Source organism: Acinetobacter sp. Ag2, assembly GCF_001005515.1.
Lineage (GTDB): Bacteria > Pseudomonadota > Gammaproteobacteria > Pseudomonadales > Moraxellaceae > Acinetobacter > Acinetobacter bereziniae.
The window spans coordinates 115,344-173,014 of the sequence record NZ_LBNA01000054.1 but is presented as its reverse complement, the minus strand read 5'-3'; the positions used below and the strand labels follow the sequence as shown (position 1 = coordinate 173,014).

General features: G+C 38.5%; 48 protein-coding genes and 8 tRNA genes (2 of these 56 cut by a window edge). 22 read left to right on the top strand and 34 right to left on the bottom strand.

Annotation, left to right across the window (positions count from 1 at the left end; all coding sequences use genetic code 11):
- On the top strand, positions 1-402 hold the 3' portion of the coding sequence (locus AAV97_RS15110; RefSeq protein WP_046760968.1) for a YwqG family protein. It extends 396 nt beyond the left edge of the window; the window shows 402 of its 798 coding nt (coding positions 397-798); its start codon lies beyond the left edge, outside the window; it ends in the stop codon at positions 400-402.
- A 403-nt stretch (positions 403-805) separates the two neighbouring features.
- A complete protein-coding gene (locus tag AAV97_RS15105; RefSeq protein ID WP_004830202.1) occupies positions 806-1,333 on the top strand; it encodes a hypothetical protein in 528 nt (175 codons plus the stop codon).
- 348 nt (positions 1,334-1,681) lie between these two features.
- Here the strand turns inward: AAV97_RS15105 and AAV97_RS15095 are convergent, their stop codons facing one another.
- Together AAV97_RS15095 and lgt are read right to left on the bottom strand one after the other, a co-directional pair.
- On the bottom strand, positions 1,682-2,068 hold the full coding sequence (locus AAV97_RS15095; RefSeq protein ID WP_046760966.1) for a hypothetical protein: 387 nt from the start codon (positions 2,066-2,068) through the stop codon (positions 1,682-1,684).
- An 86-nt stretch (positions 2,069-2,154) separates the two neighbouring features.
- Positions 2,155-2,973, bottom strand: a complete 819-nt coding sequence (lgt, locus tag AAV97_RS15090) for a prolipoprotein diacylglyceryl transferase (protein WP_042087490.1) — start codon at positions 2,971-2,973, stop codon at positions 2,155-2,157.
- A 94-nt stretch (positions 2,974-3,067) separates the two neighbouring features.
- On the opposite strand from lgt, the gene AAV97_RS15085 reads away from it, so the two are divergent.
- Complete coding sequence (locus AAV97_RS15085; RefSeq protein ID WP_046760965.1) at positions 3,068-3,850, top strand: NRDE family protein; 783 nt, start codon at positions 3,068-3,070, stop codon at positions 3,848-3,850.
- A gap of 49 nt (positions 3,851-3,899) precedes the next feature.
- Here the strand turns inward: AAV97_RS15085 and AAV97_RS15080 are convergent, their stop codons facing one another.
- From AAV97_RS15080 to tatA, 4 genes are all read right to left on the bottom strand, one after another.
- Positions 3,900-6,065, bottom strand: a complete 2,166-nt coding sequence (locus AAV97_RS15080) for a PhoX family protein (protein WP_046760964.1) — start codon at positions 6,063-6,065, stop codon at positions 3,900-3,902.
- A 399-nt stretch (positions 6,066-6,464) separates the two neighbouring features.
- Positions 6,465-7,247, bottom strand: a complete 783-nt coding sequence (gene tatC / locus AAV97_RS15075) for a twin-arginine translocase subunit TatC (protein WP_004830193.1) — start codon at positions 7,245-7,247, stop codon at positions 6,465-6,467.
- Positions 7,244-7,711, bottom strand: coding sequence for a Sec-independent protein translocase protein TatB (gene tatB / locus AAV97_RS15070; protein WP_042087483.1), 468 nt, complete (start codon positions 7,709-7,711; stop codon positions 7,244-7,246). The genes tatC and tatB overlap by 4 nt, the downstream gene beginning before the upstream one ends.
- A gap of 17 nt (positions 7,712-7,728) precedes the next feature.
- Positions 7,729-7,953 carry a Sec-independent protein translocase subunit TatA gene (tatA, locus tag AAV97_RS15065; RefSeq protein ID WP_004830191.1) on the bottom strand — a complete coding sequence of 75 codons (225 nt, stop codon included), beginning with the start codon at positions 7,951-7,953 and terminating at the stop codon, positions 7,729-7,731.
- Positions 7,954-8,126: 173 nt separating this feature from the next.
- On the opposite strand from tatA, the gene AAV97_RS15060 reads away from it, so the two are divergent.
- Positions 8,127-9,008, top strand: coding sequence for a permease (locus tag AAV97_RS15060; RefSeq protein WP_046760963.1), 882 nt, complete (start codon positions 8,127-8,129; stop codon positions 9,006-9,008).
- A 115-nt stretch (positions 9,009-9,123) separates the two neighbouring features.
- On the opposite strand, the gene rdgB is transcribed toward AAV97_RS15060, so the two are convergent.
- The 12 genes from rdgB to AAV97_RS15000 form a co-directional block, all read right to left on the bottom strand.
- Entirely contained in the window at positions 9,124-9,747 is a 624-nt protein-coding gene (rdgB, locus tag AAV97_RS15055) for an RdgB/HAM1 family non-canonical purine NTP pyrophosphatase (RefSeq protein WP_009586398.1), read from the bottom strand.
- Positions 9,748-9,848: 101 nt separating this feature from the next.
- Positions 9,849-10,316, bottom strand: coding sequence for a hypothetical protein (locus AAV97_RS15050; RefSeq protein WP_046760962.1), 468 nt, complete (start codon positions 10,314-10,316; stop codon positions 9,849-9,851).
- On the bottom strand, positions 10,313-10,720 hold the full coding sequence (locus AAV97_RS15045) for a DUF4440 domain-containing protein (RefSeq protein WP_046760961.1): 408 nt from the start codon (positions 10,718-10,720) through the stop codon (positions 10,313-10,315). Before AAV97_RS15045 ends, AAV97_RS15050 begins: the two co-directional genes overlap by 4 nt.
- A gap of 91 nt (positions 10,721-10,811) precedes the next feature.
- On the bottom strand, positions 10,812-11,189 hold the full coding sequence (locus AAV97_RS15040; RefSeq protein ID WP_046760960.1) for a DUF4180 domain-containing protein: 378 nt from the start codon (positions 11,187-11,189) through the stop codon (positions 10,812-10,814).
- A gap of 61 nt (positions 11,190-11,250) precedes the next feature.
- Positions 11,251-11,847, bottom strand: coding sequence for a tetratricopeptide repeat protein (locus tag AAV97_RS15035; RefSeq protein WP_004830183.1), 597 nt, complete (start codon positions 11,845-11,847; stop codon positions 11,251-11,253).
- The gene (metW, locus tag AAV97_RS15030; protein WP_004830182.1) at positions 11,844-12,437 is read right to left on the bottom strand and encodes a methionine biosynthesis protein MetW; all 594 of its coding nucleotides are present in this window, start codon (positions 12,435-12,437) and stop codon (positions 11,844-11,846) included. Before metW ends, AAV97_RS15035 begins: the two co-directional genes overlap by 4 nt.
- On the bottom strand, positions 12,437-13,597 hold the full coding sequence (gene metX / locus AAV97_RS15025) for a homoserine O-succinyltransferase MetX (RefSeq protein WP_009586392.1): 1,161 nt from the start codon (positions 13,595-13,597) through the stop codon (positions 12,437-12,439). Before metX ends, metW begins: the two co-directional genes overlap by 1 nt.
- A 410-nt stretch (positions 13,598-14,007) precedes the next feature.
- Positions 14,008-15,705: a 2-isopropylmalate synthase gene (gene leuA, locus AAV97_RS15020; RefSeq protein ID WP_046760959.1), complete on the bottom strand. Its 1,698-nt coding sequence runs from the start codon at positions 15,703-15,705 to the stop codon at positions 14,008-14,010.
- Positions 15,706-15,982: 277 nt separating this feature from the next.
- Positions 15,983-17,083: an alpha-hydroxy acid oxidase gene (locus tag AAV97_RS15015; protein WP_046760958.1), complete on the bottom strand. Its 1,101-nt coding sequence runs from the start codon at positions 17,081-17,083 to the stop codon at positions 15,983-15,985.
- A gap of 62 nt (positions 17,084-17,145) precedes the next feature.
- Positions 17,146-17,829 carry a Fe2+-dependent dioxygenase gene (locus AAV97_RS15010; protein WP_046760957.1) on the bottom strand — a complete coding sequence of 228 codons (684 nt, stop codon included), beginning with the start codon at positions 17,827-17,829 and terminating at the stop codon, positions 17,146-17,148.
- Between the two features lie 71 nt (positions 17,830-17,900).
- Positions 17,901-20,240: a TonB-dependent receptor gene (locus AAV97_RS15005; RefSeq protein WP_171249384.1), complete on the bottom strand. Its 2,340-nt coding sequence runs from the start codon at positions 20,238-20,240 to the stop codon at positions 17,901-17,903.
- A gap of 418 nt (positions 20,241-20,658) precedes the next feature.
- Positions 20,659-22,884: a TonB-dependent receptor gene (locus AAV97_RS15000; protein WP_009586379.1), complete on the bottom strand. Its 2,226-nt coding sequence runs from the start codon at positions 22,882-22,884 to the stop codon at positions 20,659-20,661.
- Positions 22,885-23,314: 430 nt separating this feature from the next.
- Here AAV97_RS15000 and tig point away from each other — a divergent pair, with 430 nt between their 5' ends.
- From tig to AAV97_RS14980, 4 genes are all read left to right on the top strand, one after another.
- Positions 23,315-24,646, top strand: coding sequence for a trigger factor (gene tig, locus AAV97_RS14995; protein WP_004830173.1), 1,332 nt, complete (start codon positions 23,315-23,317; stop codon positions 24,644-24,646).
- A gap of 188 nt (positions 24,647-24,834) precedes the next feature.
- The gene (gene clpP, locus AAV97_RS14990; protein WP_005033741.1) at positions 24,835-25,446 is read left to right on the top strand and encodes an ATP-dependent Clp endopeptidase proteolytic subunit ClpP; all 612 of its coding nucleotides are present in this window, start codon (positions 24,835-24,837) and stop codon (positions 25,444-25,446) included.
- 36 nt (positions 25,447-25,482) lie between these two features.
- Entirely contained in the window at positions 25,483-26,793 is a 1,311-nt protein-coding gene (clpX, locus tag AAV97_RS14985; RefSeq protein ID WP_009586396.1) for an ATP-dependent Clp protease ATP-binding subunit ClpX, read from the top strand.
- 167 nt (positions 26,794-26,960) lie between these two features.
- Complete coding sequence (locus AAV97_RS14980) at positions 26,961-27,710, top strand: DUF2846 domain-containing protein (RefSeq protein WP_046760955.1); 750 nt, start codon at positions 26,961-26,963, stop codon at positions 27,708-27,710.
- 51 nt (positions 27,711-27,761) lie between these two features.
- On the opposite strand, the gene AAV97_RS14975 is transcribed toward AAV97_RS14980, so the two are convergent.
- From AAV97_RS14975 to AAV97_RS14960, 4 genes are all read right to left on the bottom strand, one after another.
- Positions 27,762-28,295 carry a DUF2059 domain-containing protein gene (locus tag AAV97_RS14975; RefSeq protein ID WP_046760954.1) on the bottom strand — a complete coding sequence of 178 codons (534 nt, stop codon included), beginning with the start codon at positions 28,293-28,295 and terminating at the stop codon, positions 27,762-27,764.
- 72 nt (positions 28,296-28,367) lie between these two features.
- The gene (locus AAV97_RS14970) at positions 28,368-28,901 is read right to left on the bottom strand and encodes a DUF2059 domain-containing protein (protein WP_046760953.1); all 534 of its coding nucleotides are present in this window, start codon (positions 28,899-28,901) and stop codon (positions 28,368-28,370) included.
- A 10-nt stretch (positions 28,902-28,911) separates the two neighbouring features.
- Positions 28,912-29,460: a hypothetical protein gene (locus AAV97_RS14965; protein ID WP_042087461.1), complete on the bottom strand. Its 549-nt coding sequence runs from the start codon at positions 29,458-29,460 to the stop codon at positions 28,912-28,914.
- An 82-nt stretch (positions 29,461-29,542) separates the two neighbouring features.
- Complete coding sequence (locus tag AAV97_RS14960; protein WP_005033728.1) at positions 29,543-31,066, bottom strand: fumarate hydratase; 1,524 nt, start codon at positions 31,064-31,066, stop codon at positions 29,543-29,545.
- 169 nt (positions 31,067-31,235) lie between these two features.
- On the opposite strand from AAV97_RS14960, the gene AAV97_RS14955 reads away from it, so the two are divergent.
- Both AAV97_RS14955 and AAV97_RS14950 read left to right on the top strand, forming a co-directional pair.
- A complete protein-coding gene (locus AAV97_RS14955) occupies positions 31,236-31,862 on the top strand; it encodes a class I SAM-dependent methyltransferase (protein ID WP_046760952.1) in 627 nt (208 codons plus the stop codon).
- A gap of 286 nt (positions 31,863-32,148) precedes the next feature.
- Complete coding sequence (locus tag AAV97_RS14950) at positions 32,149-34,362, top strand: TonB-dependent receptor (protein ID WP_046760951.1); 2,214 nt, start codon at positions 32,149-32,151, stop codon at positions 34,360-34,362.
- A 138-nt stretch (positions 34,363-34,500) separates the two neighbouring features.
- On the opposite strand, the gene pta is transcribed toward AAV97_RS14950, so the two are convergent.
- The 3 genes from pta to AAV97_RS14935 form a co-directional block, all read right to left on the bottom strand.
- On the bottom strand, positions 34,501-36,642 hold the full coding sequence (gene pta, locus AAV97_RS14945; protein ID WP_046760950.1) for a phosphate acetyltransferase: 2,142 nt from the start codon (positions 36,640-36,642) through the stop codon (positions 34,501-34,503).
- 274 nt (positions 36,643-36,916) lie between these two features.
- Positions 36,917-38,134: an acetate/propionate family kinase gene (locus AAV97_RS14940; protein WP_046760949.1), complete on the bottom strand. Its 1,218-nt coding sequence runs from the start codon at positions 38,132-38,134 to the stop codon at positions 36,917-36,919.
- A gap of 695 nt (positions 38,135-38,829) precedes the next feature.
- Entirely contained in the window at positions 38,830-40,095 is a 1,266-nt protein-coding gene (locus AAV97_RS14935; RefSeq protein WP_005033719.1) for a glutamate-5-semialdehyde dehydrogenase, read from the bottom strand.
- A gap of 304 nt (positions 40,096-40,399) precedes the next feature.
- On the opposite strand from AAV97_RS14935, the gene AAV97_RS14930 reads away from it, so the two are divergent.
- Positions 40,400-41,743 (top strand): alpha/beta fold hydrolase, encoded by a 1,344-nt coding sequence (locus tag AAV97_RS14930; RefSeq protein WP_004830150.1) that lies wholly within the window; start codon positions 40,400-40,402, stop codon positions 41,741-41,743.
- 59 nt (positions 41,744-41,802) lie between these two features.
- Here the strand turns inward: AAV97_RS14930 and AAV97_RS14925 are convergent, their stop codons facing one another.
- Positions 41,803-42,645: a class I SAM-dependent methyltransferase gene (locus AAV97_RS14925; protein WP_046760948.1), complete on the bottom strand. Its 843-nt coding sequence runs from the start codon at positions 42,643-42,645 to the stop codon at positions 41,803-41,805.
- A 256-nt stretch (positions 42,646-42,901) separates the two neighbouring features.
- The gene (nagZ, locus tag AAV97_RS14920) at positions 42,902-43,921 is read right to left on the bottom strand and encodes a beta-N-acetylhexosaminidase (RefSeq protein WP_046760947.1); all 1,020 of its coding nucleotides are present in this window, start codon (positions 43,919-43,921) and stop codon (positions 42,902-42,904) included.
- A gap of 196 nt (positions 43,922-44,117) precedes the next feature.
- Between nagZ and AAV97_RS14915 the strand changes: the two genes are divergently transcribed.
- Positions 44,118-46,301, top strand: coding sequence for a carboxy terminal-processing peptidase (locus tag AAV97_RS14915; RefSeq protein WP_004830147.1), 2,184 nt, complete (start codon positions 44,118-44,120; stop codon positions 46,299-46,301).
- Between the two features lie 1,177 nt (positions 46,302-47,478).
- Here the strand turns inward: AAV97_RS14915 and dapE are convergent.
- The 3 genes from dapE to AAV97_RS14895 form a co-directional block, all read right to left on the bottom strand.
- Positions 47,479-48,612, bottom strand: a complete 1,134-nt coding sequence (gene dapE, locus AAV97_RS14905; protein WP_004830145.1) for a succinyl-diaminopimelate desuccinylase — start codon at positions 48,610-48,612, stop codon at positions 47,479-47,481.
- 161 nt (positions 48,613-48,773) lie between these two features.
- On the bottom strand, positions 48,774-48,914 hold the full coding sequence (locus tag AAV97_RS14900; protein WP_004830144.1) for an entericidin A/B family lipoprotein: 141 nt from the start codon (positions 48,912-48,914) through the stop codon (positions 48,774-48,776).
- A gap of 115 nt (positions 48,915-49,029) precedes the next feature.
- Positions 49,030-49,875, bottom strand: a complete 846-nt coding sequence (locus AAV97_RS14895; RefSeq protein ID WP_046760945.1) for a DUF1853 family protein — start codon at positions 49,873-49,875, stop codon at positions 49,030-49,032.
- A gap of 214 nt (positions 49,876-50,089) precedes the next feature.
- Between AAV97_RS14895 and AAV97_RS14890 the strand changes: the two genes are divergently transcribed.
- The 10 genes from AAV97_RS14890 to AAV97_RS14845 all read left to right on the top strand — a co-directional run bounded on the left by AAV97_RS14890 (position 50,090) and on the right by AAV97_RS14845 (position 52,305).
- On the top strand, positions 50,090-50,482 hold the full coding sequence (locus tag AAV97_RS14890; protein ID WP_004830140.1) for a YbaN family protein: 393 nt from the start codon (positions 50,090-50,092) through the stop codon (positions 50,480-50,482).
- Positions 50,483-50,766: 284 nt separating this feature from the next.
- Positions 50,767-50,842: transfer RNA gene (locus tag AAV97_RS14885), tRNA-Val, on the top strand.
- 21 nt (positions 50,843-50,863) lie between these two features.
- A tRNA-Asp gene (locus tag AAV97_RS14880) sits at positions 50,864-50,940 on the top strand.
- A 42-nt stretch (positions 50,941-50,982) separates the two neighbouring features.
- Positions 50,983-51,059, top strand: a tRNA-Asp gene (locus AAV97_RS14875).
- Positions 51,060-51,134: 75 nt separating this feature from the next.
- Positions 51,135-51,210: transfer RNA gene (locus AAV97_RS14870), tRNA-Val, on the top strand.
- A gap of 21 nt (positions 51,211-51,231) precedes the next feature.
- Positions 51,232-51,308 (top strand) — tRNA-Asp (locus AAV97_RS14865).
- Positions 51,309-51,423: 115 nt separating this feature from the next.
- Positions 51,424-51,499, top strand: a tRNA-Val gene (locus AAV97_RS14860).
- 8 nt (positions 51,500-51,507) lie between these two features.
- Positions 51,508-51,584 (top strand) — tRNA-Asp (locus tag AAV97_RS14855).
- 100 nt (positions 51,585-51,684) lie between these two features.
- A tRNA-Val gene (locus tag AAV97_RS14850) sits at positions 51,685-51,760 on the top strand.
- A gap of 77 nt (positions 51,761-51,837) precedes the next feature.
- On the top strand, positions 51,838-52,305 hold the full coding sequence (locus AAV97_RS14845; RefSeq protein WP_009585222.1) for a DUF2750 domain-containing protein: 468 nt from the start codon (positions 51,838-51,840) through the stop codon (positions 52,303-52,305).
- A gap of 29 nt (positions 52,306-52,334) precedes the next feature.
- On the opposite strand, the gene AAV97_RS14840 is transcribed toward AAV97_RS14845, so the two are convergent.
- From AAV97_RS14840 to yccS, 4 genes are all read right to left on the bottom strand, one after another.
- Positions 52,335-53,120, bottom strand: coding sequence for a YdcF family protein (locus AAV97_RS14840; RefSeq protein WP_005033709.1), 786 nt, complete (start codon positions 53,118-53,120; stop codon positions 52,335-52,337).
- A 133-nt stretch (positions 53,121-53,253) separates the two neighbouring features.
- On the bottom strand, positions 53,254-55,896 hold the full coding sequence (locus tag AAV97_RS14835) for a PepSY domain-containing protein (RefSeq protein WP_042086358.1): 2,643 nt from the start codon (positions 55,894-55,896) through the stop codon (positions 53,254-53,256).
- A gap of 166 nt (positions 55,897-56,062) precedes the next feature.
- Positions 56,063-56,623, bottom strand: a complete 561-nt coding sequence (locus AAV97_RS14830; protein WP_004830134.1) for a YcxB family protein — start codon at positions 56,621-56,623, stop codon at positions 56,063-56,065.
- 99 nt (positions 56,624-56,722) lie between these two features.
- Positions 56,723-57,671 carry the end of a YccS family putative transporter gene (gene yccS, locus AAV97_RS14825; RefSeq protein WP_080633136.1) on the bottom strand. The gene runs 1,226 nt beyond the window's last position, so 949 of the gene's 2,175 nt are visible here — the last part of the coding sequence; its start codon lies beyond the right edge, outside the window; its stop codon occupies positions 56,723-56,725.

Below are 57,671 nucleotides of genomic sequence, written 5' to 3'. Positions count from 1 at the left end.
AGTTTTGATGGAGATGATATTTATAGCCCGATTGCAGGTCAAGCCGCGATTCAGTTTGAGAAATCTGAAAGTTATATCGATATGAATAACTTTGATTTTGCTGAAAAAGTGACAGACCCTTATGACCGAGATGATGAGGAGGAGTTCTGTGATGAATATACCGAAGTTATTTCAGCGAGTGGGCATCGTTTAGGTGGATACCCATTTTTTACTCAAACTGATCCACGTGAATACAATGAGTCGATTCAAGACTATGTGCTATTACTGCAAATTGATACAGATGATGCAGGTGAAGTAGATATCATGTGGGGTGATTCTGGAGTAGGCAATTTCTTTATCCACCCTGATGATCTTGCCAAAAGAGATTTTTCTAAAGTTGTTTACAATTGGGATTGTTATTAAGTATTTTTTGGTGAGCGACCAAGCTGATGTCCTTTGCATCAGCTTTGAGATAAATAGCGATATTAATGATTTAGTTTTAGCGCCAATAAAAAACAAAAAATGTGACCAAATTGACAGTTTAATATGTTGATTAGATTAAGAAAAAGTTTTACCGCTACAGCTAATAAAATTATTTATGCTTATTTTTTAACCAAACAAACCCTGTCTGTTTTTAAGGTAATCTCAAAAGTTTCAGTAAGTTGAAAGCAGACAAATGAGATTTATTAACACTTACATATTTTTTTACATGTTTTAAGTCTACATTTTAAGATTTGCTGATTAGTATTCATGGCTTGTGAAAAGTTGTTATTGGTTTAAACAAGGTGGTTTGAATCAATTCAAAAGGGCAGTTTGAGGACAGTACATGATTTACGACCACAATGTTAATATGAATGAATACGTGAATCCCACGGTTCATATTCAGATTCGATCGGAAAATCAAAATAATAATTTTCGACCAGAAGAATACCTAAAAAGCAAAGCCTTTGAAAATTTTAAAAATCAAACTGAAGCGTTCAAGAAAGAAAGTTTAATCGATATTGGTAAATTCACCGAAAAACTCGTTAGCATGTCACGAAGCACTACAGCACATCGTTGTGCAAGATATGTGCGGATTGCATTAGAGTCAGCAGGTGCCCGTTTTTCTGATCATCCTGTAGCAGCATCAGATTGGGGTTCAACTCTGACAGAAATTGGTTATAAACAAATCCGCCCAGATTTTGATAATCCGCAAGAAGGTGATATTTATATCATCAACAGTACAAGCCGTCATCGCTATGGGCATATCGCCGGCTTTACAGGTACACAATGGGTTTCTGATTTCAGACAACGTAGTTATGATGTTTATAAAGATCCCAATGTGACATATGAATATTATCGTCTTGAAGCTTAGTTGATTCGCCCACTTTTCTCAAAATACCCAATGCAGTAAAACCCACCGCTTGAATTGATATCCATAATTTATGCGATGGTGGCAATAAAAACAAAATCAGCAACAAAGCGAAAATTGGGAAAATAGAAAAAAGAATTTTAAATCCCTGAGCATATGGATGTGTTGTGGAAAGTTTTAAGTGCAATTGGAACAAAATATGAATCAATACGCCCAATAATAAGCACACGACTGTGAAAATAGGGCTTAACTTTTCAATTGAAGCGCAATAATAAATGAGTGCACAGGTCAAAACTGAGCTGATTAATTTAATTTCACGTGTGCAACGTGAGGAATACCAAAAATCTAACATTATTTTGATACTTGCTGTGGAGTGTTTTTATTGAGTAATGACAACGGGGAAAAAATACATACTGCCAAAACCATAAAGCCGATGCCTTGTGCGCCCGGAATTAAAATTTCACCCTGATTCATATTTTTGAAAATCAAGACCAAGAGCAAAGCTAAGGGAATCCATGTCAATAAACGATAGAATAGTCCAGTTGGATTTTTCGCAGCAAAATGAATTTTACAGTAACGACAGATCAAAAAAATAAGTCCTGTGCCTGCAAAAAGCAAAATATTATCGATAGTTAAAGGTTGATACCAATATAATCCAATACTGAGTATTGCGGATAAGATGAAGAAAATTAATTTCTTGGTGATTGAGACTTTAGGATCAAACCAAAATTCAAGCATAGTAATTTCATTAAAATTGGACCTTTCTAATTTAGCATAAAAAAGGTGAAGCATCGCTTCACCTTTTAAAACTTAAACATAAATGCTTAAGTGTTTTTTTGTGGACCCCAATCAAAGATTTTCTTTTGGTACGCATACCAAATCAGCCATAACCCCGCAAGGATCATTGGAAATGAAAGGATTTGACCTTTGGTCATCCAACCAAACAAGATATAGCCCTGATCTGCATCTGGTTCGCGGAAAAATTCCATAAAGAAACGCGCACAACCATAACCCATTAAGAAGATTGCAGAAACTGCATAACGTGGACGAGGTTTGGCACTGTAGAACCAAAGAATAAGGAACAGCAATAAACCTTCACATAATGCTTGATAAATTTGTGAAGGATGGCGAACTAAATGTAATGGGTCAGTTGGAAAAATCATCCCTAAGGCAAAGTTAGGATCAGAGACTTGACGTCCATACAATTCACCACCAATAAAATTACCAATACGACCAAACATTAAGCCTGTTGGTACACAAGGTGCAATAAAATCAAGTGTTTCAAACCAAGTCTTTTTATACTTATGACACCATAACAGCATGGCAATCATTACCCCAAGGAATCCACCATGGAAACTCATACCGCCTGTCCAAACTTTAAAAAGCCAGATTGGGTCTGCTAAGAATTTATCAAACTCATAGAATAAGACATAGCCAATACGACCACCCAAGACGACACCAAGTGCACCATAGAATACTAGATCGGAAACCATTTCGGCATTCCAGTGATCGCGTTGTTTGGCACGGTAGTTGGCAAGTCCCCAGGCACATAAAAATGCCAAAAGGTACATGAGTCCATACCAATGAACTTTGACTGGACCCAGTGATATTGCAACCGGGTCAATATTCGGGTAGGTGAGCATTCCTAATCCTTGATTTTCTATTTTGCACAGATTTTAGCTGAAAGATATTAAAAATGTTGTACATTCAATGTGTAAACTTCATGGAATGTGCTTTATGTGTATTGTGGCGTTGGCTTGGCAGGTTTTAGATGACTTACCTGTATGTTTGATCTCCAATCGCGATGAATTCTATCATCGTCCGAGTACTCAATTACAACAGTGGTCAGAACACGGAATAATTGCAGGACAAGATTTACAGTCGGGTGGAACATGGATGGGCGTTACTCCACAGGGGCGATGGGCGATTGTGACCAATTATCGCGATGGAGCAGATAAACAGACTTATCCCACCACGCGCGGAGATTTGGTTCAAAATTTTTTAAAATCTGAGCAAACACCTATCCGTTTTGCCCAAGCACTTGAACAACGGCAGCGAGACTATGCGGGTTTTAATCTATTTGTAGGTGATCAACATCAAGCTGTGTATATGAGTAATCGTGGTGAAGCCCCACAAGTTTTATCGCAAGGCGTATTTGTGGTTTCCAATGGATTGATGTCTGATGATTGGGAGAAAACCAAGCATTTGCGTAAACGATTTACCCAAGAATTTTTACCTATGCTACAAGTCACTTCTATTCTTGAATCAGATTTACAGCATGCAGTTTGGGATATTTTGGAGGATGAGCGCAAAGTTATTCCAGATTTACTTCCAAATACAGGGATCAATGCAGAGATGGAAGCATTATTGTCTTCAACATTTATACAAAGTCCAGTCTATGGCACACGTTGTTCAAATTTTTTAAGAATTGGTCTCTCAGCGCTGGACTGGATTGAAAAAACGCAACAAGGTGAGCATTTGGGGGAACTGGTCGAAATTAAGTGTAATATTGAAAGATAAAAAGCCATGCAAAACTAAAGCTGCATGGCTTTAAAAGCATAATACTTATTTAACCTGCAATCACACCACCATCTTTGCGTGTGATCACGACGGTTGCTGAACGTGGACGAGCAACTTTATTATTCGCATCCTTTTGTGATGCAGGCCAGTGACTTGAAGGTTTATCAAAGCTTGGTGAGTCTTCACCAGGATGTTGAACATTGATGAAAATCGCTTTGTAGTCCGGTGTCATGGTCACACCCGTAATTTCACATTGTTTCGGACCTGTAAGGAAACGACGCAGATTCTCATCGGTCACTTGCTTGCCAACAATGGTTTCTTGTCCCGCTGAGGTAATAGCTTTTGCACCATCACCGACTTTACCTGGCAATGCGGCAAGCATCATACAGTTGGTTGTATCTGTATAGGCACCATCATCGGTTTGAATCCAAAGAACACCACGAGGGTCAAACCACATGCCATCTGGTGAAGACAAATCATTATTATCATTCAACGCAGAAAGGTTAATGTTGCTCGCCATTTTTGCTTCAGCGCCAAATAGATAAATATCCCAAGTGAAGCTTTCTGCTGTGGTTTTATTATCTTTCTCATGGAAGCGGATAATATGACCATTGACGTTGCCTTTACCGCCTTCAGGATCACTATAGTTTCTCGGGTTGGCGGCATCTAAAGCATGTGTTGTACCACGATTTGAGTTGTTCGTAAGCGTGACATAGACCTCACCATTTTCAGGATTTACTGCAACCCATTCTGGACGATCCATTTTAGTCGCTTTGACGGCATCACCAGCAAGTCGTGCAAATGTTGTGACATCCGCTTGAGATTTAAATGGATACACCGTATTGGTATCATTTAAACCATTTTTTCCATATGCCAACTCAATCCATTTGCCCGTACCATCATTGTTGAACTGCGCTACATAAAGTTTGCCACTGTTCATATACTTATCACCAGCGCGATAACCGCCATTGACATCTTTGGCATCCCATTTGGCATCCGATACGAATTTATAAATGTATTCGCCACGTGAATCATCACCCATATAGAAAGTCAAATTTTCGCCTTCGATTAAACGACTGGCACGACAATCCTCATGCGCAAAACGACCTAATGATGTCCGTTTTACTGGGTTTGAACGACTATCAAATGGGTCAATTTCTACGATCCAACCAAAAGTATTGGCACTGTTACGATAATCTTTGTCAGCAGTCTCTGCGGTAATAGACGAATTCCAACGATCATATAAATCTTGACTTTCGATTGCACCAATTGCTGTTTCCCAGCCATAACGAGAACTTGCACCATCTTTTAAGCCATAGCGATTGAGTGCAATGATTTCTGAAGCAGTCCGCTTTGTATCATCCCCTTTGTTGCGTACAAAATAACCAATGAAGTTTTCTTCTGTGGTGAGGTAGGTTCCCCATGGTGTATAACCATTACCACAGTTGTTATGCGTACCACGTGTTTGCTTTGCCGACGGTGAATATTTGGTTTTAATTAAATCTGAACCTGCAACAATGCCCGCAAAATCCATCACTGTAGATGCGGTAATACGGCGATTAAATGGTGAACTTTTAACAATATCCACTTTTTGAGAACTTGCATCTTTTTTTAATTCGATAATGGATACGCCGTGTGCGTTCATTTCACGAATAACTTCATCTTCTGGACGACGACCATTGACTCTTGTTGCACCTTTAGGATGTAAAAAAGTTTGGTTGATGTATTCATGGTTCATTACCAGTAAACCACTATTTGATGCTTTTGCATCATATTTAGCTGTATTGGAATTTAAACCAAAATAGCTCATCCCATCATGACAATCCCCTGATCGTGCAGTGAAACTTACACCTGAAGGAACGTTGTTGTCATCCCATTCAGCAAGGTTTTGTGTCAGTGGATCTCCGAGTGCATAAAGCACTGTAGCTTCGTAGCCTGCTGGAACAGTAACGATATCATTCAGATTTTTTGCAACAGGTGTAAAGCTGAGTTTTTCTGGTTTTTTTACCGAACTATCTGTATTTGAAGGGTTGTTATCGTCATCATTACAACCTGTCAAGCTAGATGCTAAAGCTAATGCTGCTGCACCACTGGCTGTTTTGGTAATTAAACTACGACGAGAAATCCGTTGTTCTAAAATGTCACGGAAATGAATGTTATTCGAAGTATTGTTATCTAACTCTTGATCTTCATGATATGGCGTGAGGTCTGTCATAAGATTCCCTATGGCTTTAACTTTAGATGAAATGTGATTTTGATTCAGCTTAAAAACATAGCGAACTAATATGTAAACTCTCTTACTTTTATATTTAATATTGGTTAAATTTAATATTAATTTAAGAAGGTAATAGGAATGTCACAAAGAGATAAATGTTGAGTAATTTGTTGTTAATTTATACATCAAATTTATGATCTATATTTAATAGTGAGAATTTATTCGGTGTAAAATATTAATATTCACTAAGTTTTAATCAAATTATTTTAAATATGAGTAATAAAAATTAGGTGATTTATCTTTTAATTGTTGAGGGGGAGATGGTCAGAGAAATTTTGAGAATAAAAAAATGGCTTTTAAAAGCCATTTGAGTGTTGAATATTTTCTTATTTTTATGATTTAGACATCTGCAGTTTTGCGCTTTTCGATCATTTTACCGAGTAACAAGCCGAGTTCAAATAACATCCACATTGGAATGGCTAACATAATCATTGATATTGCGTCTGGTGGAGTAATAAACATCGAGACAAAGAAGCAGCCGACCACAATAAAACGACGTTTTTCAGCCAATGTCTTCGTGGTTACGAAGCCAATAAGAATCAAAACTAAAGTAATAATTGGAATTTCAAAGGTTAGACCAAAGACCAAGAACAGCTTTAAGCAGAAACTTAGATAGCTATTAATATCCGTCATCGGTGCAACTGTTTCAGGAGAGACGCTGATGAAAAAGTGTAAAATTGAGGGTAAAGCAACGAAATAAGCAAATGCGATACCCGAATAAAACAGAATAATGCTGCCAAATAAGAGTGGAAATGCTAGATTCTTTTCTTTTTCGTACAGTGCTGGTTTAATAAATGCCCAAAGTTGATAAATAATAAAGGGCATAGCGAGCATCAGTGCAATAAAAAAATTCAACTTAAATGGTGCCATAAATGTTGCAGTGACATCCGTTGCAATCATGGTTGATGTTGCAGGCAATTGCTTTCTTAATGGTTCTGATAGAGCAATATAAGTTTTATTGGCAAAAGGCAATAAACAAAAAAAGATCAGAATCAATGCACCCACAATTTTAAATAGATGCTTACGCAACACCATGAGATGTTGTGTAATCGGCATTGCATCTAAAGGGGGACGTTCTGTCGATGCGCTGTCTTGTACCTGAGGCGCGAGTGAATCCGTCATACGGCTACCTTAAGTTGTGGTGTTGTGACCATCTCGATGGGAACAATTTGTGGAGCTGGCATCATGCAACTTTGCTGATTTAATCCATGATTTAACATATAAATAGAAGGAACCTGAGTATCTAGTTTATAGTAATGGTATGTTGCTAAAAGATTTTTTTGACCTAGCTGTTCAGCATGGGTTTCTTGTTCTATCGCAATTTTTTGTTGTTGTAGCTCTTGCATCTGAGCTTGCATTTTTTGTTCAAGTTCTTGAATCTTCTGCATCTCTTGCTGCATTTGCTCTCTAAACTCAGAAAGACGTAACTCACGATCGATATCATTTTGGACACTTGTGATCGCCCGTTTAAATTTACTGTACCATTTGGCAGCAAAACGAGCAGCTTCAGGAAGCTTATCGGGTCCCAATACCAAAAGCGCAATGATCCCGAAAACTAACAGTTCTGAAAATCCAACATCTAACATGATCTACGCCTCACCGATTAGTGTTTTACAGTAGAGTTCACATCAGTATTGGTCGTTTGATGCTCTAATGTACGAGTTTCAGTGATTGAAGCTTGGGTCGCTTCTTCATCTTTGATTGATTTCTTAAAATCTTTTACTGCACCGCCAACGTCTTTACCTAAATTTTTCAGTTTCGATGTACCAAATAGTAAAATCACCACGATTGCAAAAATAAGTACATGCCAAATCGATAATCCAGCCATAGTTTTAACTCCTATTTTATTTAGAGCTATAACAACAGTTATCCGTGACAGAAAAGTGACATTAATATTTCAATTTAAAGACAGAAAATATTTTTGAAATATTTTGCGATGTTAAACACTATCGATTTTGGAAAGTGCTAGTATGATCATGATTTGAGAATAAGGGGTATATTGTGGCTTTGTTATTTCCAGTTCTGTCATTTATTTGTGGGTTAATACTGGCGAATAGCAAATTTTCAATGAATTTAAAGACGATGATGTCTTTATTGCTGGCACGTGTCTTTATCCCGATTGTCATCATCTACAATATGGTTTTTTATAAATCGGGCAGTATTGCTTTAATTCTATTTGCCTTTTTCTCGTGCTTTATCCTTTTCTTTGTTTACTTAAAACGCTCGAAAGATCGTTTGGCATCGCTATGTTTTAGTTATACCAATATGGCATGGTTAGGCTTTCCAATCGCTTTAGCAATTTTTGGTGCTGAGCATAGTATGGCCATGATTCCGCTTTATATCGGTGTTTCGATTTTTGGCAACTCATGGGCTGTGACCTCTGTAAGCTCAGCGTCTCAATCTAAAGTATTACTGTTTAAAAAAGTGCTTCAATCACCGCCCGTGATTGCTTTAATCATTGCAGGACTTTTACGTTGTTTTGAGGTACAACACTTTCAAACCCAGCAATGGGTAGATTGGATATATAACGCCTCTAAGTGGAGTATGAGCTTTACCGGGATGTGTGTATTGGGGATGTGGTTAAGAAAAACCAAAGTGCATGTGGACGACTTATTGATCAGTGCTCGACTGGCAATACTGAAACTGTTTTGTGGGATGATCTTATGTAGCTTGGCGTATTTCTTTTTACCAGTTCCACAAATTCATGACTATATCGGTGTGATGTTCTTACTATTTTGTTTACCTCCAGCTGCCAATATTGTGGCTTTAGAAACGCACTATCAAGGAACGGGTATTTCAGCAAAGTATATTGCTTCAGGAACAATAGTCAGTTGTGTGATATGTGTCTTATATGGTGTGTTGATTCATTTTTTATCGTTCTAATTCTTTATTTTTGTTAATTTGGAAGGCTTTGAAAAGCCTCATGATTTCTTTGTGCGCCTATAAATTTTATTCCTCCCTCATTTTAAAGTAGGGGAGGAATTTTCAAAGGTAATTTTTATTTCAAACTGGCTTTAAATAATTGCATCGCTTGACCACGATGACTTATTTTATTTTTGTCTTGTTTGCTCATTTCTGCACTAGAAATCCCCAGCTCTGGTAACCAGAACAGTGGATCATAACCAAAACCATTTTCACCACGGGCTTGTTCTAGCACCTCACCTTGCCAGATACCTTGGAAAATCTGTGGTAAAGGATCATCCGCATGCTCAACTAATGCTAATACACAGACAAACATGGCTTCGATCACTTGATTCTCTTTTCGCAACGGTTTGAGGTTTTCGAGTAGTTTTGCATTATTTGCTGCATCATCGCCGTGTTCACCTGCATAACGTGCTGAGTAAATTCCTGGCGCACCACCTAATACAGGAACACAAATCCCAGAATCATCTGCAATTGCAGGTTTGCCTGAAATACGGCTGGCATGACGTGCTTTGATAATTGCATTTTCAATAAAGCTTAAGCCATCTTCAATCGCATCTTCGATATTCAACTGACCTTGAGGAATCACGTCAACAGGTAAAGCCAATTCAGCAAACAGTTTTTCAAACTCAGCAATTTTGCCTTTATTATTACTGGCAAGTACCAGAGTTCCTTGGGATAACCAATCTTTAGATGACATGATCCAAACTCAGAAAGTTAAAATGATGCTATTTTAACTGAATCAGTGAATTAAAATGTGGCTAAATTTGATGATTAGCGCTGTTTTGCGCGAGGAGGGATTTAATAGTCTAGCGCTTGCTTAAGCTCAACGATGTCATCATTACGCATCAGCCCTGAGCTTAGATTGAGTTTTTGGATACTTTGGTCTTTCATGATCAAGCGTAAATAATAATGACGATCCAAGAATGTTTTTTTGAGTTCTATTTGAGCAATATCACGCAACAAAACTTCTTTCTTAATGACACTTCTGCCTTTGAATTCGATGGTTCGGATTTTATCCTGAGTCAAAACCAGAATAGGGGATTGATTTTTAAATAGTAAAACTGCTTTTCGACTCAAGAAATATGAAAAACTTGCCAATAATGCAATGACAAAAATTAAATAAAGACTTTTAACACCATTCTTAAATTCAAACAGTTCAATAATGAGAAGTAGGGTAGCGTACCAAAATGGGCAGGCAAAAATACCAGTAAAAATTGCCAGTGGAAGCATTTGACGATGTGAAGCATAATATTTTTTCTTATTCATATTTTTCCATGTATAGAAGAATCTGACTCAGCGGACAAATGCAAAAGCGTACCTTGATGAAAAATCATTTGCCATACTTGCTGATCATTCATTACCCAGATCGAAGCACGTAAAGCTGAATTGTATTTTACTTGAGTATTGGTATCGACTTGATAGCTGAGGTAAGTCAACAAAGCACTATGAGCAGAGAGTTGCTGTAGTTCGAAGTCTTGTGCATGAATCATATCTGTGTCCAGATCATTTAAAAGTGCTTCAAGCATTTGGCTTTTTTTTATGATCCGACCTGATTTAGTGATTTCTTTGAAATCGGGGTGCAAGCGCTGATCCAATATTTTATGGTTCCGTCGCTCAGAATGATGTAATTGGCATTCAAATTGGATTAATTGAGCGAGCGTTTCTTGCATTATGTTGAACTCCTATTGAAATATTTAAAAGTCTGATAATCAGTGCTGATTGAAATGAGCCTTGTTATGCACGAAGTGTTAGCCACTTAAACTAGTTTTTTAATTCTTGTTTGAGTTTATGTTCCAATTCAGCATAGTTTTCTATAAACCAGCATGCCTTTCCATGATTTGATTCATAAACAAAATCTGTGAGTACCTTAATGTTATGGGTATATTTTTCAATATTTCCTACAAAGGCTAAACGGATTTTATAATTGACAAATTTTTGGATGAATTCGCCTGCAATTCTATTTTTCAATTGAAAAAAGCACTTTTCTATAGATGTTACAGGCAATGCAATCAGCGCTATATTTTCAGCAAATGCCAAACTCAACAGGTCATTGATATTATGCAATGAATACGTTGTAGCCTCATTTTGAGGAATAATTAAAATTCGTGTGTTATGAAAATGTTGAACCATATGTGTCATTTGTATCTACTCGTTGTTGCATAAAAAAAGCACCCGAAGGTGCTTTAAAATATTTTCAAGCTTATTGAGCTTGAATCCATTGATCTGCACGTTGTGTTGCAGTACGAATTTGATCTTGAGTCAAGTTTGCAGCCAAAGCCGTTTTTTTACTTTGAGACATATTGATCACTTTATTGTCTAACATGCCATCGCGTGTAGAAAGTTCATACCATTGGTACGCACCCATATAGTTTTTCTTTTGTTCTTCCATGACTGCAAGGTTAAAGCTCGCACGGTTGTCACCGTGGCTTGCTGCCTTTTCAAAGTATTGGCGTGCAGATGTTTCATTTTTAGCAACACCTAAACCGTCAGCATACATACGACCTACATTTAACTGAGCTGCAGAAATACCTTGGTCAGCTGCCGCTTTAAACCATGTAAATGCTTGTTTAAGATCTTTAGATACACCACCAGTACCGGCTTGGAAATGTGTTGCTAAATAAAATTGTGCTGCTGGTTGTCCAGCTTTCGCTGCTTTTTGTAAATCTGAAACATTCATATGTGCATACTGAGCTGCCATCGCTGAAACAGATTGTTGTTGCTGCGGTACATAGTCCGCATGGGCTTGAATACTGAGCAGCCCAAAAAATAATGTACTGCCTAATAATAATTTCTTCATAGAGCGCTCACTCGATAAATAGCGACTTCGCCGAACAAATTTGGGACAGCTTTACTTAAAAAGCTCCCTTGTTGGTTCCCATTTACAGCGAGTCGATCAATAATTTGAATCTGATTTTCAGCACATAAGGCTTCAAAATCGCGAAAAGTGCATAAGTGGATATTAGGTGTATTGTACCACATATACGGTAAGGCATCAGAAACAGGCATCTTTCCTTTCAGCGCAAGGAATGAACGTGTCTTCCAATACGCAAAATTAGGAAACGTAATAATTGCTTGTTTCCCCACACGCACCATATCGCGCAGAAGCACATCAGGTGCATCTACAGCTTGCAAAGCTTGTGCCATTACGACGTAGTCAAAAGACTGGTCAGCAAAGCGTCCCAAACCGAGGTTTAAGTCTTGTTGTATAATATTTAACCCTTTGCTGACCGCAATTGCAATCTTTTCTTGATCAATTTCTAATCCATAAGCATGAATTTGCTGTTTTTTGCTCATTTGTGACAATAATTCACCATCGCCACAACCTAAATCGAGCACACTTGCACCAGGATTGATCCATTTTTCAGCCAATTGTTGGTCAATACGCATTACAAAGCCTCCTTAGGTGTTGAATTGAGGTGTTCAGTACCACCTAAAAATGCACGTAAGGATTTGACGTACAATGGAATTGGGAACAGAAAAGAATCATGCCCCTGTTCAGCATCAATATCTAAGTAGCTCACTGGTTTTTGATTGGTAATCAAGGCATTGACGATTTCTTGAGAGCGTTCTGGGCTAAAACGCCAATCCGTGGTAAATGACACCACTAAAAAGCGACATTTGGTATTGGACAAAGCTTTGGTTAAAGATTGTTGGTACTCACGTGAAGGATCAAAATAATCCAAGGCTTTGGTCATGATCAAATAAGTATTGGCATCAAAGTTACGACTGAATTGTTCACCTTGATAACGTAAATAGCTTTCGACTTGGAACTCTACATCAAAACCATACATAAATTTGCCAGATTTTAAATCACGACCAAATTTCTGTTTCATGGCTTCTTCTGAAAGATAGGTAATGTGTCCAACCATACGCGCCAAAATTAAGCCACGCTTTGGATAACTATCTAACTCCAGATAACGACCATTGTGAAAATCAGGATCAGACAAAATGGACTGACGAGCAACTTCGTTAAATGCAATATTTTGTGCTGAAAGTTTAGGTGCACTGGCAATAATGACGCATTTCTGTAAACGGTCAGGATAATCAACAGACCATTGTAAAGCTTGCATGCCACCCAATGAGCCACCAATAATTGAATACCAAACTTGGATTCCTAAACGATCAGAGAGAAGTGCTTGAGTTTTTACCCAGTCACGCACAGTCACTAAAGGAAAGTCAGGACCATATGGGCGATTTTCATTTTCAGGGTTAGGCGATGTCGGTCCTGTTGAACCACTACAACCACCAATATTATTTAAGGCGACCACAAAGAATTTTGAGGTATCAATGGCTTTTCCAGGTCCAATACATGCATCCCACCAGCCAGCTTTTTTATCATCGTCATGATGGTAACCCGCAGCATGATGATGTCCTGAAAGTGCATGACAAATGAGAATGGCATTTGATTTGTCAGCATTCAACTCACCATACGTTTCCACCATGATTTCATAGCGTGGCAACACTCGACCACATTCAAGTTCTAACGGTTCTTCGAATTCAAACTTTTGTGGAGTCACAAGCCCCACTGAATCAGCTGGAAAAGACACTGGAAATATTCACCTTAAAATTTTAGGTAGCAGAATAAATTGATGTTACTCACAACGACATCATCATTATTGCGAATAAACGAATGATACGAAAGTCATTTTTCAACTGCACATGACTTTAGTCTAGGTTTAACCACTAGGTTTTAATGCCTTAAATGATGATCATTCAGCCAATACTTTAATTTTGCTCAAATTTTATTGCACAATTAATGACAATATCAAAAAACATATTTTGTGAATAGTTGCTGATCGATATTGAGTTGATCCAAATCGCATTTAGATGAAATGAATGGTCAAAGCACTTTTAACTTATCCCTGCGTCATGATGTGTAATATCAATCAATATCAATAGATAAAAGAAAGGATACCACTCAGGGGTATCCTTTCTAAAGTCATTTAATTGATATAGCTTATACAGCAGCTGCGATCACTTGATCTGTGCTGAGTACCCCTTGATCAATTAAACGATTGGTCGCTGCAATTATTGCCTCAATAGATGAAGTCACAATGTTGTCATGTACACCAGCACCAAATGCTGACTTACCTGTGCCTTGAACTTGAAGTTCAATTAATGCCAAGGCTTTGGCATGTGCACCAGAGCTGATACTACGTTCTTCATAGTTCAAAACATCAATTGGTAATTGAAGTGCATTTAAAATCGCTGAAATTGGACCATTGCCTTCACCACGTAAACGCTGACTTTCTCCATTCACGACTACCTCAAGCTCAATGACCTGATTGCCATTTTCGTCTGAAAGTCTGTAGTTTTTCGCTGAATAATGAGCATCTTTTGCAGAAACATAAGTGTCTTTAAACAAAGTCCATATTTGCTGCGCTGAAACTTCGACACCTTCTTCATCGGCAACTTGCTGAACAATTTGCGAGAATTCAATTTGCAAGCGACGTGGTAATACAACGTTGTAGTTTGATTCTAATAAGTATGCAATACCGCCTTTACCCGACTGTGAGTTGACTCGGATAACCGCATCATAATCACGACCTAAGTCTTTAGGGTCGATCGGTAAATAAGGCATATCCCAAATTTCTTCGTCTTTTTGGAACTCAAAGCCTTTTTTAATTGCATCTTGGTGTGAGCCAGAGAATGCAGTAAAGACTAAATCGCCTGCATATGGGTGTCGTGGATGGACTGGTAAACCTGTACATTCTTCAATAGTGGCGATAATTTCATTAATATTAGAAAAATCTAATTCGCAAGCAACGCCTTGGGTATACATATTCAAGGCAATTGCAGCAACGTCAACATTACCTGTACGTTCGCCGTTTCCAAATACACAACCTTCGACCCGATCAGCACCTGCCATGATCGCCAATTCAGACGCAGCAATACCACATCCACGGTCATTGTGGCAGTGTACAGAAATGATCACTCCATCACGACGGGCTAAATTACGATGCATCCATTCAATTTGATCTGCGTAGACATGAGGACCAGATACTTCCACAGTCGCAGGCAAGTTTAAAATAACTTTATTGTTCGGAGCTGCTTCCCAAATTTCGGTTACGGCATCACAGACATCTTTTGCGACTTCTAATTCAGTCGCAGTAAAGCATTCTGGGCTGTATTGAAAAATGAATTCGGTTTCAGGCTGTTTTGCAGCATATTCTTTAACTTTGGTTGCAGCATTGATTGCCAATTGTTTGGCACCATTCACATCGACATTCAACACTTTCTTACGGAAGGTTGGCGAGTTTGAGTTATAGATGTGAACAATAGCACGTTTAGCCCCTTGCAATGATTCAAAGGTACGTGCAATCAAGTGATCACGAGCTTGTACTAAAACTTCGATATAGACGTCATCTGGAATATGACCTTCCTCAATCAATTTGCGTGTGAAATCAAAATCAATCTGAGATGCTGAAGGAAAACCAATTTCAATATGTTTAAAGCCAATTTTGACCAACATTTGGAACATTTTGAATTTCTGTTCAATGTTCATCGGTTCAAAAATTGCTTGGTTACCATCACGGAGGTCGGTACTCATCCAAATAGGCGCTTTATTGATTTCGTTGTTTGGCCACTGACGGTCAGGCAAGTCTACACGCTGGTACATGCGACGGTATTTTTTACTTGGATCAGCCAACATCATGAGGGAACTCCTTGTGTAGTTGTCGTTGCTCGCTTCTTGGGTAAAGGCAACTTACTACCGATATAGATTGTGTCTATCTGTTCAATTTACAAGTATTTTTATGGTGAAAATAATGTAAATTTCAAAAAATTATACGTGGATATCACGATATAAATTTAAACACTGAATACTTGCAAATGGTTTAACTTGAGATTAATTCTAAAACAGTTGTCTTGGAAATAATTTCCTTAATTTGCATAAAAAATATCAGTTGAGAGAAAAATTTCCTTTGAATGGCTTAATCTTGAAAAATATATTCTTGATTGATTTCATTTATGCGAGCTGTTCCCATTAATGCCATGGTAATTTCAAATTCTTCCTTTAAAATTTTAAGCACATGTGCAACCCCTAAAGCACCTGCAACAGACAATCCATAGATTGCAGGTCGTCCGATCAGCACCGCATTTGCACCTAAAGCCAACGCTTTAAAAACATCGGTACCACGACGAATACCCCCATCCAAAAGTAGGGGGAAGTCATTCGGTACGACCTTACGAATTTGTTCCAGTGCTTTGAGTGGTGAAATGGCACTATTGAGTACACGTCCACCATGATTGGAGACGATCAGTCCTTGTACACCACTTACGACAGCTTTTTGTGCATCAAGCGGATGTAGAACCCCTTTTAAAATCACAGGTAAAGAAGTTTGAGCAATCATAAATTCAATATCTGCCCATGTCGGTGCAATTTGCATTAAGCCCTGAAAAACTGGATGTTGATCTGCTGAGATTTCTGGCAGAGGAATATGTGTAGGTGTGTGTGGGTGTTGCATTCCTTCGGGCAATTGAAAATTCACACGACGTTCACGATCACGAATACCTGTATGTGGTGAGTCCACGGTGATCACAATCGCTTTAAAGTTTTGTTGTTCTGCTAAACGCACCAAAGCCAACGATTTTTCACGATCACCTTGCCAATACAGTTGAAACCATTTAAATGGATTTTCTTTCTTGATCAAGCGCATATCGGTGTTGGTAAATGTGCTGAGTAGCATATTACTTCCGAGAACCTCAGCAGCTAGGGCTGTTGCTGCCTCACCGTCTGGATGAAACAATTGCTGATGTCCGATGGGTGCAAGAAAGATTGGATGAGGGAATACTTCGCCTAAAATTTCACATTGCGTTGAACCTTGGGTGAGGTCATTCAGTAATCTGGGGATGAGTTGAATTTTTTTAAATTGTTCTAAGTTGTCTCTGACACTTTGTTCATCCATCGCCCCACCTTGAAGGTAGTGCCAAGTATTTTCAGCTAAATGCTGTTCAGCCTGCTTTTCATAATCAGCAATAGTCTGTAAATGGGGGGGAATTTGTGTGAGAGGGGGGAGGATGTTTTTAATCATTTATTGACTGTCCAAATTTATGCAAAACATTTTCATCACAATAATGACTTGTTGGCTAAAACTTATAAATCACTCCATTCACGTAATAAATTGTGATAAATCCCAGTTAAACTAATTACTTGCTCATGTGTAGCAGAAAGTTTTATGGTTAATTTCTGAATATTCTGATCAAGATCGAACAAAATTCGCCGTTGAGCATCTGAGGAAACAAAGCTTTGTGCCCAAAAGAAAGAAGCAATACGAGCACCCTTAGTGACAGGGTTGACGCGATGTAAACTCGTGGCAGGGTAGACAATTGCATCGCCTGCAGGAAGTTTTACCTCTTGTGTTCCAAAAGTATCCTCGATTATCAGTTCTCCACCTTCATATTCATCAAGATTTGTCAGAAAAACAGTACATGAAATATCTGTTCTTAAGTATTGATTAAGTTGAGGGTGTCGACGGATAGCATTGTCAACATGCATGCCAAAGTTGCCACCATGTTGGTAACAATTAAATAGTGGTGGTAAAAATGTTTTTGGAAGAGCAGCACTAAAAAAAAGTGGATTTGAATTAGCAGCATGTTGAATGATTTGACCTAACTCTAAGGCTTCTTGGGAATCTTGTGAAAGTTGTAAATTATTTTTTAAATGTGCGGATTGATAACCTGTGGTTACTTTACCATCTATCCACTCAGCTTGAGAAAGTGTTTGGCGACAATGATTCAGCTCATCCATATTCAGTAAATTTGGAATGTGTAAAATCATGATTTTCTTCCCCAAAAAGAAACAGCGCCTGATCAATCAGACGCTGAATTTTAACATAGTTTGTCTACATCTTAGAATTTATAGTTAATGTTAAATACACCTTTACGACCTTCACCTGGCATCGCCCAACCATTGTTACGAATATGGGTATAGTACTTTTCATCACTTAAGTTTTGTCCCAATAATTGGAAACTTAAATCTTTGTTGTAGCTATATGTCACAGAGGCATTGTGAATCAAATAATCATCAGATTTGATCTGTTGTACAAGATTATTTGTCGCTGAACGTGTGCTTAAATACATTTCACCTTGATAGGTTAAACCGTATCCAGCTTGCCATTGATCATTAAGTTGATAAGTGGTCCATAAGCTACCTGAAACTTTCGGAACATTGACTAACTTATCGCCTTTTTGAAAATCAATATTGGGTGAACCATTGACTTTGGTTTGATCATATTTACCCTCCATATAGGCTGCACTTGCTGTGATGTTCCATTTAGGTGTTATTTCACCGGCTAAACCAAACTCAACACCCTGCACATAGTTTTTACCATCTAATTTTGCATCAGGCTGTCCCGGTATATCATTGGTTACACGGACTTTATCCTGTTCATTGCGGAATACTGCGGCAGAAATTAAGAAGTTAGGATTTGCTTGCCACTTCGCACCAACTTCATAGGCAACAGCATTTTCAGGATCAGTACTACAAGAGTTTGCTGTGATTGCATTATTGGTAATGGTTTGAGAACATCCACCACTTGCAGTGTTTTGTACAGGCTTTTGAGCATTGGCATAAGACAAATACAGACTGGTTGCAGGCGTTGGCTTAAACGTTAAGCCAGCATTATAGGAAATTAAATTATCAGACTGTTTGTAGTTTTGACCACGAGTTACGGCTGCTGTAGTTGTAGAAACAGTGTCTGAACGATATTGACCGTCAGTATAGTCATTACGTACACCAAGGTTGAGTAACCATTGTTCACCGAACTTTAAAGTGTCAAATACATACGCGGAATAAACATTTAAATAGCCTTCAGCTACACCTGTTTTACGGAAGTTTGTTGGACCATGCCAAAAGTTATCTGGATTATATACATTCATGTAAAGCGGCGTTGTAATGGAACTACCAGCAGATGAACCATTTGAATTATATAAATACCCAGCTGTTGTAATTGAATAGTCTTCACGACTAAAACCTACACCAGCGACAACAGCATGATCAATGATTCCTGTTTTAAATTGCATATTGATATTGGTGTCATTGGCAAATTGTTTATTGTGGGTATCTCGATAATAGCCACGGGGACCAGAAATATAATAAGAACCATTTGGTACTGTAATGGTCGTTGAACCAGAAGTCACACTACAATTCTTATAACCTGTTTGATTTGTATTTGTAATCGCTGTTGGTGATGTACCATCTGCTAAGCAGAAGGTACCCTGTGGTGCAGATACAGTCGCTTTTTGTTCAATATCACTATAACGGGTGATTGAGTTGAGTTTTGCGTTAGGGCTGATTTCGCTTTCTACTTTGAATGTGACAACTTGATTTTCAATATCTTGTTGATCTAGATTGCGATAACCATAGCTGTTTTTATCTGAAATCCCTTTGACCGGTTTGCCATTATAGTAAGGCACACCGTATTGTGGATCATTTTCATCTTTTTGATAAAGGTAAGATAATGTTGCTTTGGTCGTATCACTTATGCCAAATGTAACCGAAGGGGCAATTCCCCAGCGCTTCATTTCTTCATCACGACCAGCATAAGTGTTTTGATGCCCCATAACGTTTAGGCGGAATGCTAAATCTTCATCTACAACTTTATTAAAATCACCAGTAAAGCGTTTATAATTGTCTGAACCGAATCCCAATGTGATTTCATTGCTATCACGGTTTTTAGGCGTTTTTGAAACTAAATTGACACCACCACTAATTTGACCTACGCCGTTTTCAACAGAGTTTGCGCCTTTGATGACTTCAACAGCTTCATAGTTGAATAAATCTGAACGGTTGGTTAAGGCTGCGTCTCGTAAACCATCAACCGTGGTGTTGTAGGTTGCGTCGTATCCGCGCAGATTGATTTTATCTCCATAACCACCACCACCTTCACCCGCACCGAAACTTATACCTGGGGTCGTTGCTAATGCCTGCTGCAATGAAAGTAAACCTTGATCTTTAAGTGCTTTTTCAGTGATCACTTGTACTGTCTTAGCTGTATCTAAAACCGTTTCTGTCCGTTTGGTCGAGGAAGTTTTAGGTGCTAAATAGGATGCATTTTGTTCTGCACGTGCCTGAATTGTTGGAAGTTGGGTAGGAGTTTCCTCAGCAGCAGCAAACGCTAAATTGGGTAAAGCAATTGCCAATGCAACTGTTTTCACTTTTTTGTTTTTTACAGAATACTTTCGAGCCATTTTTGCATCCATCGCAGATCATATTGAACTTATCCACTACTGCGCAAAGACTTTTATGTCGCAATAATGGAGAAATTGTTAAGGTGTGTAATCAATATTGCGAATTCTAATGATAATTATTTTCATTAACAATGTGTGTAAATAATTATTCATACGGAAAAACTGTTTAATTCATTCAATATAATTAAAGAAAGCTATAGAAGATATGATTGATTGAATTTGATCATATTGCTGAAATATAGTGTATTTTTAATGATTGGTAAAAAATAACTATTGGAAATTATAGGATAATTTTTTAGTAAGAATTAATAACAGTGAGGTTTATCTTTAATTGAAGGAATAACAAGCTAAATTATACGAAAAAAATGGCCCCCTATGAAAAGGAGCCATTTCAATTTAATTTTTAAAGTATTAACTATTAATATTTAAAGTTGATCGACAATACTGCATTACGACCTTCAGCCTCTGTTGCATAGTGTGATGCATAGGCTTTGGTGAAATAACGTTTATCTGAAAGGTTGTTTAGATTTAATTGTAGATCAACATTTTTGTTAACGTTATAACGTGCCATTGCATCGTAGCGAACATAGCCTGGAACAAATTTAGTATTGGCAGCATCGCCGTAAACTTTATCCATCGCTAAAGCACCTGCACCAACAGTTAACTGTGGAAGCACTTGGTATGTTGTCCAAAGTGTTGCGCTGTTTTTAGGTACATTTGGTAGTTGTTTGCCTTTGGCTGGGTTAGGGAAGGTACAAACACCTGCACGAGTACACGATGGTCCTGGGTTTGTCATTTCGCTGTCTAGATAAGAATATCCCGCAGTAATATCCCATTTGTCCGTGATTTTACCTGTTGCAGTAAGCTCAATACCATCAACTTTACTTTCACCACCATTGGTATAGGTGCCAGCATCTAATTGAATACGGGTATTTTGTTTTTCAGTACGGAATACTGCTGCAGTCAAGTTTAAGCGTTCATCGAGGAAATCCCATTTTGTACCAAGCTCATATGTACGCGCTTCTTCTGGTTTTAAATCCATGTAAGCTTGACCGATTGCTTCTGAACCATCACCACCATCAACCCCCACTGGGTTAGCTGATGTTGCATAGCTTGCATAAATTGAACCATTTTTCATAGGTTTATATGTCAAACCAGCTTGGTAAGTAAAAAAGTCTTTATTATTTTCTAGTTTAGCGCCTGTTGCATTCGTCACTTGTTCAGTGTCAAATTTGTCCCAACGAACACCTAGGTCAAGTAGCCATTGTGGATTAAATTCAATATTGTCAAGTAAATAAACTGATGTAACTTTAGTTGTAGTGGTAGTGGTATTACGATTAGCAACTGCTGAACCTAACCATTCTTCTTTCGAATTAGGATTTGTTAAAGAGGTACACCATGCATCATTGATTTTACAATCGCTGTTGAAACCACCAGTTGTAGTACCTGTATAACCTGGATAAGTGGTTGTATAGCTACCTTTGTCTGATTTTTGATCACTATATTCTGCACCAACATTAAACTTATGTTTAATTGCACCAGTATTAAATTTACCAGTCAATGCAAGTTGATCTGTGAAAATATCCGTATCAGTAATACGTGAGTTGATACGACGCCAGACTTTGTCATTTAATACATTACCTTTTGAATCATCGGGTTGAGTCCAAAGATAATCATTGGTTGATTTGTTATATACGGCAGTATTGGTAATTGTTAAGTTATCGTTTAAATCATGTTCTAATTTAATGGTACCAATTTGGTTTTCTTGTTTTTGGAAATCGCGATCTAACAAACCATAATAAATGCCTTGCTTAACATCGACAGGCTTGCCAACAGTCGCTTTCTTAGAAGCATCATAATTATACGGCACACCTGAATCAGGCGTATCATCAGATTTTAAATAATAATAACTTAACGTTGCACGAGTCGCAGTATCTAAACCGAAAGTAATACTAGGCGCGATCCCTGCACGTTTGTATTCTGCGCCATTATCTTGCCCAGCTTTTTCGTTGTGATGTCCCATTACCGCAACACGTGCAGCAATACCATTACCAAAATCTTTATTTCCATCTAGGGTAATACGTTGATAATTGTCTGTACCACCAGCGACAGAACCTTCTAGAAAGTCACCTTTTTTAGCAACTTTAGAAATCATATTGACACTACCGCCGACTGAGCCAGCACCACCCAATGATGATGCAGAACCTTTGATTACTTCAACTTGCTCTACAGCAAACATTTCACGGTTTTGTGAGGTGGAATTACGAACCCCATCTACATACATTGAACTTTCAGAGTTATATCCACGGATAAATGGACGATCACCATTTGGATTACCGCCTTCACCAGCACCAAGAGTAATCCCAGGAACTGTGCGAAGCGCATCGGCAAGTGTTGTGACTTGCGTATCTTCAATAAGTTTTTTTGAAATAACTGATACCGACTTAGGTGTATCAAGAAGTGGGGCAACAAATTTTGTATTAGCCGACTGATCTACTTTTAAACTTTGTTCTGCAGTCGCTTGTGCTTTAATTGTTGGTAGTTTTGCGATTTCGTCCTGAGCGATAGCTGACGTTGCAATAACTGAAAGTGATGAAGCGATTGCTGTGCTAACAATCTTTTTGCGTGATTTGATAAATGACATACTTTAACTCACAAAGAGTAGTGTAAATTTGTATGCGAATAATAATAATTCTTATTTTTTTATGCATTAGTTTGTGATTGTATTTGCCGATTGAATTAGAGAAACTTGAAGTAAAAATAAATAAATTTAGCTGTTATTTTTGAGTTAATGGATTGAAAAAAATAATTTTTTTATACTCGCTAAATATTTCGAAATGTAAAAAAAGTGAAGCGTGTGTAAATAAAATTTTAGATTTAGGTAAATTCATCAAAATGTATTTAATCCTGAGAAATGAATTGATTTAATTTTTTGTTTAAAAAGTGAGCGTAAAAGACTAAAACAATCATTGAAATAAAATGATTTACACAGGTGTTTTGTATATATTCAAATGTTGTCATATAATGTGGCACTTTTTGAAAAACTGTAATTATTAAATTCTATCGAGGAAGCCATGCAAGTAACTTCTGAAGCGGTTTCGGGCGTTGCCCGTCGTTTAAATGTATCTGTACCGACGAGCCGTATTAACGAGCAGTTTGAAGCTCGCTTGAAACGCACTGCTAAAACTGTGAAGATTAACGGCTTCCGTCAAGGTAAAGTGCCTGTAAATGTTGTACGTCGTGAATATGGCGCGGGTATTTATCAAGAAGTTGTCAACGATATTATTCGTGACACCGTATTTGAAGCAATTCAACAAGAAAAAATCAATGCTGTTGGTATGCCAAACATCGACAAAGTTGAAAACAAAGATGATGCTTTAGTTTATCAAGCAACTGTTGAGGTTTATCCTGAAGTTGAAGTTAAATTTGATGGTCTAGAAGTATCTCGTAAATCGTCTGAAGTTACAGACAAAGATGTTGACGTAATGCTTGAAAACCTTCAAAAGCAACGTGCTGAGTGGACTGAAACTAAAGGCATGGCGAAGAAAGACATGCAAGTGACTTTCGACTTTGAAGGTACTGTAGACGGTGAAAAGTTTGAAGGCGGTGCTGCTGAAGACTTTAAACTTGTTTTAGGTTCTGGTCGTATGATCCCTGGCTTCGAAGACGGTATCGTTGGTATGAAGAAAGGCGAAGAGAAAGTAATTGATGTTACTTTCCCAGAAGATTATCAAGCTGAAAACTTGGCTGGTAAAGCTGCGCAATTCAAAATCACAGTTAAACTTGTTGAAAAGCAAAAACTTCCTGAAATTGATGCTGAATTCCTTAAAATCTTTGGTTTAACTGAAGAAGAAGGCGTTGAAAAATTAAAAGCTGACGTTCGCAAGAACATGGAACGTGAAGTGAAAAATGGTTTGCGTAACCAAGTGAAAGGTGCAACTTTTGATGCACTTGTTGCTGCAAACGAAGTTGAAGTTCCTGAGTCTATGTTGGCTCAAGAAATTGACCGTCAACGTCAACAAATGATTCAACAATTTACTCAACAGTTTGGTGCTCAAGGTGCAAAAGCATTTGACAGCAGTATGCTTCCAGATGAGTTGTTCAAAGAGCAAGCTGAGAAATCAGTGAAGCTTGGCGTACTTGTGAGTAAAGTATTGGCTGATGCTAAACTTGAAGTAGATCAAGCACGTGTTGATGCTTATATCGAAGATATGGCTTCTTCTTATGAAGATCCAGCTGAAGTGATTGAATATTTCAAAACTGACAAGCAACAACGTGCTCAAATTGAAGGCGTTGTGTTAGAAGATCAAGTGGTTGACCACATCTTGGCTAGCGCTAAAGTGACAGATGAAGCTGTAAGCTATCAAGATTTGTTAAAAGAGCAACAAGCACGCCAACAAGGCTAAGTTGTTTGATGTTGAAAAAGGCGCTTTGGCGCCTTTTTTATGAGTTTAAACATTGGCTTAGTTAATCTGTTCACAATACTTATGCAAAAAATATCGGATATTTAGTTGGGAATATTTTGCATTTTCAGCAATTATCCCTCATATTGTGAACATGAGTGACGTAACAAAAATTCAGGAATAAATAACGTATGTATGTTCCATCAATTGAAAGCGCTTTAGTGCCAGTAGTCGTAGAACAATCTTCACGTGGTGAGCGTTCTTTCGATATTTTTTCGCGTCTTTTACGTGAACGTGTGATTTTTTTAACGGGTGAAGTTGAAGACAACATGGCAAATCTTATTGTTGCACAAATGTTGTTTTTAGAAGCTGAAAACCCAGATAAAGATATCCATTTATATATCAATTCACCAGGCGGTTCTGTCACTGCAGGTATGGCAATTTACGATACCATGCAATTTATTAAACCTGATGTGGTGACATATTGTATGGGGCAGGCTGCATCAATGGGTGCGTTCTTATTGAATGCAGGTGCGCAGGGTAAACGTTATTGCTTGGAAAATGCTCGTGTGATGATTCACCAACCACTAGGTGGTTTCCGTGGTCAGGCATCGGATATTGAAATCCACGCACGTGAGATTCTATTTATCAAAGAACGTTTAAACCGTTTAATGGCTGAACATAGTGGTCAGGATTACGAAACTGTTGCCAAAGATACAGATCGGGATAATTTCATGACCGCGCAGCAAGCAAAAGAATATGGTTTAGTGGATCAGGTATTAAGTAAACGACCTCAAAACTAAGCATTTATAGATATGATTTAAGAATTTGGAGTGAAAATGTCCGATCTTCCTCAAGGACAAAAGCATTGTTCATTTTGCGGTAAAACGCAGTCTGAAGTCGGTAAGCTGATTGCAGGCGAGGACGCATATATTTGTAATGAATGTGTGGATGTGTGTCTAGACTTAGTGCAAACGAGTCAGCAAGTGGAAACTGGCGATTGGGCATCACGCCCATTGCCTAAGCCTCATGAAATTCGTGCGGCATTGGATCAATATGTGATTGGTCAAGATACTGCGAAGAAAACGCTTTCAGTGGCTGTATATAACCATTACAAACGTTTGAAAGTTTCTCAAACTGGACATAAACCTAAAGATGCAGTTGAAATTGCAAAAAGTAATATTTTGCTGATCGGACCAACAGGTTCAGGTAAAACCTTGCTTGCGCAAACTTTAGCTCGTTTACTTGATGTACCTTTTGCAATGGCGGACGCGACAACATTGACTGAAGCTGGTTATGTTGGTGAAGATGTTGAAAACATTATTCAAAAGCTGTTGCAAAAAGCAGATTACGATGTAGAGAAGGCACAAAAGGGTATTATCTACATTGACGAAATTGACAAGATTACCCGTAAATCTGAAAACCCATCAATTACGCGTGATGTCTCTGGTGAAGGTGTACAACAAGCATTGTTAAAAATGATTGAGGGTACAGTTGCATCCATTCCGCCTCAAGGTGGACGTAAACATCCACAGCAAGAGTTTATTCAAGTTGATACTGCAAATATCTTGTTCATTTGTGGTGGTGCATTCTCTGGTCTTGAAAAAGTGGTACAACAACGTCAAGAGAAAGGTGGAATTGGCTTTACTGCGGATGTGAAGAATAAGGATGACACTAAAAAAGTTTCTGAATTATTCCGTCAAGTTGAAGCAGCTGACTTAGTGAAATTTGGTTTAATTCCAGAGTTTATTGGTCGTTTACCTGTGATCGCAACTTTAGAAGAGCTTGATGAAGAAGCATTAATGCAGATTCTGACTGAGCCTAAAAATGCTTTAACACGCCAATATCAATATTTATTTGAAATGGAAAATGTTGATCTTCTCTTTGAAGACTCGGCATTACGTGCGATTGCGAAAAAGGCTTTAGAGCGTAATACAGGTGCGCGTGGTTTGCGTTCTATTTTGGAAAACGTTCTACTTGAGACGATGTATGATTTACCAAGTCGCTCTGATATTGGTACAGTCATTATCAATGAAGCAGTGATCAATGATAAAGCTGTGCCTGAGTTCAAACCTGAACGGCAACCTAAGCAAGAAAGCAATGAGGTTGAAAAAGTAGATCTAAAGGTTTTAGACAGTAAATCGGCTTAAATGTTAGATTTTACTCAATATTACTTTTGCATCTTATCTGAAACGTGTAAGTAGCTTGACTATTTACACGTTTTTTTATTTTTAAATTGTCATTGTAATGTTAAGCTCACTGTGCAGAATATTGTTTCTTAAGAATGAAAATAAAAAATACGCGGTGAGGGAAAATCATGCGTTACATCGGTCTCGTTGTTTTGATGAGTTGTGGATTAGCAGCTTGTCAGAGTCATCAATCTGTAGAACAGCAATCAACCAAAGTTGTTTCGACTTTAGATCCTATTGATTTTAAAAAAGAACAATCATTGGTTCATGAAAAGCTTGATCAATATAAAGTGAAATCTTTTTCTGTAGGTTCTTGGGTCAATCAAAAACCCGGTCAATACTTTCATTTGGTGAAGCCACAGAATCCTCAAGCTGCTGTGATTTATTTTTATCGTCCAGATAGTCGCTGGAACAGACAAGAAATCATTCCCACCAATTTCTTTTTAAATGGTAAGCGGATTCCGAGTTTAATCAGCAATCACTACTATTGGATTGAACTTGCTGAAGGTGATTATAAATTAAGTCTAAGTCGCCCTTTAACAGTTTTTCATTTTCAAAAGCCTAAAGTTGCCTATTTCTCAGTAGAGGCGGGTGGGCAATATTTTGTCAAATATGAGGAAGAAAAATTCCGTGGTGGACCAAACGGTGAGGCAGGGCTATTACGTGTTGGACCATTGATGCAAATGCCAACCCGACAGGGCTTAAAAGAAATTGCCATGACGCAACTTAAAACACCTGGGTTGAACTTTGTGGCAGAGGTGACGGCGGATGGGCGTGTGATTAAACCGCAAGAGAAAATTAAAGGTGCCCCATATAAGGTGAGTGATGATGTGCACTTGGGGCAACGCTTTAAGCTTTGGAATCCAACGACTTGGTAAGCTTTTAAGTATTCAGATTAAAAAAGAGAGCGAAGCTCTCTTTTTTAATGTTTAAGGGGTATTCGTTGCTTTTTTTAATTCAGCAAGTTTCTTATTTATCTCTTTAAAATCTTGTTCGGTATTTTGAAGGATATTGCTAAGTTGAGTATTCATCATCTTCATCGTTTCTTGAGCAATTTGTGGAGACTTTTTAAGTATAGATTGCCCCACAGCACTCGAATAAAAGTCGATTTGTGCTTGTACTTCTTCCGCATTGAAAACGTCTTTATAAATTTTGAGATAAAGTGGTTTAATTTGTTCCCAAGACACTGTTTTCTGACTTTGAGCATACATTTTATCTGCCAATTCATTGGCAACAATTTGTTCTTGTGGACTTAATTGTTCCTTGTTTACGGACATTTTAATGATTTGATAAGCCTGCTGATCTAATTGAGGACGGATCTGTTGCATCGTTTCTTGTAAAAGTTGATCAATGTTCATCACTTTTAACAATTGTTGTACTTGTTGATCAGATGCTTGTGCTGCAAAAGCAAAATTGGCAGTTAGACATGAGCCAAGCAGCACTAAATGTTGTAATAATTTCATAATATACCTATAGGATCACGTTGTTATTTATACGACAAAGGTGTTACCCACATTCGAAAACAATATAAAGCTTTATTGGGTTTGCAGTATAGGTTTTAAAATGGCTTCCATTTTATCTTTAATCACTTTTTGATTTTCTGCTTTAAGCATTTGCTTCTGTGAGAATTTAGTGGTTTCTTGCATGACTTCAGTCATCAATAGATTCATTTTCTGATTGATCGATTGCCCTAAAGGTGTGCTGAGGAACGCAATATTGGCTTGGATTTCTTCTTCAGTAAAGGTTTTTTTAAAAAGTGATTTGAATAGAGCAAGATATTCAGGATCTGTAATCATTTTTTGTTGAACATCGGTATAGAGAGCACTAATTTGCAGTGCCGCATTTTGTTGATCAATGTTGAGTGTCTGAGCGCCAGTCACTTGCCGAACAAGATCTTCAGCTTGCTCATCAAAATAGGGCTGCATATCTCGAGTACTTTGTTTGAATATCTCGGTGATATTGGAAAGTTGCATTAATTTGTCTACGCTTTTATCTGTTGCTGGAGATGCAAAGCTTGACACTGTCATACAGCATAAACTTAAAGTTAAAGCGAACTGTTTAATTTTCATGAGTTTTCCTTTATTTATTATCCTCTAACCGATGTAGTTGTTGAATAATTTCTCCAATTTTATTGCGATATTGCTGAATAAATTGAGGATCATTAATTGCTTTATGAATCGCAGCATTGCTTTCTATGAATATTTTCGTGTCAACATTTGCAAGTTTTGTGTACAGTGCTTGGCTTGGCGTTGTGTCATGCTGATAAAGTGCTTCAATTTCTTGAGGGCTTAACGATTCTAAAATAATTTGCTTGGTTTGACTGATAAATTGTGGATCTCGAAGAATATCTTTCGTCATTGATTGATAAACCGCGACAATTTCTGGGATGATTTGTTTTTCGTTATCCGTGAGTTGTATCGTACTTATCCCATTTTTAATTAAATTTTCTGCTTGATTTTGATAAATACGCTTTGCGTCTTCATTCGCTTGAAGACGCCATATTTGATTGCCAATGATACCCTGTGTGAGTCGATCAAGGGATTCACTTTCTGTATTTGAGGCAAAGCTTTGTATAGAGATCGAGAATAACAATAATACAGAAAAAATAATATATTTTATAAAGTTCATGACCTGACTCAAAATAAAAAGCACCCTAATCATAGAGTGCTTTTCAAGTGATGCTCAAGCTTAATTTCAGCTTTTATGCAGATTAATTTGCAGCATCAACAACTGGAATTTTGCCAATTTTTGCTTGCCAAATTTTTGGTGCAGTTGCATGAACAGAAGTACCATTTACATCAACAGCGACGGATACAGGCATATCTTGTACTTTGAATTTGTAAATTGCTTCCATACCTAGGTCAGCAAATGCGACAACTTCAGCTTCACGAATGGCTTTAGATACTAAATAAGCAGCACCACCAACAGCCATTAAATAAGTTGCTTTATTGTCTTTGATCGCTTCAACAGCAGCAGGACCACGATCCGCTTTACCGATCATACCGAACAAGCCAGTTGCTTCAAGGACTTGACGTGTAAACTTATCCATACGTGTTGCTGTTGTTGGACCTGCAGGACCTACAACTTCATCACCTACAGGATCTACAGGTCCTACGTAGTAAATGAATTTACCTTTTAGATCTACAGGTAACTGTTCGCCTTTATTGAGCATATCCACCATACGTTTATGCGCAGCATCACGACCTGTATAGATGGTACCATTTAATAATAATGTATCGCCCGGTTGCCACGAGTTCATTTCTTCTTGTGTGATATTGTCTAAATCAACACGTTTAGATGTTGAAGTATCCCAAGTCACTTCTGGATAATCTGAAAGTAAAGGTGCTTGAATATGTGCAATACCCGAACCGTCTAATTGGAAATGAGCATGACGAGTTGCAGCGCAGTTTGGAATCATACCGACTGGCTTACCAGCAGCATGACAAGGATAGTCTTTAATCTTAATATCAAGAACAGTCGTCAAACCACCAAGACCTTGAGCACCAATACCTAAAGCATTCACTTTTTCAAAGATTTCAATACGAAGTTCTTCGATCTGGTTCTGTGGACCGCGGCGAAGTAATTCGTCCATATTGATTTCTTCCATGAGTGATTCTTTTGCAAGCATCATGGCTTTTTCAGCAGTACCACCAATACCGATACCGAGCATACCAGGAGGGCACCAACCTGCACCCATCGTTGGTACAGTTTTAAGCACCCAGTCTACGATCGAGTCAGAAGGATTTAACATTGCCAGTTTAGATTTATTCTCTGAACCACCACCTTTCGCTGCGACAGTAATATCGACTTTATTGCCTGGAACGAGTTTGTAGTGAATTACAGCAGGTGTATTGTCTTTGGTATTTTTGCGACCAAAAGCTGGATCTGCTAAAACTGAAGCACGAAGTACGTTGGTGTTTTCTAAATAACCTTGGCGTACACCTTCATTGATCGCATCATCTAAGCTCATGGTTAAATCAAATTTAACATCTAAGCCCACGTCAACAAATACGTTAACAATACCAGTATCTTGACAGATTGGACGATGACCTTCTGCACACATACGTGAGTTAATTAAGATTTGTGCAATTGCATCCTTTGCAGCTTGGTTCTCTTCACGATCATAAGCACGGCTCATCGCTTGGATAAAGTCTTGTGGATGATAGTACGAAATAAACTGAAGCGCGTCCTTGACCGATGTGATCAAGTCATCTTGTTTGATAATAGTTGTCATATCAAAAATCTCTTGAGCGGGCTGTTAGCTAGCGGGCTGAATTATACGTGATATTGCTTGTTTTGTGGTGGCTTTGATGGATTTTTAGGCTAAAGTTTTATTATTTTATTTGGGCTAAAAACTTTATACTGATGATAGAATAAAAGCTTGCAATGGGCACAGAAGCGTTATGGGAAAGCATACTCATCTTGCAGATAATATTATTGAAATTTATAACAATAAAGCCTATGCATGGACTGCATTAAGAGGGTCTTGTTTATATGAGAAAGTATGGTTAGATCGGTTTTTAAAATTACTCCCACAACACTCAAATATACTGGACTTAGGTTGCGGTTCAGGACAACCCATAGCGGCTTATTTGATTGAGCAAAGCCATAATGTGACGGGTGTAGACAGTTCAGAAGAAATGCTGGATATGGCGCGAGAGAATTTTCCTGAAGATTTGTTTCCAAACTGTACTTGGATTCAAGCAGATATGCGCACAGTTGAACTGATTGAAAAGTTTCAGGGGATTTTAGCTTGGGATAGTTTTTTCCATTTATCACCTGAGTGGCAAAGGGCAATGTTTCAACGATTTGATCGTTTTGCGACACAGGGGACGGTTTTAATGTTTACCAGTGGACCTGTATTTGGAGAGCAAATTGGAGATCTGTTTGGAGAACCTCTATATCATGCCAGTTTATCGCCAGAAGAATATATCCAATTATTCCATAACTACGGCTTTAAAGTAATTAATAAGGTCCTAGAAGACCCTAATTGTACGGGACATACAGTTTGGTTGGTGCAAAGGAAATAATTGGTGTTCATTTAATCAATTAAATAAAATAGTTAAATAATTATAAATGTGATAAATATCACATTTATAGTGTAAAAATATTTTAATTATTTTTTTGAATTTTATAGATATTTTTTATAATTATTTAGTTCGAGCTTAAGATTGTTATTAGTTTATTTCAAGAAAAATATGTTCAAATAAAGAGGAAATGGTCATTTATGTGCAGAGATTGATATATTTATGTAAAAAATTATGAAGAATTGTATTATAATGATAATTATTATCATTACGATTTTTTGGGGATGCAATGCGTTTTGTCAAAAAAAGCTTAACACTCATGATGCTATCAACGGGATGCCTGTTTGTTTCCACTCAGGCATTTTCTGATTCTGATACAGTTAAACAAGAACAAAAAACCAATACAGCAACACTTCCCACCATTGTGATTGAAGCAATGGCAGATGGTGACCCCATTAAAACCTATGTGGACTATAAACAGGCCAGTGTGACGCGAAATGGTTTGGATAAGAAAGATATTCCTCAAACTGTAGATACGATTGATGTGTCTAAATATAAGTTGTATGGCGCAAATGATTTAAGCGTGATGTTACAGGGAACTCCTGGTGTTTCGACCAGTTATGACACGAGAAATGATGGAATCACTATTCGTGGATTCAATGCCGATGAGAATGATATCTATCGTGATGGGATTCGTGAAAGCGGACAATACCGACGCAGTACCGCCAATGTTGAACGTATTGAAATACTCAAAGGACCAGCTTCTGTGCTCTATGGACGAAGTTCAGGCGGTGGCGTGATTAATATGGTGACCAAAGTTGCCAATTTTGACTCAAAAAGTTCAATTGGTGCTTATGTTGGGTCTTATGATAACGTTGGTGGAGTCATTGATTTCAATAAGGTACTTAATGACAACTGGGCTGTGCGTTTAGTCGGTGAAAAGTCAGATACCAATAGCTTCCGCTCGGGAATAGGTTTTAATCAGGAAATGTTATCTCCAAGTTTGACCTATCGTAGTGATGACGAAAAATTACTTTGGACGACTGAATATACTTATGACAGTTTAAACAGAACGCCTGATCGTGGTCCAGTCTATAATGAGTTGCCATCAGGGGTTTCAATTAAAACGGGCTTTGCAGGTACAAATGATAATATTGTTGATGAAACCAAGTCATTTAGAACTGATCTGAAATATGAATTTGCACCAAATTGGAAATTTCATTGGGCATTGAGTCATCGTGAATCTTTTCAAGATTTTGATAACTTCTTTAGCGGTACATGGTGTTCAGCAGCAGGGTTACAAAATGATGGAAAAAAATGCGACTGGCAAGGAAAAATCCGTCAAAACTATGCTTGGCAGCAAACCACCAATAAAACATTGATGAATACCTTTGACATTACAGGTCAATTCAAAACAGGTTTTTTAGATCATAAAATTATGTTTGGTAGTGATTGGTCAAATGAAAAACGAGAACCAATTTTAGGGAATTATTCAAGTGGTAGCAGTGCTGGACTCTATTATCGTTATGTCAATCCATTTGATACGTCTGATAGTTATTTATCTGATGGTTGGTCTAAGCTCAATGGTTCTCGTCCAGCAGAAACCTCTCACAGTAAAACTGATGCAAGCTCTTTAAGCTTCTTCTTACAAGACCTAATTTCATTTAATGAAAAATATAAAATGATGTTAGGTGTTCGTTACGATAGTTATGATTTTGCGACCAATGATGTTCGTAATCAGCGTAAACGTTCATATCGGGATGATAGTTTAAGCCCAAATATTGGTTTTGTTTGGCAACCAGTTGAGAGTCAAAGTTTTTATACCTCTTATAGTAAAAGTTTCTCTCCTTATGGTGGTCGAGGATTGTTATTGGTGAGTACAACGGTAAGTCCAAGTACATACGATGCTGAACCGCAATATAATGAGCAATATGAGATTGGGGTAAAAAGTGATTGGTTGGATGGTCGTTTAAATACCCAGCTTTCTGTATTCGATATTACTAAAAATAACATACGTTACCAGCCTGACTCTGTGAACAGACCAAATGATTGGGAAGTAGGGCAGAAGCAACAATCGCAAGGTGTAGAGTTTAGTTTTATTGGTCAAGTCTTGGATAATCTTTATGTACGAGGCGGCTATGGTTATACCGATGCTAAATGGAAAAGTGATAGTCGTACTGGTGTAAAAGATGAAGATATTTTAAAAGGTAAAAAGCTCAAAAAAATTTCTGAAAATACGGGCAACCTATTTGTACGTTATTTACCAACAGAGAAATGGTATGGTGAAGTGGGTGCGACTTATGTAGGCTCTTATTATACTACTGATAAAAATTTAATAAAAATGCCAGACTGGACTCGTGTCGATGCAGCAGTAGGTTATAAAGATGATAAATGGGGTGCAACATTTGCTGTGAATAATCTCACTGATAAAGAATATTGGCGTTCAGATTCTATGCCAGGGACACCAAGAAACTATCTGTTCCGTGTGAATTATTATTTCTAAGTCCTGTGAAATAACTTGCTATGTGCCTTATATTGATTTGAATTATGGTATTGGGCACAGAGCTGGGTGAGTTATAGAAACAACAAAATAAAAACCCACGCAAATAATTTGAGTGGGTTTTTTATCTGTATAAAAAGCTTATTGCATTGCTTGTTGTTCTGATTGAATCGCCGTCAATGCTATGGTAAATACAATATCATCAACCAATGCACCACGGGACAAGTCATTCACAGGTTTGTTCAAACCTTGCAACATAGGACCAACACTCACCACATTGGCTGAGCGCTGAACTGCTTTATAGGTGGTATTTCCTGTATTGAGATCAGGGAAAATAAAGACATTGGCACGACCTGCAACCTGAGAGTCTGGTGCTTTAGAACGCCCCACACTTTCCACAGACGCAGCATCATATTGTAATGGTCCATCAATCAACAAATCTGGGCGACGTTGTTTGGCAATTTCGGTTGCTTTAGCCACTTTCTCCACTTCTGCACCAGCGCCTGAAGTCCCAGTCGAATAGGAAATCATCGCAATACGTGGGTCAATACCAAAAGCTTTTGCTGAATCTGCTGACTGAATCGCAATCTCTGCCAGTTGTTCAGCATCTGGATCTGGATTAATCGCACAATCTCCGTACACATACACTTCATCAGGCAAGAGCATAAAGAAGATTGAGGATACTAAAGAGTATTCAGGGGCTGTTTTAATCAGTTGGAAAGCGGGGCGAACAGTATTGGCTGTAGTATGTACTGCACCTGATACCAAGCCATCCACTTGATCTAATGCCAACATCATCGTCCCTAACACTACAGTGTCTTGAAGTTGTTCACGTGCCTGCAATTCATTGAGTTTACCTTTACGCAGTTCAACCATTTGCGCGACATAGTTTTCACGAATAAGGTCAGGGTCAATAATTTCTAAATCAGCGGGTAATTCGATGTTGCGGGCTTTGGCCACATCAAAAACAGCTTCAGGTTTTGCTAACAATACACATTGTGCAATTCCACGAGATTGGCAAATGGCTGCTGCCTGAATGGTACGTGGTTCATCACCCTCTGGAAGTACAATACGTTTTTTTGCTGCAATTGATTTTTGCACCAATTCATGACGGAATGCAGAAGGAGAGAGGCGAGGTTTATAATCACCATTGAGGATTTGAAGTAACCAGTCTTGATCGATATGACTAGAAACGAAACGAGTAACTTGATCTGCTCGCTCTGTATCATCTACAGGAATTTCATTCCCTAGATTTGCCAATTGTTGCGCAGTTTCAAAGGTACTGAGTGGTGTGTGTAAAATCGGTAAGCCATTTTTAATTGCAGATTGGCAGAACTCTAAAACCAATGGATTAGGTTCATGATGTTCAGTAAGAACTAAACCTGCAAGTGGAATACCATTGCTGGTGGCTAAGCTACTTGCCAACAGGACATCAATACGATCAGATGCACTGATAATTAATTCACCAGCAACAAACTTTTGTAATTCATGCTCAATGTTTGAAGCAATCAAACTGCTGTGCAAAACACGGCGTGTGCTGGCTTTACCTTGATTAATCCATGTTGCCTGAATCTGTTTTGCGAGATCAGAGATGCGGGGTACACTCAAGGTATCACTGAAAGGCACCAATCCAATGATTGGAAAAGCTGCTGAGCCAATGTGAGCATGTGTTTTTTGAATTTCAGTTTTGAATTTTTCGGTATCAGAGATTAAACGTAGACTTGGGTCAATGGTCACTGGAATTTGAGCAGATTCCTCTGGTAAGCCACGTGTACGCATAAACAATACACCTGCATTACGCGTAGATGAAGCACCTCCAAAGTTACGTAATTGTGCTTCGACTTTTTCTGCAGTGTATTCAGGTCGATTGATGTCGGCATTGCTGACAAAGATAACTTTTGCATCTAGTGCTTGTGCCAAAGAAGCATTCAGATCACTGGCAAAAGCATCACGCGCTGTCGGGACTAAACCTTCGACAATAATAATGTCATGTGATTTAGCCACTTGACGTTGTAAACTCACTGCTTCTTCTAAAAGCTCATCAGTTTCGCCATCATTTAACTGTTGAGTAATTTTTGCATAAGTAATCGGTTCAACAGTGTCTAATTTTGAAATATGGCGATACAGAGCTGTTGTGCGATCTGGTTCTGCTTGTAATTCTTGTGAAAATGGCTTGACGAAGCCTGCTTTAACACCTTGGCATTCCAAAGCATAAACTAAGCCTAGGCATGCAGAAGTTAATCCGACACCTTCCCCAGTTGGAACCAACAGAATTGTTTTCATAGACTATTCTTTAATAAATTAAAAGATTGAAATTTGTATATACAGAGAAGATCACAAAGCAGAATACACTATTTGACGCAAAATCTTTATTCATCGATACATTTGAGTCAAATACTTAGAGTTTCTGTAATTAGCGACATGATTGTATGCCTTTTATTCAAAGATTACAGGAACTCTGAAATGTATAATTTTTTACTTTGTTGTAGATCATGCTTTTAAGAATTTCATGATCTTACAACGGATCATCTTGGCACAGATTATTGTTAACGACAGTTTAAGCTGTCGTAACATCTGATTCAGGCTTTTTTGCAGCCTGTTGTACCTCATGCTCAACCACATGTACCGTTTCTTTGGCAATACGACCTTCTTCATCCGTAGGAACAACCCAAATTTGCGGACCTGTTCCTGCATCGATACGACCTTCAGTACCACGTTTTAGACCATCATTTTGTTCTTTGCTTAAGTTAAAACCGAAGTGTGGTAGGTATGACACGGTTTTTTCACGAATATATGCTGAATTCTCGCCAATACCACCTGTGAAGAATAAACCATCGATACGCGGTAAGCCACAACTTAATGCCGCGAGTGATTTTGCTAAACGATAACAGAATACTTCTATGGCTAAAGTGGCATCTTCGTTGCCTTGTTCCGAAGCTTCAATCAAAGTACGCATATCGTTAGAAAGATCAGATAAGCCGAGCAAACCTGATTGGCTATTCAGCATTTTATCAATTTTATAAATATCCCAGCCTAGATTAGACGCGAGGAAGCTATGAATACTTGGATCTACATCACCACTACGTGTCCCCATCACCACACCTTCAAGTGGCGTAAGTCCCATTGAAGTATCTACACTTTGACCATTCCAAATTGCGCATGTCGAGCTACCATTACCCAAATGTGCAGTTAACCAACCACCATGTTTATAGCTACCAGCAAGTTCAGAACCACGTTCAGAAACATAGGCATGGCTAGTACCGTGAAAACCATAACGACGAACATTGTGTTGGGTATAAAGAAATTTTGGCAATGCATAACGATAAGCATGTGCAGGCATGGTTTGATGGAATGCAGTATCAAATACAGCCACCTGCGGTAGTTCTGGGAATAGACGCATTGTGGCATCAATACCGACTAGGTGAGCAGGGTTATGTAGTGGAGCTAAAGGTGTTGCTTCACGAATTTTTTCTACAATTTCAGGTGTAAGCAATTCTGCTTTGGTCAATGTACCACCGTGAACAACACGATGACCAATTGCCTTCGGTTGATATTGTGATAAACGACTCAAGATGGTTTCAAGAGCTTTTTCATGGTCTGCATGTGGAATGGAGAGTTCAAGTGGCTGATTGCCCGCAGTGATCCCTTTAATACGTGCATCAGCAGAGCCAAGGTTTTCTGCTAAACCAAAGATCCGATCTTCACGACGTTCAGAAACAAGCGCATATTTGATTGATGAAGATCCGCAGTTAATTACTAATACTGATGTAGACACGTTTTAATACCCGAAATTGTAATTTGAAAAAGTCATCCTGATTGATCTGATTACGCTTTATTTATAGGGCCAATTAGATCAGTAGTGATGTTGTACCATGTGTAGTTTTTTTGTCCTAGATAGACTTTAGGTGATTAGACTTTCGGACTATCGACCTGATATTGATTAATATTTAATATTTATCAGTTGATTATTAAAAACTATCATTCATCTTTATTTTAATCTATCTGCATTGTGCAGTTTCTTGTAAACAAACTTATATCCTTGTCTAGCAATTAATCTGTCTGAGCATAAAGCGGATCTGTGGGTTTTGTCATTATTATTGATGGTAGGCTTTCTTGCGAAACAAAGCTTAGGGATGTTTTTTTAAAGATTCAGCTTGATCATTTATAAAACGTTTATCGAACTCAGATTAAACAGGTTTGTGATGACGATACCTCACGATAGCAAGACCATCTATGATTCAATGAGCAAAATAAACGAATCACCTAAAGCTTATAAAAATTGGTATATAAAGATATAAGTTTTACTGGGGAATAAATGATTGAAATCATATCACTTGTACGAATAATCAGACGGTTTGGCTATAGAGATGTTACTGCACAAGAAGTTGTCCCTAATCTTTAGACAAAACTTGTAAAAAAACTCAGCGCTGTAGGACACAACGCTGAGTGTTTAAAGTTTCAAAAATTCGATTAATGACGAATTTGACCGTCACCCAATACAATCCATTTTTGTGAAGTTAAGCCTTCGAGTCCAACTGGACCGCGAGCATGGATTTTATCGGTTGAAATACCGATTTCAGCGCCTAAACCATATTCAAAACCATCTGCAAAACGCGTAGAAGCATTGACCATCACTGAACTAGAGTCTACTCGTGTTAAGAATTGGCGTGCCAAACTGAAGTTTTCAGTGATGATCGCATCGGTATGATGCGAACCATATTTATTGATATGTTGAATGGCTTCTTCAATCCCTGTCACAATTTTTACTGCCAAAATTGGACCAAGATATTCTTCATACCAATCTTCTTCACTTGCCGGTTTTACGATATTGCCTAAGATCTTTTGAACTTTGATACAACCACGTAATTCAACCTGTTTTTCCGCATAGAGCTCGGCAATACGAGGTAAAAATTCTTCCGCGATGTTTTCATCGACCAATAAAGTTTCCATGGCATTGCATACACCATAACGATGTGTTTTCGCATTTAATGCGATTGGCAGTGCTTTGTGAAGGTCTGCCTGAGCTTCAACAAACACGTGACAATTACCATCCAAGTGTTTAATCACAGGGATTGTTGCTTCATTGCTAATACGTTCAATCAGACCTTTCCCACCACGTGGTACGATGACATCGACATATTCAGACATCGTGATCAACTGACCAACTGCTGCACGATCAGATGTATTGATGACCTGTACACACGTTTCAGGTAATCCTGCTGCTTTTAAGCCGTGTTGAATGGCTTGAGCAATTGCCTGATTTGAATTCAGTGCTTCAGAACCGCCGCGTAGAATGATGGCATTGCCTGATTTAAGTGCTAATGACGCTGCTTCAAGGGTTACATTTGGACGTGATTCATAGATCATACCAACGACACCTAAAGGCACGCGCATTTTACCGATTTGAATTCCTGTTGGACGAAAAGCCAAATCAGTAATTTCACCAATTGGATCTACAAGACCTATTACATCTTTTAAGCCTTGTAACATGCCTTTGAAGCGTGTGGGGTTAAGTTCTAAACGATCAAGTAAAGCGCTATCTAAATTGTTGTCACGACCTTTGGTCATGTCAATTTGGTTAGCAGCTAAGATTTGCGGTTCACTATTTTCCAAAGCAGTATAAATAGCAGATAAGGCATTATTTTTTACAAGTGTAGTCGCACCTGCCAAAGCACCAGCGGCTTGACGGGCTTGAATTCCTACAGTTTGCATATACTGTTCAATTGAATCTTGCATAGCAGTTTATTTGATCGTTTAAAAATTTCCCTTTGATAGTAGCAGTCTAAGCAAAGGCAAGGAAGTATTTCATTGAAATAAACTTATTTACCCCGCGCATAGCCACTAAATATCTTGCAATGTTTTTGCCATTTAAACTGGACAGACGGTCAATTTAGCGATTGCGTATAAATCACACATCTGTAAGAATGAAACAATAAGGACATTGATGTGATACAGAACATATACGTATCACAAATTTGAAAGAATAATGCGGGTCGAAATCTTGCATATTAAAAGAATAAAGCAAGGATGGAGGAAGGATATGAATTCCATTATCCAAATGGACACAGAATCACACCAATCTTTATCAAGCTTTGGTTTTTTCGACATATACCATAAAAATAGTTTCAAACAGGAACCCAGGACAACTTGGATCGATGGTTGGAAAGTTGAGTATATGGCGATTGCTGATGCACGAACTATTCACAATACCCCGATTGTGATTGTAGGAGGGGCATTTCAAAATTTTAACTCCTATAAATATTGTGTTGAGCAATTCTTTGAAAGTGGTCCAGTCATTCTCATTGATCTACCCTCTATGGGCGCGAATCAGCAAATTACCAATATCGATTCTGGTCTATCTGCGGGTACTTTGGAACTGCCTGATCTTTCACGTATGTTGGGTCAGTGGCTAGATATCGTGAATATCCAAAAAGTTGCTGTTGTTGGTATTTCCCTAGGATCGGTGATCGCTTCCTTTTTTGTTGACCAACGTCCAGAACTTGTTGAAAAGATGATCTTAATGGGCGTCATGCAGGAAACTCGTAAGAGTTGGCGCATGTTATTGGAAGAGTCTTTAATGTTGATGAAAGAGCAACGGATGGATGAATTTGGTCAAGCCGTTATTCTTTATTTGGTCAATCATGCCAAACTCGATAAAACTCGAATGTCGCCTACCGCGAAAAGATTGTTCTTTAAGCAAATGGCTGAGTTTTCAAATACAGAACAAGAACGTTATGAAATCAACTGCAATCGTTTATTACGTTTGAGCCACGTTCCTGTTCCACGTGTAAATACACTGGTGGCATGCGGTCAGTATGACAGTTTTACACTGCCCCATGAAAATGCTCATTTTGCTTTGCAATGCCCAGATATGCAATTTGCCATGATTGCCAATGCGGATCATGTGCCACAATTACAACGCCGTAAAGAAACCATGAATTTATTTACGACCTATTTGCAAGGGAAATCTATTCAGGGATTGGATGGAATTATCAATTTAACACGCGAGCAAATGCACAATATTGAACGTCGTGGTGAGGCTCGGATTCATGTGCTTGATCCACAACGTCAATTAACGCATCGTCATTCTAATAAAGTGATTCCCGTTCACATTGTTGATTTAAATTATTTTGGACTTTTAATGGATCTTGATCATCTGCCTGATTTGAGTTTTGTGAATGAACATACTCGAGATTTGGCATTGAATCTGAGTGATGATGAGGGCGAATTTGCAATTGAGTGTCTAATTTTTGAAACTTGTGAAGATGGTGTTCGTGCACTATTTAAACATGGTAGTTTTGAAAATGCAGATCGTTTGTTACGCTTTATCACTCGCCAAACTCAAGCCCAAACCTATAGGGTTGAAGATACCGCTTTAGCTTAATGAGGCAATAAAAAACCAGTTGAATGTGAACTGGTTTTTTTTATTTTATTTCACACTTTTTATAATTGTGCATCAATCACCCACACTAAGTCGCCATGATGTTCTTCAGGATTTTGTTGATGATCTGGATTGAAATAAAGGCGAGGTTGAATCACTTCAACCTTTTTAAAACCTGCTTCAGAGATAAAATGTCTGACTTGTTCTGGAGAGATAAAATGAAAAGTAAAGGCACTTCTAGACATCAATTTCAGTAGTTTGCTGCTGTTCCAGATAACGGCAGCCAATTTGTTTTTGACAGGTTCAGGATATAGGTCGGTGAGATAGTGTAAAGCTTTAAAGCCTTGCCCATAATTTGCTATGGATTGGATCAATTGTTTTAAAAGGTCTTTGTTAAAGTAATTGATTAAACCTTCACTGATCACAACGAGGGGTTTCTGAGGATCAAAAACTTTGAAAGCATTTTGAAAGTCCTGGGTAAATAAGTCGACTGATAAAACCGCTGGGCTGGCGGGATCTATCTGTTTTAATGCTGCTTGTTTGGTTGTTGCCATCTCTGGCAAATCTAATTCACGATAATCGATTTGAGCGTATTGTTGTCTAAACCACCATCCACGTGGAGATAATCCAGCAGCAATTTCAAGTACTTGTAAATCAGGGAATTGTTCAATCAATTGATGTAAACGATTATCCAAGATGGTGTGACGTTGTTTTAACGTGGTGCGCATACTGCCACCAACAAATTTTTCGCCCCAACTTTCGATGGGATGTGCAATCATAGCCAGTCTTTTGCCTTTCGCTGTTGCAAGCAAAGGATGGGAAATCCCCATTTGATACCAAATATAGCCTGTATAATGTGCGGTAAATGAAATATGACGATGTTTAGAAAGTTGTTGGTCTGACATAGTTTTCCTTAACTGTTATTTTTTTAATTGGGACATTAAATATGGCAACACAAATTATAAATTCAACGGTTGCCTGATGCGTTCTTCCTGATTTCCATATAGGACTTTACAGTGCCTTTTAAGCCACGCTGAAAAATGAAAAATATTTGCACACTATTCATCGTGTTATCTTAGCGAGCATAACGCAAGACTAATAAACTTAAAATGCCCTCCCTACAATCTGCTATGCGTTGTGGGAGGAACTTTATCTATCTTTTTAAAGAGAATTTCTAAATTCTTCAATGACTTTTTTGACAGTTTTCCATTCATCACCTAAATCAAATGATTCACCGATGATGATATTGGGAATTTTGCCGCGCATACGTGCTAAACGTGTTTGGTTTGGTAATGGTAAGTTCTCAATACCTGCCAAAGCAATACATGCGGATTCACGATTATTACAAACGAGTCCCATATCACAGCCCGCTTCGAGTGCTGCACGAATACGAGCATCTGCGCCTCCAGCAACACAAGCAGCCTGCATACTTAAGTCATCTGAAAAGAGAACACCATCAAATTTTAAAGTTTGACGTAATACTTTTTGAATCCAATAAGCGGAAAATCCAGCAGGGTTTGGGTCAACTTTTTCATAAATCACATGAGCAGGCATGAGGGCATCCAATTGCCCCTGAAGTTGGATGAAACTCTGCATGTCATTGTCATAAATGTCTTGGTAATCTCGTTGATCAATTGCCGCAGCCACATGTGAATCTGCTTTGACCGAACCATGCCCAGGAAAGTGTTTACCCGTGGTTGCCATACCAGCACGTTGCATCCCTTTCATAAAAGCACTTGCCAATGGAACAATGTCTTGCACATTTTTAGCAAAAGCACGATCACCAATTACATCACTGATGTCATTGATATCCAAGACAGGAGCGAAACTAAAGTCAATCCCAACAGCAAGCACTTCAATTGCCATCAACCAGCCACATTGCTCAGCCAATGCTATGGCTTTTTCAGGTTGGCTTAAGTAAAGTTGACCAAAATGCCCCATGGCTGGAAGCAAAGTAAAACCATTTTTTAAGCGTTGTACACGACCACCTTCTTGATCAACTGCAATTAAAATGTCTGGGCGAATTTTACGCATATGGTCAGTGAGGGCACGGACTTGAGCAGGAGATTTTATATTCCTTGAAAATAAAATCATGCCACCGACTTGCGGAGCGCGTAATAGTTCAATATCTTCTTGAGTAAGTTCTGTGCCTGCAATATCAAGCATCAATGCGCCGATCATAGGAATCCACGGTTGTATTTATATAAACTTGGAAACAATACCCGATTTCTGCAATGATTTGCTACATTTACTCAGTACAGATTATGCTAAAACTACACAACACACACAGATAAAATCGTTTAAGATGCTGAAACTGTTGAGTTCAGATTGAAAAACGATAGAGAAATTGGAAAACCCAAGGAAATATTAAGAATTTATGAAAATTCAAACTCTCGCTTGCGCTATAGCACTTGCAACAGGTGGTTTGTTCTTCACACATACCATCAATCAAGCAATGGCGGAAACCAATGCTACAAACGTTGCTCAATCGCTTCATCCTTCACAAGAACAAGCACTTGTGACTCGTCAATTGGCAACATTAATTGATCGTCAGCATTATTTAAACATGCGTTTAGATGCCAATACATCCAATCGTATTTTAGATATGTATATTGATAGTCTTGATCCTGAACATACGTTATTTTTAGCTTCAGAAATTGAACAATATAAAAAGCAATATGGCGCAACGTTAGGTGCAAAACTAAAAGCGGGCGATTTGTCTGGACCTTTTGCCATTCATGCACATTATCGTGCACGTTTAAAAGAGTTTTATGAATTTGAATTGGCTGAACTGAAAAAAACACAAAACTTAAATCAGCCGAATGAATTTATCGATACAGACCGTGAAAAAGCTGCATTTTTTGGTAGTAAAGCTGAATTACAGAATTATTGGCGCAAAATGCTTGTTTCGCAGTTGATTAATCTCACTATTGCAAAACAAGAAGATCAAGCTAAACAAAAAGCATTGAAAGACGATCCAACGCTTGCCAACGGGCAAGATTTAGCTGCATCTGAAGATCTAACGCCTGTTCAGACCTTAACTAAACGTTATACACGTCAATTGGAACGAATCGGTCGGACCAAGAGCGATGATGTGCTTGAACGTATCCTCAATGCAATGACATTAACCTATGATCCACATAGTAATTATTTCCCGCCTGTTGATGCGATGGAGTTGAATCGCCAAACGACCTTACAACTTGAGGGGATTGGTGTGTCCATTCGCCCTGAACGTGGCAATGAAGACTATACGAAGATTGAAACCATCGTAGATGGCGGACCTGCAAGCAAAACAGGACAAGTGAAGTCGGGTGATCGGATTATTGGCGTTGCCCAAGATGGCGACAAAATGGTTGATGTGATTGGCTGGCCAAGTTCTGAAATTGTTGGTTTGATTCGTGGTAAACGTGGAACTAAAGTTTCTGTGAAATTACTTGGCGCTGGTGCTTCGATGAGCCAAGCTCGCGTTGTGACCATTACTCGTGATGTTATCCAAGAAGAAGATGCCGGTGTACGTTCACGTACAGTTGAAATCAACCGTGATGGGCAAAAACATAAATTTGGTGTGTTAGAAATTCCATCATTCTACTTGAACTATCGTGCTCGTCGTGCAGGTACAGAATATCGTTCTGTATCTGAAGATACCAACAAAGCATTAAAAGCACTGGCTGCTCAAAATGTAGAAGGGATTATCATCGACTTGCGTAATAACCCAGGTGGTTCTTTAGAAGAAGTTGCCAAAATGATTGGGCAAGTGATTAAAGAAGGACCTGTCGTCCAAATTCGTGATGGTAATGGCAATGTCAGCGTGTTTGAAGACACAGATGGTGGTGCACAAACCTATGCGGGTCCTTTGGCTGTATTGGTGAATTTAGCTTCTGCATCCGCAAGTGAAATTTATTCTGCCGCACTTCAGGATTATGACCGCGCCGTGATTCTGGGAAGTACCACCACAGGCAAGGGAACTGCACAAGTTCAGTTGGATAGTTTGGCTTATGGTCAAGCAACATTGACGCAACGTAAGTTCTACCGTGTTACGGGGGGAAGTACACAAAATAAAGGTGTGATTCCTGACATCAAACTGGTTGACATCTATGATGAAGAGTTCGGCGAGCGTAAAGCGAAGAATGCTTTGAAATGGGATACCATTCCAACAGCACCATTTAAGCGTGAAGGTTCAATTCAACCTTATGTGGCGCAACTCGATCAAAAATCTAAGGTGCGTGTAAGTCAGGACCCTCAATTTCAATATCTAGAAACACGTAAAGCAATTGCTCAAGAAACCAAAGATCAAAAACGTATTTCTTTGGATATTGATAAACGTAAAGCAGAGTTGGTTGCGCTTGAAATGAAAACTTTAGCTGCTGAAAACAAACGTCGTGCTGCGACAGGCTTGAAACCTTATTCGAATTGGGAAAGCTATCAAGCCAGTTTAGATGCATTGGCAGAGTCCAGAGCTAAAATGAAAGCAAATCAACGTCCAGCGCTGCCTGAAGAAGAGACTTTTGTGAATGAGGCTGCTAATGTGTTGCTCGATATGTCACATTTGAAAAGTAAATAATGAATGACCTTAAAATAGGTTGACAGTGATGTTATATAAACGCCCGATGAGCTTCATAGGGCGTTTATATTTTTAGAAGAATCTAATTTTTATATAGTCTAAATTGATGTTTTTATAATATTTTTAAATATCTGGTAGTTTGATTGATGGGCTAAATTTTATTTTTCAAAATATAGCAAAACCACCTGATTATTCATATAAAGATAAAGATTTTGATTTCTATCCTTGCAAATCTATTTAACCTTTAGGCGTAAAATATGACATTGAAAGCTTTATATCATCTAGCAACGTATTCTTAACGTTCATTTTATTGATCAAGAGAAATGATATTTTGTTGTATGCATTTTTCAATAGATTGACTAAAGCATTCGTTTTACTGTCCAAGCATTTTATCTATATCATTTTGCAATAGTCTATCTGCTAAATAACATCAATTGTGATATTTCTGGTATAGCACCAGATATTGCTTAAACAGGATTCTAGATTTTGATCAACATGATCAATGAAAGGGCAGGATTTTGATATTTGGAGAAGCACTTTAATTAACGTGAGTTCGATGCAACCAAATCTTCAACTTAATTTGAATAATTTCACTTGACGTTCGAGACGGTATCTTTTCTTTCGGGGTGAGGAGCGAAGCTCCGCAAGGGCAACCATCTTGCGCAGCGTCATCGCTGCTCACCGCAAAACTCGTCAACCACCAGCAACACATTCAATCAGTCGCAGAAACAATACTTTATAAAAGTAGTTCTGCCTCAAACAACTGCGGATGACGTTTCCGAGTATCATATTTCATCAAGAATTTTTATCGAACTCAGGTTAATTAAACTTGATGAACAGTTTCTCTAGCAACTTATTCAACATATGAGATCATGGTTTTTTTGACGATGTGCCTATTAGCCAGTTCTCGGTTTAAATTGTTTGTTACTTTGTCGGTTGAGGGGCAGTTATACCCCCCATCCGGAGTCATTCTGTTTTGATCAACCTCATGACTCTCTGCTTTAGGATCGCTTGTTTTAGGATGTGGGTTTTTGATGTTACCAATCATGATGGTCTATGGGTCAATCAAATAATCAAACTTTGCGCATCATGTTCAATGAATGATTCTATGATCTACACATACCCTCTTGTTACAAGCTGAAATGGTTTAAAATCTTGATCAAACAGTTTGAATGCGTTACGCAAGCAACTCAACCAAAATTTGTTCATAAATTTCAGCCAATGGCTCTAGTTCATCAATATTCACGTGTTCATTAACTTGGTGGATGGTTGCATTAAGTACGCCCAATTCAAGTACTTGTGCGCCAGTGGGAGCGATAAAACGTCCATCAGAAGTACCGCCACTAGTGGAAAGCTCGGTGTCGGTACCTGTTACGTTTTTAATGGCAGTTCGTGCGGCATTCACCAATTCACCTACAGGTGTCAAAAATGGTAAACCTGAAAGTGTCCATTCAATATCATAGCTCACTTGATGGCGATCAAGTATCTCTAGCACACGAGCTTTGAGTTGATCTGCTGTGACTTCAGTGGAGTAACGGAAATTAAAGGTTACTGTCATTGTACCTGGAACAACATTGGTTGCGCCTGTACCTGCTTGAATATTAGATACTTGGAACGAGGTTGCTGGGAAGTATTCATTGCCGTTGTCCCAAACAGTATCGCAAAGTTCTGCTAAGGCTTTGGATGCGGTATGAATCGGATTAATTGCCAAATGAGGATAGGCAACATGACCTTGTTTACCTTTTACTGTCAAGACGGCATTCAATGAACCACGACGTCCATTTTTAACGATGTCACCAAGGGTAGAGGTGCTTGAAGGTTCACCAACCAGACACCATGTCATTTTTTCATTACGGGCTTCTAATGTTTCGACCACTTTGACAGTACCATTGATTGAAGGACCTTCTTCATCAGAGGTAATCAAAAAAGCAATAGAACCCTTATGGTCAGGGTGGTTTTTAACAAAACGTTCAGAGGCAACCACCATTGCTGCCAAGGCTGTTTTCATGTCGGCACTACCGCGACCATAGAGCTTACCATCGCGGATTTCTGGTAAAAATGGATCTGATTGCCAAGCATCTAAATGACCTGTTGGAACAACATCGGTATGACCTGCAAAGCAGAAAACTGGCGAGCTAGTTCCACGTCTTGCCCAAAGATTGTCTACATCTTCAAAACGCATATTTTCAATATTAAAACCAATTGCAGACAAACGATCTGCCATGATGTTTTGGCAATTGTGATCTACAGGTGTCACAGAGGGTTGACGAAGAAGCTGTAAACTGAGTTCTAAGGTATCCGAACGATTCATGGACATTGATCAAGTAAGAAAATTGAACAATATAATAGAGGAAGATAAAACTGAATGAAAACCCAAAAGCAGAGAAAGTCTAAAAGCTTTTAAATAAGCATGAAAAAGCCTTATCTGTGGCAGATAAGGCTTTCCAAAAATCAAATTTTGGTGGTTGTGAATTACATCTTATTTTCAACTTTTTCTGCAGAATTCGTAACCGCATCCCCCGCTTTAGACACATCCTTACCAACACCTTTAAAAGTGTTACAGCCAGACAAAACAAAAGCGAATAACATTGAAACTGCTAAAATTTTTTTCATTACTATCTCCGTGTTTCACGCGTTAATTACATTTATACTATACGAAATTATTTGAAATATATCGTTATGCTTTTATGAGTGGATTCGTAAAGCACTGTATGAAAAACGTGAATAATTAAGTCTTTGTGTCAAGAGAAGACAATAAAGGTGCTTGGCGATACATATAAAATTGCTGGGTATGATGGTCATGGTACAAGCCATTGCACCACCATTTAGCAGTTGTTGAACTTTGTTTCAAATCTGGACAAATCCATTCATGTCGCTGTAAGCGATATAAACCTTGTTCAATGTGCTGTCCCCATTGTCCCAATCTACGTTGTTGATTAATCCATGAAGGGAGTGGGGCTGTGTGTCTAAAATAGGGGATATACAATTGTCCTTTGAGTACAGCGCATTTTTTTTCGATGTTTCGATCTAAAACTTGGCTAAATTGAAATTGTTTTTCAGAGAAATGATTTAATTTACGAAATAAAGTATCACTACGATTTAAGCCATACCAACGTGCTAAATGTAAATCTGCTTCACCTAAATAGTATTTTAAAGCAACTTCCCAATGCTCAATTTGTTGGGTTAGATGATTTAACACCAAAAAATCAATTTCTCCTTTTGTATGTTTTCCCTCAATGATTTGAATACTATGTTGAATCAGTTGGTAATGTGGATTGGCTTCATCTTGTAACCAAAACCAGAACAAATATTCAAAACGTAAACCTAAACGCGTACTTTTGAGTTGTTGAACAAACTCAATTAATGTTGTTGGATTTTGGTCCAATTCATCTAAACGTGTTTGATAGGCGAGAAATTGTTGTTGCCAAAACTCAGTATTATGTAATTCAAAATGATGGTGAATCTGCAATTCATCAGGGAGTGCTTGAATAATATTTGGACTGGCAATGCAAAAAGCCAATTGGCGGACAATCGGATGCTGATATTTCAACCAGGGTTCAAAATAATCTGTCATTGCATCACATCTCAGGTTGAAACTTAGGATTAAATAAAGAGAGCATAATGTGGTGATTCAAGCAAAGAAGCTTATCGAGATGCAAGTTTAATTTGTTGAGTATCGGAAATAATGAACAACATGATTCTAAAATAAAATGAGCAGTGCCGTTTGAAAATATACAGCGTATATCATTTGAACGTTATACTGGGTTGTGCGTAGATTGAGTGAAGCTATGAAAATTTTGTTTTGGCGAACATTGGTGGTGTTATTTATTGTGCTTGGATTTATTGGCGCATTATTACCTGGAATGCCAACCACAGTTTTTCTGATTTTAGCTGCATGGGCAGCCTCAAAAGGTTGGCCTCAAGTTGATGCATGGTTAATGAATCATCCTAAATATGGTGCAACACTTCGAGCATGGCGAGAGAATGGTACTGTGCCACGTAAAGCGAAATGGATTGCCAGTATCATGATGTTGATCAGTGGCATTATCATGCTCTTTACCAATGCACCTTTGGCCGTTAAAATTTTCACTGATCTCACGATGTTTATTGTCGCAGTCTGGTTGTGGTTACGTCCTGAACCTCGTTCTGTTTTAACGGGCAAGCAGCAGGACCAGCAGTGATTGGGTAGATTTTAAATATACCCAATCCTCTAAAAGAGTTTTTAAAGTTGTCATACAATAAAGCTGTAATACTGGAAATATCACTTAACCTACGAATCAAAGACAATAATAGTTGTTGAATGGATATTTGATAAATAGATAAATAATAAACAAAAAAGAATAAATTAAATTAAAATGATCTATTTTTTAATCACTCACGCCTAAAATACTTAAAACATAGAGAAAAGCGTTTGACACACAGTAAAGATTCTCTATAATGCACCTCACAAACGATGAAGTCGTTAGGGCGCTTAGCTCAGTTGGTAGAGCGTCTGCCTTACAAGCAGAATGTCGGCGGTTCGATCCCGTCAGCGCCCACCAAGCTTTAACGTTGAATTTAGTGCAGCGGTAGTTCAGTTGGTTAGAATATCGGCCTGTCACGCCGAGGGTCGCGGGTTCGAGTCCCGTCCGCTGCGCCATTAAATTCAAGAATCGTTTGCATCGCAATAATATGTTGAAGTGCAGCGGTAGTTCAGTTGGTTAGAATATCGGCCTGTCACGCCGAGGGTCGCGGGTTCGAGTCCCGTCCGCTGCGCCACTTTACAGAAAAATTGTGAACAGGTGTAACAACCTAATTAGAGTGTAGATAGATTTTTATTTATTGACTCGTTTAGGGCGCTTAGCTCAGTTGGTAGAGCGTCTGCCTTACAAGCAGAATGTCGGCGGTTCGATCCCGTCAGCGCCCACCAAGCTTTAACGTTGAATTTAGTGCAGCGGTAGTTCAGTTGGTTAGAATATCGGCCTGTCACGCCGAGGGTCGCGGGTTCGAGTCCCGTCCGCTGCGCCATTTATCTTGATTCCTGAGGTGAAGATAAGTGGAGATGTTTAGATATAACGTTTTCGTTTGTTCCATGCATCATTTTTGAAGTTTAAACAGGGTGATCTCTGTTGATCCTCACTCAGGGCGCTTAGCTCAGTTGGTAGAGCGTCTGCCTTACAAGCAGAATGTCGGCGGTTCGATCCCGTCAGCGCCCACCATATACAGTGCAGCGGTAGTTCAGTTGGTTAGAATATCGGCCTGTCACGCCGAGGGTCGCGGGTTCGAGTCCCGTCCGCTGCGCCATTTATCTTGATATCCTGAGATTAAGATATCCAAATGTAAAATGATTGTTCTTTTTACATCTCATTTAGTTTAAGCAGTGCAACATTGTTTATTCTCCTCAGGGCGCTTAGCTCAGTTGGTAGAGCGTCTGCCTTACAAGCAGAATGTCGGCGGTTCGATCCCGTCAGCGCCCACCAAGTTTTCTTTCTTCTATTTATTTATTTTAAAATTTTGTGTAGAATATCTATATAATTATTTTAAAAATAAGTATCTTATGCGAAATCCATATCAACGCAAGGCTGCGTCTTCGGTACAGAAAAATACTGCTCAAGCGACAGATCAATATAAGGCATTTATCGAAAAAATAGTGTCTGATGCTAAAGTTTTTGCACTTTATGATGAAGGTTGGGCTTTATGTGCAACTCCTACAGGACAACAAGCTGTAGCGGTATGGCACAGTAAGAGTCTGGCGCAATTATTGGTCAAAGACAACTGGAGCCGTTTCGATGTTCAGGAAGTCAATTTTATTTCTTTTATCGAGCAAATGATTCCTTTTATTCAACAAAATGATACTTTGCTGTCAATCAATTTAACCCCTGAAGGGCAGAATATTTTGGTGTCAGGACGTAAGTTCTTGTTGGACATAAAAAGTTATTTATATCAGCTTTACATAGCTCAACCTGAGCTTTTTCGAGATCAAACCCGAATCCCTTTACCACGCAAGATTCGGATACATCCTTGATAGATGGAGTGAATGGCGTTGTATTTAATTTAATACTCTCCAAGTACCCAACCGCTGATATATGCAAAATATTCTCTTAACCATGCGTTATATCGAGTACTCAAGGGTGTTTCGGCCCCAATCGTGATGAAGTTGCGATAACCTTGTTTTTTTGCAATCGCTGCTGCTCGTAGCGTATGGAAATCACTGGTGACAATTGCAATTTTTGAATTTAAAGACAAATCATGCTGCTGCAAAATAGCTTGGCTGTTCTTGAGGTTTAAATCTGTACTGGTACTTTTATTTTCTTGAAGAATTCTATGGGGTTGAATCTTATAATTTTCCTCTAAGTAGTTGGACATAATTTCAGCCTCAGTTTTAATCTCACCAAAATCTTTCCCACCACTTACAATAATCGATGTTTGTGGTTGTTGTTGTGCAATATTCCCTGCGCGATCTAAGCGCTTGGCGAGTGTAGGTGACGCTTTACCTTGTGTTATTCCACTACCTAAAACAATGATTGCATCTAAACCATTCTCAGCATGATTTTGTTGTGTTTTAAAATGGATATAGCCAAAAAAGCCAATGAGACTGATCAACCAAATTCCAAACACAGACCAGCCTAAACGCCAGAGTTTTTTAAGTTTGCTGTGATGTGCCAGATATTGTTGGATTACCTTTCCCCATATGGCGGTGCAGATAAAACCCAAACCAATCAATAAGGGTAAGAGAGTGCCTAAATGAATTTTTTTATACAGTAGCAAAATAAAGCCATCAAGAAATAATAATAAGCCGATAATGAATAGGCTTAAACGCAATAATTTATTTTTGTTCATGGTCTGTGATAAATAATGTCATCCAGCGCACATTGTAAACGATCTATAGCAATTGAGGTTAGTGAAAAACAAACCGAGCAATTATGCTCGGTTTGATGGGCTTATTTAGAACTGTTTAGATGCTATAAGTAGCTTAGTAAACATCACGTCGATAACGTCCATCTAGGCGTAATTGTTCAACTGTATCTTGCCCTAGAATATCAATCAAAGCTTGATCAACATCGCTTGCCATACCTTCAATGCTTCCGCAAACATATATCACGGCATCATTGGCAATCCATTTCCGAACTTCATCAGCATGATCACGCAGTTTATGGTGAACATAGACTTTTTCTGCTTGATCACGGGAAAAAGCCAAGTCGATTCGTTGTAGCATTGCTGTATTTTGCCAAGCTTGAATAGTCTCTTTGAAGAAGAAATCGTGTGCTTGCTGACGTTCACCAAAAATTAACCAGTTTTCCGTATAATCCAAGCGAACACGGGCATGGATTAAACTCATTAAACCTGCAATCCCTGTTCCATTTCCAATACAGATAATCGGGCGATTATCCGTGATTAGATGGAATGAATCATTATTGCGAATTCTTAACGCAACTTTGTCACGCAATTTTAAGTGTGAGGTCAACCAGCCTGAACCTAAACCAAGTTCACCTTGAGCATCACGTTGTTGACGAACTACTAAACGTAATACCTGCTGACTTGGAATACTGGCAATGGAGTACTCACGAGTAGGCAGGGTAGGCAACTGTTCAAGTAAATGCTCCATATTGGCAAAAGGCTCAACTTCGACAGTTAAGTCTCGATCCCAAAGGATATTTTTAATCGATTGTTGCTCATGTGAATCGACAGCTGTATCTGGATTAATTTGGTATTTATCTAAAAATTGTTGAATACGCTCAAGGCTATTTCCAGTTTGTATTTCTGCAATATCACCGGCTTGCCAGACTGTTTCATGACAGGCATGAAGTTCAATGTTGAAAGCTGGTGCGCCCAAGCTCTCTGGATTGAGTAATTCTCGTTTGCTCAAATGCCATTGATCAAACACTTTATCAATCGACATGGTTTGCAGGTCAAGTTTGGTAGCTTGAATTAAAGCTTTATTCCATTGTTGAATATCGCTATTGCTGCCATTATTCACTTCGATGGTCGTAAATAATTGCTGTGCGCCAGATTGTTTTAACCAGTGATCTATACGATGACCAAAACTACAGTAAGTTTCAGGATAGTCTTGCGAGCCTAAGGCTAAAACGGCATATTTGAGATGAGACAGATCTAATGATTTACTCATTAACTTCTTCTCAAAATGTGATGCTAAATCAGGTGCTTCACCAGTACCATAAGTGCTGGCAATCCATAAAACTTGTTTTGCTTGTTTTAAATCTTCTTCAGAAAGCTGTTGAGCAGATTTTACTGTAGTGGGTTGATGTGCTTCTTGTAGACTGATAGAAGTACGCCATGCCAATTGTTCAGATACACCTGTCTGTGAAGCATAAACAATTAACCACGGAGTTGCATCCGGATCAATTTGAATTGCTGAGCCAGATTGTTTTGCCGCAAGGGTTAATTTCTTTTGTTTACGACGTTTTAAGTACAACATCCATCCCGTGATAAAGAACAACGGCATTGCCAATGCGGCAAGCATAATGATGAATTGGAACACTGGACCAAAAAAGCTACCGCGATGAACAGGTAACATACTGCTCATGATTTTTTCATTCAGCGGTTTAACTTCATATAAATCAACTTTTTCAATTTGAGCTTTTTGATAATCATAAATCGCTTTGTTTCGTGCGCGCTCGTGTTGAGGAATTGCATCAACAAATGTCAGTTCGACCTTACCATCAGCTTTTTTAGGAATCGAAATTGTTAGGGTCGAATAATCACGTTTGATTTGTGAGTTAAAACCATTCCATGTTTGTATTAGGACTTGTTGAATCTGTTCAGGTTTTAGCCCTTCATTCGCTTCTCGATGACCACCACGCGGATGTTGATCACGTCCTTGCGCTGAAAGATTGGACGGTGTACGTGTTGGTTGCGGGTCTGCGGTATTGCTTTGGCGCCCTTTGCCTTCACCCATGCGAGGTGCTTGCATTTCGGGTTGAGGTCTTTCAACGCCCATCACCTTGAACATCCCGTCACGCCACCAGTCATATGACCAATACAACCCTGTACATGCTAGAAGTAAATAGAAAATAACAACCCAAGTTCCAACCACTGCATGCAAATCCCAAAGGAAATTACGACCTTTGAGTTTAGGCTTTATTGCAAACCATTGTTTGAAAGAATGTTTTTTTGGCCAGCGAAGATATAAGCCACTGAGTACAAAGAAGATCAGCATCAATGTACTTGCACCAGTAATCTGTTTGCCGACTTCGCCTACAGTGAGATTACGGTGAAGTTGCTGGATAAATTGGAAAAAATCTTTGCCTTTAACTTCAGGCAAGATTTCTGCTGTATAGGGGTTAACCATCATGGTATACCCTCTACGTGCACCTTCTTTAACAATATTAATATTTGACGCTTCTTCAGGTGCTTTGGCGACAGTGATACTGTTAATCTTCATTTCAGGATTTTGAACTTGAAAATGTTGATAAATTTCAGCAGGAGTTAACTTTGCATGATTTTCAACTTTTACAGTAAAACTGTCTGGATTTAACCATCTTTGAATCGGTTGTTCATAAGAATAGATTGCACCAGTAACCCCCATAATCGAAAGGATCAAGCCCGCTGTAATGCCTAAAAACCAGTGTATTTGGAAAAAAGTCTTTTTAAACATGGTGATGGAAAGGGAAGAATTGTTTGATCACAGATTATAGCTGAATATCTAGGAGAGATAATGAATTTTGCAGATAATATTTATTCTCATTATCATTTTTATTAAAATAGTCATCATAAATGTAAAAAAACCTCCAACGATGGAGGTTTTGTGAAGTTTTTACTGTTTACAGTGTTTTTGCTTCACCGACTGATTCTTTAAGATGTTTGCGTAAAGTCTCGAATGGAAAATTTTTGCTGTCCATACGCTTAGGTAAAATATACGCACCTTGCTGACCTTTTACTTTAAAATTCACAAGTAAAAATTCTGGTGTGTTATACCATTCATAAACATCTTTCCAGCCAATCGTACCGACACCTTCTTGTACGCCCATTTGCTGACGCATTACGATACCGCTTGGCTGTACACCGAGTTTGACACCTTTGATTTCTTGAACTGGAAACTCATTCATCTTACGTTTTACATACCATTCAAGCCCAAATTTGCGCACTAAAAGATAAATCGCCACACAGGCAAGAATGACCCAAAAAATAATGGTCGAGTAGTTTTTAATTAACGCAATACCCAAGATTGAAAGGACAACAGCGACACCCATGATTGCCCAAGCTTTAGTCCCAATTTTATTGGTACTGCGCCAAATCGCAAGTTGAGCACTACGTTGTTCGGCTTCCGATACTTCGTATGGAACTGGTTGTAAGGTATAAGCGTAAATATTCTTGGCAGTCATAGTGTCAGTAATGTATGTAAATCTAGTCAGAGTTTAGCACTAAATCCCAAGATTTAGTGCGCCTATTGTACCAAATATCTAGGCAAATTTTACGCTCTTTTATAAAGAAGCTAATTCTGTAGATTGATCGTCACGGGCATGGCTTAAATTTTGTTTGAGGCTACTCAATTGTTTGAGGATACTAAACATTAATGAAAGTTGTTGAAGAATAATCAATGACTTAGAGTCATCTGCTTCTGACTGCCCCAAACGGGTACGAATCGCTTGCAGCATATTATGTGCTGTTAAATCAGGCATTTCATCCCGTAACAAGGCACCACGGATATCATCCAAAGCTTGATCCAGTAGATTTAAAACTTGCTGATCCTGGATTTTTTCACGATGTGCACCCAATGCAGCGATATAACTAAGGAAGGTATGATTTAAGCATAAAAACTCAAAAGCCAATGTTTTTTGACTTTGGTCAAAATCTGGTTCCGTTGCTAAAGTTGAAATCAATGATGCAACTTCAGCATCTGTATTGTGGGCTGCTCGACGAACAATTCGATAGTTCAAACTGTTGTTACGTCCCTGATGATATTGAGTAACAACATCAGCCAAATAATTACATTGCGCTTCCAGAGAACGTTGAATGGTTCTTGGCAAACGACGGAATCTCCAATCTGGAAAAATAAAGCTCACGCCAAACCATGCCAAGGCACACCCAATCACTGTATCAATCATACGGGGTAGAGCTGCTTCAAAGCCCAGCCCATCTAAGTTAAAGTTGATCAGTGCCATGATGGTAATGAACGCTGTAGCTTGTGCGTATTGTTTACTGCGGAGGTCGAAAAATAACACACCACTTATCACAAGCAACAACAGTTGCCCTTCGATGGAAGGTACAAAGAATAAGATGGCATAACCTAAAATAATGCCACCGAGTGTCCCCACGATACGTAATCTTAGGCGGCGTTTGGTGGCATTGAAATTTGGTTGGCTGACAAAAAGTGCTGTTAATAAGATCCAATAACCATATTGAATATTGGTCAATTGCACAAAAACGTAA

Excerpts from the sequence above, each read along its gene's own strand:
- AAV97_RS15105 (WP_004830202.1), top strand. The coding sequence starts at position 806 with ATGATTTACGACCACAATGTTAATATGAATGAATACGTGAATCCCACG.
- AAV97_RS15095 (WP_046760966.1), bottom strand. The coding sequence starts at position 2,068 with ATGCTTGAATTTTGGTTTGATCCTAAAGTCTCAATCACCAAGAAATTA.
- lgt (WP_042087490.1), bottom strand. The coding sequence starts at position 2,973 with ATGCTCACCTACCCGAATATTGACCCGGTTGCAATATCACTGGGTCCA.
- AAV97_RS15085 (WP_046760965.1), top strand. The coding sequence starts at position 3,068 with ATGTGTATTGTGGCGTTGGCTTGGCAGGTTTTAGATGACTTACCTGTA.
- AAV97_RS15080 (WP_046760964.1), bottom strand. The coding sequence starts at position 6,065 with ATGACAGACCTCACGCCATATCATGAAGATCAAGAGTTAGATAACAAT.
- tatC (WP_004830193.1), bottom strand. The coding sequence starts at position 7,247 with ATGACGGATTCACTCGCGCCTCAGGTACAAGACAGCGCATCGACAGAA.
- tatB (WP_042087483.1), bottom strand. The coding sequence starts at position 7,711 with ATGTTAGATGTTGGATTTTCAGAACTGTTAGTTTTCGGGATCATTGCG.
- tatA (WP_004830191.1), bottom strand. The coding sequence starts at position 7,953 with ATGGCTGGATTATCGATTTGGCATGTACTTATTTTTGCAATCGTGGTG.
- rdgB (WP_009586398.1), bottom strand. The coding sequence starts at position 9,747 with ATGTCATCTAAAGATTGGTTATCCCAAGGAACTCTGGTACTTGCCAGT.
- AAV97_RS15050 (WP_046760962.1), bottom strand. The coding sequence starts at position 10,316 with ATGAATAAGAAAAAATATTATGCTTCACATCGTCAAATGCTTCCACTG.
- AAV97_RS15045 (WP_046760961.1), bottom strand. The coding sequence starts at position 10,720 with ATGCAAGAAACGCTCGCTCAATTAATCCAATTTGAATGCCAATTACAT.
- AAV97_RS15040 (WP_046760960.1), bottom strand. The coding sequence starts at position 11,189 with ATGACACATATGGTTCAACATTTTCATAACACACGAATTTTAATTATT.
- AAV97_RS15035 (WP_004830183.1), bottom strand. The coding sequence starts at position 11,847 with ATGAAGAAATTATTATTAGGCAGTACATTATTTTTTGGGCTGCTCAGT.
- metW (WP_004830182.1), bottom strand. The coding sequence starts at position 12,437 with ATGCGTATTGACCAACAATTGGCTGAAAAATGGATCAATCCTGGTGCA.
- leuA (WP_046760959.1), bottom strand. The coding sequence starts at position 15,705 with ATGATGTTGGCTGATCCAAGTAAAAAATACCGTCGCATGTACCAGCGT.
- AAV97_RS15015 (WP_046760958.1), bottom strand. The coding sequence starts at position 17,083 with ATGATTAAAAACATCCTCCCCCCTCTCACACAAATTCCCCCCCATTTA.
- AAV97_RS15010 (WP_046760957.1), bottom strand. The coding sequence starts at position 17,829 with ATGATTTTACACATTCCAAATTTACTGAATATGGATGAGCTGAATCAT.
- AAV97_RS15005 (WP_171249384.1), bottom strand. The coding sequence starts at position 20,240 with ATGGCTCGAAAGTATTCTGTAAAAAACAAAAAAGTGAAAACAGTTGCA.
- AAV97_RS15000 (WP_009586379.1), bottom strand. The coding sequence starts at position 22,884 with ATGTCATTTATCAAATCACGCAAAAAGATTGTTAGCACAGCAATCGCT.
- tig (WP_004830173.1), top strand. The coding sequence starts at position 23,315 with ATGCAAGTAACTTCTGAAGCGGTTTCGGGCGTTGCCCGTCGTTTAAAT.
- clpP (WP_005033741.1), top strand. The coding sequence starts at position 24,835 with ATGTATGTTCCATCAATTGAAAGCGCTTTAGTGCCAGTAGTCGTAGAA.
- clpX (WP_009586396.1), top strand. The coding sequence starts at position 25,483 with ATGTCCGATCTTCCTCAAGGACAAAAGCATTGTTCATTTTGCGGTAAA.
- AAV97_RS14980 (WP_046760955.1), top strand. The coding sequence starts at position 26,961 with ATGCGTTACATCGGTCTCGTTGTTTTGATGAGTTGTGGATTAGCAGCT.
- AAV97_RS14975 (WP_046760954.1), bottom strand. The coding sequence starts at position 28,295 with ATGAAATTATTACAACATTTAGTGCTGCTTGGCTCATGTCTAACTGCC.
- AAV97_RS14970 (WP_046760953.1), bottom strand. The coding sequence starts at position 28,901 with ATGAAAATTAAACAGTTCGCTTTAACTTTAAGTTTATGCTGTATGACA.
- AAV97_RS14965 (WP_042087461.1), bottom strand. The coding sequence starts at position 29,460 with ATGAACTTTATAAAATATATTATTTTTTCTGTATTATTGTTATTCTCG.
- AAV97_RS14960 (WP_005033728.1), bottom strand. The coding sequence starts at position 31,066 with ATGACAACTATTATCAAACAAGATGACTTGATCACATCGGTCAAGGAC.
- AAV97_RS14955 (WP_046760952.1), top strand. The coding sequence starts at position 31,236 with ATGGGAAAGCATACTCATCTTGCAGATAATATTATTGAAATTTATAAC.
- AAV97_RS14950 (WP_046760951.1), top strand. The coding sequence starts at position 32,149 with ATGCGTTTTGTCAAAAAAAGCTTAACACTCATGATGCTATCAACGGGA.
- pta (WP_046760950.1), bottom strand. The coding sequence starts at position 36,642 with ATGAAAACAATTCTGTTGGTTCCAACTGGGGAAGGTGTCGGATTAACT.
- AAV97_RS14935 (WP_005033719.1), bottom strand. The coding sequence starts at position 40,095 with ATGCAAGATTCAATTGAACAGTATATGCAAACTGTAGGAATTCAAGCC.
- AAV97_RS14930 (WP_004830150.1), top strand. The coding sequence starts at position 40,400 with ATGAATTCCATTATCCAAATGGACACAGAATCACACCAATCTTTATCA.
- AAV97_RS14925 (WP_046760948.1), bottom strand. The coding sequence starts at position 42,645 with ATGTCAGACCAACAACTTTCTAAACATCGTCATATTTCATTTACCGCA.
- nagZ (WP_046760947.1), bottom strand. The coding sequence starts at position 43,921 with ATGATCGGCGCATTGATGCTTGATATTGCAGGCACAGAACTTACTCAA.
- AAV97_RS14915 (WP_004830147.1), top strand. The coding sequence starts at position 44,118 with ATGAAAATTCAAACTCTCGCTTGCGCTATAGCACTTGCAACAGGTGGT.
- dapE (WP_004830145.1), bottom strand. The coding sequence starts at position 48,612 with ATGAATCGTTCGGATACCTTAGAACTCAGTTTACAGCTTCTTCGTCAA.
- AAV97_RS14900 (WP_004830144.1), bottom strand. The coding sequence starts at position 48,914 with ATGAAAAAAATTTTAGCAGTTTCAATGTTATTCGCTTTTGTTTTGTCT.
- AAV97_RS14895 (WP_046760945.1), bottom strand. The coding sequence starts at position 49,875 with ATGACAGATTATTTTGAACCCTGGTTGAAATATCAGCATCCGATTGTC.
- AAV97_RS14890 (WP_004830140.1), top strand. The coding sequence starts at position 50,090 with ATGAAAATTTTGTTTTGGCGAACATTGGTGGTGTTATTTATTGTGCTT.
- AAV97_RS14845 (WP_009585222.1), top strand. The coding sequence starts at position 51,838 with ATGCGAAATCCATATCAACGCAAGGCTGCGTCTTCGGTACAGAAAAAT.
- AAV97_RS14840 (WP_005033709.1), bottom strand. The coding sequence starts at position 53,120 with ATGAACAAAAATAAATTATTGCGTTTAAGCCTATTCATTATCGGCTTA.
- AAV97_RS14835 (WP_042086358.1), bottom strand. The coding sequence starts at position 55,896 with ATGTTTAAAAAGACTTTTTTCCAAATACACTGGTTTTTAGGCATTACA.
- AAV97_RS14830 (WP_004830134.1), bottom strand. The coding sequence starts at position 56,623 with ATGACTGCCAAGAATATTTACGCTTATACCTTACAACCAGTTCCATAC.